The 55,339-nt window shown below is 55.9% G+C and carries 56 protein-coding genes and 3 pseudogenes; 39 read left to right on the forward strand and 20 right to left on the reverse strand.

Translation table 11 applies throughout. From position 1 onward, the window contains the following. Window positions 1–18 precede the first annotated feature (18 nt). Window positions 19–213: a hypothetical protein gene (locus M5C01_RS21465; RefSeq protein WP_152740762.1), complete on the reverse strand. Its 195-nt coding sequence runs from the start codon at window positions 211–213 to the stop codon at window positions 19–21. 222 nt (window positions 214–435) lie between these two features. Here M5C01_RS21465 and M5C01_RS21470 point away from each other — a divergent pair, with 222 nt between their 5' ends. The 9 genes from M5C01_RS21470 (at window position 436) to M5C01_RS21510 (ending at window position 7,363) form a co-directional block, all read left to right on the forward strand. Continuing rightward, the gene (locus M5C01_RS21470) at window positions 436–753 is read left to right on the forward strand and encodes a hypothetical protein (protein WP_152740761.1); all 318 of its coding nucleotides are present in this window, start codon (window positions 436–438) and stop codon (window positions 751–753) included. 235 nt (window positions 754–988) lie between these two features. After that, the gene (locus M5C01_RS21475) at window positions 989–1,618 is read left to right on the forward strand and encodes a PilL N-terminal domain-containing protein (protein ID WP_152740760.1); all 630 of its coding nucleotides are present in this window, start codon (window positions 989–991) and stop codon (window positions 1,616–1,618) included. Continuing rightward, window positions 1,615–2,295 carry a hypothetical protein gene (locus M5C01_RS21480; RefSeq protein WP_152740759.1) on the forward strand — a complete coding sequence of 227 codons (681 nt, stop codon included), beginning with the start codon at window positions 1,615–1,617 and terminating at the stop codon, window positions 2,293–2,295. Before M5C01_RS21475 ends, M5C01_RS21480 begins: the two co-directional genes overlap by 4 nt. 55 nt (window positions 2,296–2,350) lie before the next feature. After that, window positions 2,351–3,043 (forward strand): TIGR03759 family integrating conjugative element protein, encoded by a 693-nt coding sequence (locus M5C01_RS21485; RefSeq protein ID WP_248764390.1) that lies wholly within the window; start codon window positions 2,351–2,353, stop codon window positions 3,041–3,043. Beyond that, window positions 3,040–3,603 (forward strand): lytic transglycosylase domain-containing protein, encoded by a 564-nt coding sequence (locus tag M5C01_RS21490; RefSeq protein WP_178129939.1) that lies wholly within the window; start codon window positions 3,040–3,042, stop codon window positions 3,601–3,603. The genes M5C01_RS21485 and M5C01_RS21490 overlap by 4 nt, the downstream gene beginning before the upstream one ends. Then, window positions 3,600–4,160: an integrating conjugative element protein gene (locus tag M5C01_RS21495; protein WP_218586099.1), complete on the forward strand. Its 561-nt coding sequence runs from the start codon at window positions 3,600–3,602 to the stop codon at window positions 4,158–4,160. The genes M5C01_RS21490 and M5C01_RS21495 overlap by 4 nt, the downstream gene beginning before the upstream one ends. Before the next feature lie 2 nt (window positions 4,161–4,162). Further along, the gene (gene traD / locus M5C01_RS21500; RefSeq protein ID WP_152740756.1) at window positions 4,163–6,343 is read left to right on the forward strand and encodes a type IV conjugative transfer system coupling protein TraD; all 2,181 of its coding nucleotides are present in this window, start codon (window positions 4,163–4,165) and stop codon (window positions 6,341–6,343) included. Further along, a complete protein-coding gene (locus M5C01_RS21505) occupies window positions 6,340–6,600 on the forward strand; it encodes a hypothetical protein (RefSeq protein ID WP_152740755.1) in 261 nt (86 codons plus the stop codon). Before traD ends, M5C01_RS21505 begins: the two co-directional genes overlap by 4 nt. A 13-nt stretch (window positions 6,601–6,613) precedes the next feature. Next, window positions 6,614–7,363: a TIGR03747 family integrating conjugative element membrane protein gene (locus tag M5C01_RS21510; protein ID WP_152740754.1), complete on the forward strand. Its 750-nt coding sequence runs from the start codon at window positions 6,614–6,616 to the stop codon at window positions 7,361–7,363. Window positions 7,364–7,410: 47 nt separating this feature from the next. On the opposite strand, the gene M5C01_RS21515 is transcribed toward M5C01_RS21510, so the two are convergent. Together M5C01_RS21515 and M5C01_RS21520 are read right to left on the reverse strand one after the other, a co-directional pair. Then, on the reverse strand, window positions 7,411–7,629 hold the full coding sequence (locus tag M5C01_RS21515; protein WP_152740753.1) for a hypothetical protein: 219 nt from the start codon (window positions 7,627–7,629) through the stop codon (window positions 7,411–7,413). After that, window positions 7,626–8,831, reverse strand: a complete 1,206-nt coding sequence (locus tag M5C01_RS21520) for a hypothetical protein (RefSeq protein ID WP_152740752.1) — start codon at window positions 8,829–8,831, stop codon at window positions 7,626–7,628. Before M5C01_RS21520 ends, M5C01_RS21515 begins: the two co-directional genes overlap by 4 nt. Window positions 8,832–9,146: 315 nt before the next feature. Between M5C01_RS21520 and M5C01_RS21525 the strand changes: the two genes are divergently transcribed. Genes M5C01_RS21525 through M5C01_RS21565 form a run of 9 tightly spaced genes read left to right on the forward strand, consistent with a single transcriptional unit; the run spans window position 9,147 to window position 16,779 of the window. Then, window positions 9,147–9,473 (forward strand): RAQPRD family integrative conjugative element protein, encoded by a 327-nt coding sequence (locus M5C01_RS21525; protein WP_152740751.1) that lies wholly within the window; start codon window positions 9,147–9,149, stop codon window positions 9,471–9,473. Beyond that, window positions 9,470–9,709, forward strand: coding sequence for a TIGR03758 family integrating conjugative element protein (locus M5C01_RS21530; RefSeq protein ID WP_152740750.1), 240 nt, complete (start codon window positions 9,470–9,472; stop codon window positions 9,707–9,709). The genes M5C01_RS21525 and M5C01_RS21530 overlap by 4 nt, the downstream gene beginning before the upstream one ends. A gap of 39 nt (window positions 9,710–9,748) precedes the next feature. Next, on the forward strand, window positions 9,749–10,111 hold the full coding sequence (locus M5C01_RS21535) for a TIGR03745 family integrating conjugative element membrane protein (protein ID WP_152740749.1): 363 nt from the start codon (window positions 9,749–9,751) through the stop codon (window positions 10,109–10,111). A gap of 12 nt (window positions 10,112–10,123) precedes the next feature. Next, entirely contained in the window at window positions 10,124–10,528 is a 405-nt protein-coding gene (locus tag M5C01_RS21540) for a TIGR03750 family conjugal transfer protein (protein ID WP_152740748.1), read from the forward strand. Then, window positions 10,525–11,196, forward strand: a complete 672-nt coding sequence (locus M5C01_RS21545; protein ID WP_152740747.1) for a PFL_4703 family integrating conjugative element protein — start codon at window positions 10,525–10,527, stop codon at window positions 11,194–11,196. Before M5C01_RS21540 ends, M5C01_RS21545 begins: the two co-directional genes overlap by 4 nt. 2 nt (window positions 11,197–11,198) lie before the next feature. Beyond that, a complete protein-coding gene (locus M5C01_RS21550) occupies window positions 11,199–12,095 on the forward strand; it encodes a TIGR03749 family integrating conjugative element protein (RefSeq protein ID WP_152740746.1) in 897 nt (298 codons plus the stop codon). Next, window positions 12,085–13,557, forward strand: coding sequence for a TIGR03752 family integrating conjugative element protein (locus tag M5C01_RS21555; RefSeq protein ID WP_152740745.1), 1,473 nt, complete (start codon window positions 12,085–12,087; stop codon window positions 13,555–13,557). The genes M5C01_RS21550 and M5C01_RS21555 overlap by 11 nt, the downstream gene beginning before the upstream one ends. Further along, window positions 13,538–13,957 carry a TIGR03751 family conjugal transfer lipoprotein gene (locus tag M5C01_RS21560; protein ID WP_152740744.1) on the forward strand — a complete coding sequence of 140 codons (420 nt, stop codon included), beginning with the start codon at window positions 13,538–13,540 and terminating at the stop codon, window positions 13,955–13,957. Before M5C01_RS21555 ends, M5C01_RS21560 begins: the two co-directional genes overlap by 20 nt. Further along, entirely contained in the window at window positions 13,957–16,779 is a 2,823-nt protein-coding gene (locus M5C01_RS21565; protein ID WP_152740743.1) for a conjugative transfer ATPase, read from the forward strand. The genes M5C01_RS21560 and M5C01_RS21565 overlap by 1 nt, the downstream gene beginning before the upstream one ends. A 570-nt stretch (window positions 16,780–17,349) precedes the next feature. On the opposite strand, the gene M5C01_RS21570 is transcribed toward M5C01_RS21565, so the two are convergent. From M5C01_RS21570 to M5C01_RS21580, 3 genes are all read right to left on the reverse strand, one after another. Further along, window positions 17,350–18,024 (reverse strand): DUF4225 domain-containing protein, encoded by a 675-nt coding sequence (locus tag M5C01_RS21570; protein ID WP_152740886.1) that lies wholly within the window; start codon window positions 18,022–18,024, stop codon window positions 17,350–17,352. Window positions 18,025–18,068: 44 nt separating this feature from the next. Further along, window positions 18,069–18,554, reverse strand: a complete 486-nt coding sequence (locus M5C01_RS21575; protein ID WP_152740742.1) for an Hcp family type VI secretion system effector — start codon at window positions 18,552–18,554, stop codon at window positions 18,069–18,071. 387 nt (window positions 18,555–18,941) lie between these two features. Next, window positions 18,942–20,234 carry a DUF1173 family protein gene (locus M5C01_RS21580; RefSeq protein ID WP_152740741.1) on the reverse strand — a complete coding sequence of 431 codons (1,293 nt, stop codon included), beginning with the start codon at window positions 20,232–20,234 and terminating at the stop codon, window positions 18,942–18,944. A gap of 1,059 nt (window positions 20,235–21,293) precedes the next feature. Between M5C01_RS21580 and M5C01_RS21585 the strand changes: the two genes are divergently transcribed. Together M5C01_RS21585 and M5C01_RS21590 are read left to right on the forward strand one after the other, a co-directional pair. Continuing rightward, window positions 21,294–21,932, forward strand: a complete 639-nt coding sequence (locus M5C01_RS21585) for a hypothetical protein (RefSeq protein WP_152740739.1) — start codon at window positions 21,294–21,296, stop codon at window positions 21,930–21,932. A 224-nt stretch (window positions 21,933–22,156) separates the two neighbouring features. Next, window positions 22,157–22,513, forward strand: a complete 357-nt coding sequence (locus M5C01_RS21590) for an HNH endonuclease signature motif containing protein (protein ID WP_103498605.1) — start codon at window positions 22,157–22,159, stop codon at window positions 22,511–22,513. 274 nt (window positions 22,514–22,787) lie between these two features. Here M5C01_RS21590 and M5C01_RS21595 read toward each other — a convergent pair whose 3' ends face one another. After that, window positions 22,788–23,024 carry a hypothetical protein gene (locus tag M5C01_RS21595; protein ID WP_152740738.1) on the reverse strand — a complete coding sequence of 79 codons (237 nt, stop codon included), beginning with the start codon at window positions 23,022–23,024 and terminating at the stop codon, window positions 22,788–22,790. Window positions 23,025–23,152: 128 nt separating this feature from the next. Here M5C01_RS21595 and M5C01_RS21600 point away from each other — a divergent pair, with 128 nt between their 5' ends. The 3 genes from M5C01_RS21600 (at window position 23,153) to M5C01_RS21610 (ending at window position 25,276) form a co-directional block, all read left to right on the forward strand. Then, complete coding sequence (locus tag M5C01_RS21600) at window positions 23,153–24,313, forward strand: hypothetical protein (RefSeq protein ID WP_152740737.1); 1,161 nt, start codon at window positions 23,153–23,155, stop codon at window positions 24,311–24,313. 502 nt (window positions 24,314–24,815) lie between these two features. Beyond that, window positions 24,816–25,010: a DUF2158 domain-containing protein gene (locus M5C01_RS21605; RefSeq protein ID WP_152740736.1), complete on the forward strand. Its 195-nt coding sequence runs from the start codon at window positions 24,816–24,818 to the stop codon at window positions 25,008–25,010. Next, window positions 25,010–25,276 (forward strand): hypothetical protein, encoded by a 267-nt coding sequence (locus M5C01_RS21610; RefSeq protein ID WP_152740735.1) that lies wholly within the window; start codon window positions 25,010–25,012, stop codon window positions 25,274–25,276. Before M5C01_RS21605 ends, M5C01_RS21610 begins: the two co-directional genes overlap by 1 nt. 91 nt (window positions 25,277–25,367) lie before the next feature. Here M5C01_RS21610 and M5C01_RS21615 read toward each other — a convergent pair whose 3' ends face one another. From M5C01_RS21615 to M5C01_RS21625, 3 genes and pseudogenes are all read right to left on the reverse strand, one after another. Continuing rightward, a complete protein-coding gene (locus M5C01_RS21615) occupies window positions 25,368–25,919 on the reverse strand; it encodes a hypothetical protein (RefSeq protein ID WP_152740734.1) in 552 nt (183 codons plus the stop codon). Between the two features lie 51 nt (window positions 25,920–25,970). Continuing rightward, a pseudogene (locus M5C01_RS21620) lies at window positions 25,971–26,312 on the reverse strand (tyrosine-type recombinase/integrase); the annotation flags it as partial. 47 nt (window positions 26,313–26,359) lie between these two features. Beyond that, the gene (locus M5C01_RS21625; RefSeq protein WP_152740733.1) at window positions 26,360–28,450 is read right to left on the reverse strand and encodes a hypothetical protein; all 2,091 of its coding nucleotides are present in this window, start codon (window positions 28,448–28,450) and stop codon (window positions 26,360–26,362) included. A 344-nt stretch (window positions 28,451–28,794) separates the two neighbouring features. Between M5C01_RS21625 and M5C01_RS21630 the strand changes: the two are divergent. Together M5C01_RS21630 and M5C01_RS21635 are read left to right on the forward strand one after the other, a co-directional pair. Further along, window positions 28,795–29,464: pseudogene (locus tag M5C01_RS21630) on the forward strand (recombinase family protein). A gap of 4 nt (window positions 29,465–29,468) precedes the next feature. Beyond that, entirely contained in the window at window positions 29,469–29,957 is a 489-nt protein-coding gene (locus tag M5C01_RS21635) for a hypothetical protein (protein WP_152740732.1), read from the forward strand. 336 nt (window positions 29,958–30,293) lie between these two features. Here the strand turns inward: M5C01_RS21635 and M5C01_RS21640 are convergent, their stop codons facing one another. Both M5C01_RS21640 and M5C01_RS21645 read right to left on the reverse strand, forming a co-directional pair. Next, window positions 30,294–31,394 carry a hypothetical protein gene (locus M5C01_RS21640; RefSeq protein ID WP_152740731.1) on the reverse strand — a complete coding sequence of 367 codons (1,101 nt, stop codon included), beginning with the start codon at window positions 31,392–31,394 and terminating at the stop codon, window positions 30,294–30,296. Between the two features lie 256 nt (window positions 31,395–31,650). Further along, complete coding sequence (locus M5C01_RS21645; protein WP_152740730.1) at window positions 31,651–32,616, reverse strand: hypothetical protein; 966 nt, start codon at window positions 32,614–32,616, stop codon at window positions 31,651–31,653. Between the two features lie 394 nt (window positions 32,617–33,010). On the opposite strand from M5C01_RS21645, the gene M5C01_RS21650 reads away from it, so the two are divergent. From M5C01_RS21650 to M5C01_RS21670, 5 genes are read left to right on the forward strand one after another with little or no spacing between them, the layout of a single operon-like run. Continuing rightward, window positions 33,011–33,415, forward strand: coding sequence for a TIGR03757 family integrating conjugative element protein (locus M5C01_RS21650; protein WP_152740729.1), 405 nt, complete (start codon window positions 33,011–33,013; stop codon window positions 33,413–33,415). Then, window positions 33,412–34,359 (forward strand): TIGR03756 family integrating conjugative element protein, encoded by a 948-nt coding sequence (locus tag M5C01_RS21655; RefSeq protein WP_152740728.1) that lies wholly within the window; start codon window positions 33,412–33,414, stop codon window positions 34,357–34,359. Before M5C01_RS21650 ends, M5C01_RS21655 begins: the two co-directional genes overlap by 4 nt. A 48-nt stretch (window positions 34,360–34,407) precedes the next feature. Beyond that, on the forward strand, window positions 34,408–35,802 hold the full coding sequence (locus M5C01_RS21660; RefSeq protein WP_152740727.1) for an integrating conjugative element protein: 1,395 nt from the start codon (window positions 34,408–34,410) through the stop codon (window positions 35,800–35,802). Further along, entirely contained in the window at window positions 35,799–36,143 is a 345-nt protein-coding gene (locus M5C01_RS21665; protein WP_152740726.1) for a hypothetical protein, read from the forward strand. The genes M5C01_RS21660 and M5C01_RS21665 overlap by 4 nt, the downstream gene beginning before the upstream one ends. A gap of 1 nt (window position 36,144) precedes the next feature. After that, window positions 36,145–37,683, forward strand: coding sequence for a conjugal transfer protein TraG N-terminal domain-containing protein (locus M5C01_RS21670; RefSeq protein ID WP_152740725.1), 1,539 nt, complete (start codon window positions 36,145–36,147; stop codon window positions 37,681–37,683). Between the two features lie 589 nt (window positions 37,684–38,272). Here M5C01_RS21670 and M5C01_RS21675 read toward each other — a convergent pair. Continuing rightward, window positions 38,273–39,247 carry a DUF3742 family protein gene (locus M5C01_RS21675; protein WP_152740723.1) on the reverse strand — a complete coding sequence of 325 codons (975 nt, stop codon included), beginning with the start codon at window positions 39,245–39,247 and terminating at the stop codon, window positions 38,273–38,275. A 562-nt stretch (window positions 39,248–39,809) separates the two neighbouring features. Between M5C01_RS21675 and M5C01_RS21680 the strand changes: the two genes are divergently transcribed. The 3 genes from M5C01_RS21680 to M5C01_RS21690 all read left to right on the forward strand — a co-directional run bounded on the left by M5C01_RS21680 (window position 39,810) and on the right by M5C01_RS21690 (window position 42,529). Next, a complete protein-coding gene (locus tag M5C01_RS21680; RefSeq protein WP_152740722.1) occupies window positions 39,810–40,157 on the forward strand; it encodes a hypothetical protein in 348 nt (115 codons plus the stop codon). Between the two features lie 305 nt (window positions 40,158–40,462). Then, the gene (locus M5C01_RS21685) at window positions 40,463–41,167 is read left to right on the forward strand and encodes an ankyrin repeat domain-containing protein (RefSeq protein WP_152740721.1); all 705 of its coding nucleotides are present in this window, start codon (window positions 40,463–40,465) and stop codon (window positions 41,165–41,167) included. Between the two features lie 162 nt (window positions 41,168–41,329). Then, on the forward strand, window positions 41,330–42,529 hold the full coding sequence (locus tag M5C01_RS21690) for a lysozyme inhibitor LprI family protein (protein WP_152740720.1): 1,200 nt from the start codon (window positions 41,330–41,332) through the stop codon (window positions 42,527–42,529). Between the two features lie 25 nt (window positions 42,530–42,554). On the opposite strand, the gene M5C01_RS21695 is transcribed toward M5C01_RS21690, so the two are convergent. Continuing rightward, on the reverse strand, window positions 42,555–43,451 hold the full coding sequence (locus M5C01_RS21695; protein WP_152740719.1) for a LysR family transcriptional regulator: 897 nt from the start codon (window positions 43,449–43,451) through the stop codon (window positions 42,555–42,557). A gap of 119 nt (window positions 43,452–43,570) precedes the next feature. Here M5C01_RS21695 and M5C01_RS21700 point away from each other — a divergent pair, with 119 nt between their 5' ends. The 3 genes from M5C01_RS21700 (at window position 43,571) to M5C01_RS21710 (ending at window position 45,589) form a co-directional block, all read left to right on the forward strand. Continuing rightward, window positions 43,571–44,179, forward strand: coding sequence for an NAD(P)H-dependent oxidoreductase (locus tag M5C01_RS21700; protein ID WP_152740718.1), 609 nt, complete (start codon window positions 43,571–43,573; stop codon window positions 44,177–44,179). A gap of 36 nt (window positions 44,180–44,215) precedes the next feature. Further along, window positions 44,216–44,803, forward strand: a complete 588-nt coding sequence (locus M5C01_RS21705; protein WP_152740717.1) for an NADPH-dependent F420 reductase — start codon at window positions 44,216–44,218, stop codon at window positions 44,801–44,803. 450 nt (window positions 44,804–45,253) lie between these two features. Further along, complete coding sequence (locus M5C01_RS21710; RefSeq protein WP_152740716.1) at window positions 45,254–45,589, forward strand: hypothetical protein; 336 nt, start codon at window positions 45,254–45,256, stop codon at window positions 45,587–45,589. Between the two features lie 260 nt (window positions 45,590–45,849). Here M5C01_RS21710 and M5C01_RS21715 read toward each other — a convergent pair whose 3' ends face one another. The 4 genes from M5C01_RS21715 to M5C01_RS21730 all read right to left on the reverse strand — a co-directional run bounded on the left by M5C01_RS21715 (window position 45,850) and on the right by M5C01_RS21730 (window position 47,661). Continuing rightward, window positions 45,850–46,092, reverse strand: coding sequence for a hypothetical protein (locus tag M5C01_RS21715; protein ID WP_152740715.1), 243 nt, complete (start codon window positions 46,090–46,092; stop codon window positions 45,850–45,852). 12 nt (window positions 46,093–46,104) lie between these two features. After that, a complete protein-coding gene (locus M5C01_RS21720; protein WP_152740714.1) occupies window positions 46,105–46,584 on the reverse strand; it encodes a hypothetical protein in 480 nt (159 codons plus the stop codon). Window positions 46,585–46,855: 271 nt separating this feature from the next. Then, a complete protein-coding gene (locus M5C01_RS21725; protein ID WP_178129930.1) occupies window positions 46,856–47,407 on the reverse strand; it encodes a DUF2857 domain-containing protein in 552 nt (183 codons plus the stop codon). 80 nt (window positions 47,408–47,487) lie between these two features. Continuing rightward, complete coding sequence (locus M5C01_RS21730; RefSeq protein ID WP_178129929.1) at window positions 47,488–47,661, reverse strand: hypothetical protein; 174 nt, start codon at window positions 47,659–47,661, stop codon at window positions 47,488–47,490. A 633-nt stretch (window positions 47,662–48,294) separates the two neighbouring features. Here M5C01_RS21730 and M5C01_RS21735 point away from each other — a divergent pair. Next, window positions 48,295–49,062, forward strand: coding sequence for a hypothetical protein (locus tag M5C01_RS21735; protein WP_152740713.1), 768 nt, complete (start codon window positions 48,295–48,297; stop codon window positions 49,060–49,062). Window positions 49,063–49,236: 174 nt separating this feature from the next. Next, a complete protein-coding gene (locus M5C01_RS21740; RefSeq protein WP_248764391.1) occupies window positions 49,237–49,887 on the forward strand; it encodes a hypothetical protein in 651 nt (216 codons plus the stop codon). Between the two features lie 220 nt (window positions 49,888–50,107). Here M5C01_RS21740 and M5C01_RS21745 read toward each other — a convergent pair whose 3' ends face one another. After that, entirely contained in the window at window positions 50,108–53,611 is a 3,504-nt protein-coding gene (locus M5C01_RS21745) for an AAA domain-containing protein (RefSeq protein WP_152740712.1), read from the reverse strand. 192 nt (window positions 53,612–53,803) lie between these two features. Next, a pseudogene (locus M5C01_RS21750) lies at window positions 53,804–54,083 on the reverse strand (IS3 family transposase); the annotation flags it as partial. Between the two features lie 167 nt (window positions 54,084–54,250). On the opposite strand from M5C01_RS21750, the gene M5C01_RS21755 reads away from it, so the two are divergent. Beyond that, the coding region (locus M5C01_RS21755) for a hypothetical protein (protein ID WP_248764392.1) at window positions 54,251–55,339 on the forward strand (1,089 nt) is incomplete at its 3' end.

Here is a 55,339-nt window from a genome sequence, read left to right on the forward strand (position 1 = left end):
AATCAAGCATTTCGCTGTTCAGCCGTCGAGGTTTTCAGCCAGGAGAGCGACCAGCTCCATGGGGCTGCGGCTGTTGATCACGTTGTAGATCAGGTCGCGCTTAGACCGTGGCAACTTCTTCACGCAGCTCTTGGCCGATGCCCTCACCGCTTCATCCGTACCATGAATACGTGCGGCCAAGAGCAGCACTAGAACGACATCAGAGAGATTCATAGCGGGGTCCAAAACAGAGAGCGGGAAGTGTAGCGACTCTTGGACGATCGTAAATCACCATACATCGTGTCCTCCCAGCCTCAACATGCTATTCGGGCATCTTGAGGAATGAAGACGTCAGTATACTGATAGCCCCCATTCCAGTCCGTGTATTGCAATGCAGAGCCGCAAAAGCAGATCACTCAAACCGTCTGTTAGCTGGACCCCAGAGGAACAACGCGCATGACGACAGCCGCCTCCCTCACCGCTCGTGAAGTTTATCAGGTGCTCAAAGAGGTCGCCCTGGGGGTACGTGCCCTGCGTCGACTGAGTACACAATGCTGGAACGAGATCCATACCGGACCTATGCCCGTTGAGGTAGATCACTGGACGCTCACGCTGTTCAATGACGGCGACACCCTCACTTACTGTGAGGCCGCCACGTGCCCTGCCGGAAGAACAGGAACACTCGACGATTGGCAGCGTTACGGTACCAATCCCGTTGATCTACTGAGCGCGTGGGAGCATCGGCAGTTGGAGCTCACGCTCACCCGTCTTTGATGCCCCCATCACTCTGCTTCGTCATCCGAAAAGCTGCTCGCTGAAGCGCCAGTTCTTCCAGGCTGAAAAACTGGTTGCCCTCTCGAAACCGCCCAAACAGCTGACGCCTAATGCTGCGGTGTCCCTTCCAGCAGAAGGTCACCTGAAAAATCACATCGACCCAAATCCTGTTTGTTTGCTGCGCCGATTGCTCTGATTTGCAAATGTGTTCTTACCAATGCGTGAGGACACATGGATGTTTTTCTCCCCTACTCGGCCTTTGGCCACCGCTGTAAAACTCGCCTTGCCACTGACGGTGATCGCGCTGTCGGGCTGCAACTCATTGATGACTTCGTCTCCCCAGAGAGAGGTTGTGCGGCCTTCCGTGTCGAAGGTTTCACGTTCGTCCCAGGTTCAATGGCTGCAGCCTGAACGCTCGCCGGCTCAGCGTGAGGGGCGCTATACCCTCGCCAGCACGTTTCCCCGAACCGAGCAGTTGGATTTGCTGAGCCAAGTGATCGATATCCGATTGCCGGAGACGCTGAACCCGACGGTTCACGAAGCGATGCACTACGTTCTGCGCCATTCCGGCTATCGGTTGTGCCCGGCGATCGCCGCAGAGACTGGCGGCGTGCAGGTGCTGTATGCCCATCCGCTTCCAGCGGCGCACTACCGGCTTGGGCCTATCACCGTACGCAATGCAGTGCTGACGTTGGCTGGCCCAGCCTGGCGTGTGGAGGTGGACGAAAAAGCCCGGAGCGTCTGCTTTGCGGCGCGAGACGATGTGACTGATCAGCTACCGACAACCGTGGTGGTTGGTCCGGTGGCGGGTACAACGGGAGCGTTTTCCTCACCTATGGCGCAGCCGTTGGGAGGTGAGCAATGAAACGTCCTACGGTGTATTCGGCCATTCAAGGTGTCACGCTGATTTTGCTAGCAGGCACAGCGGTCTACCTGGGAAACAAGCTCTCGATGCTTTCCGACGCTGTGGAGTCAATGCCCTCTCACGAAGGTCTGGAAAGCATCCAGTTGCACCTGAAAAGGGTGGATACCGAACTCGATGGTTTGCAGTCATGCGTGACAGAGGCCGACTTTCAAGTCGCGCAAAAAACGCTTCTTCAACGTCTTGAGACGCTGGCCGCGGATCGTTCCGTAGCGACTGTCGTCTCAGGCGTCGCTGCTCTGACCACCCAGGTGGAAAACACCGAGGGCGCGCTGCTGGCGCTCAAAGCGGCCGTAGAAACGCCTCCCTCCCCGACCACTGCGCCGGTACCGTCTTCTGCCGCCGCGCGGAGGCCTTCATCGAGGGTGCCCAAGGTCGTGCACCCTCGCAGAACCAACACCACCGCGTCCACGCGACTGCCGTTCACCGTCGTGGGTCTGGAGTCACGCGGCGGTGAGTTGTTTTTAGCGGTGGCGCTCATAGGGGTGCGGCGACTGGAGGACATCGAACTGCTTCGGCCGGGCCGGGTGTTCTTGGGCTGGCGTTTGGAAGCGCTGGAGCCAGGCAAAGCCCAATGGATTCGGCCTGATGGTGGTTCGCTCTCCATCTCGATCCCGTGAGGGCTGCGCCATGAACATATCCCCTCTTTGTCTGTGGTTGAGCGGTGCCTGTCTGTTGCCGTCCCTGGTGGCTCAAGCCGAAACGCTGACCCCTCTGACCGTTGAAAGCACACCACACATCCAGCATCAGGAGCTCCCGACTCAAGCACTTGAGCAGGCGCTGGCCTCTGAATGGGGCCTCAAGCTCGAAGAGTGGCAACGCTATCGCCGCTTGATGCAAGGACCGCTCGGTGTGTACTCGCCCAACCTCGATCCGCTGACGGCATTGGGTATTGAGGCGCGAGATCCGCAGGAACAGCAGCGCTATGCCGAACAGCAGGTGCAGGCGGAGTTCGTCCGCGTGCAGAAGCTGCTGACTTACCAGAACGCCTACAACGAGGCCTATCAGCGTTTGTACCCCGGGCAACTGCCGGTGAACCTGATCGGCACCGAGAGCACGGCCCAGGCGTCTCCTGTGATTTCGTCGGCTCGGTTGACGGTGTTTGTCACTTCGGACTGCAAAGGCTGCCCAGAGCGCGTCAGACAGCTTCAGCAAGCGGCACAGGGTTTTGATCTGTACCTGGTCGACAGCCGGGGCAAAGACGACCGCCTTCGGGCCTGGGCCAAGCGGGCCGGTATTGAGCCGAAGAAGGTGCTCAACCGCGACATCACCCTCAATCACGACACCGGACACTGGGCACGTCTGGGCGACAACGGGGCCTTTCCTGCCGTCATGCGGCAGGTCAATGGTCAATGGCAGCGGCAATGAGCCGGTGCCGTTTGTGGTCGTGTGCCGGCTTGGTGAGTGGAGGCCTGCTGGCCTTGCAGGTCAGCGCTGCTGCCTTACCGCCGCCCGCTTACCAGTGGGCGACACGGGGCACGCCGGTTCCCCCTCCGGTGTTGTACGCGCTGGCCCTACAGGAAAGCGGTGCCCGTGTACGTGGCCGGCTGGTTCCCTGGCCCTGGACCCTGAACGTGGCGGGCCAGTCGTACCGCTTTGCGGATCGGCGCTCGGCGTGCGGTGCACTGCTCCAAGCCCTCCGGACAGTCAGTGCCAAACAGGTGGATGCGGGCTTGGGCCAGATCAACCTGGGCTGGAACGGCGAGCACTTCACGCATCCCTGCGAAGCTCTGGACCCGTACCGCAACCTGACCGTCGCCACCGCGTTGCTCCTGAAACACAAATCCCCGAACAACAACTGGACCACTGCCGCTGGCCGCTACCACCGCCCCGCTGGCGGTGCACCCGCCAAACGGTACCGCCAAGCCTTTGCTCGGCACCTCACTCGTCTCACCCGCCCCAACCTTCAAGGAATGAAGACCCCATGAACCCGACACAAACACCACACGCGTCTTTTATCTCCCGCGCACCACTGACCGCTCTGATGCTGGGCGCAGTGGCGGGCCTGTTGTGCAAAGCCACCCACGCCGAACTGATCGTCGTTGATGACCGGGGCGGCGCCTCGACCCTGGCGTACTACCGCTCGCTCAACCTGTTGCACGACGAGCAACCGGCAAGGGCCATGACCTTACCGCCAGTGCGCACCACCGCGTACAGCGAGGCGGACATGTTGCCAGTGAAGTCCCCTTCGCTGAGCCCTGGGCCCTTCGAGAGCCGTACGCACAATGCCGCCGGCTTACAGCCCGTGTTCCTGGTAGGCGATGACGAGCTGTCACGGCAGTGGCTGCAGCGTCGTGGCGATGTCTTGCGTGAAATCAAAGCCGTCGGGTGGGTGGTCAATGTTCAGCGGATGACATCCCTCACAGAACTACGCGCTTTGGGCGCCGGACTGGAGATGGTGCCAGCGGCGGCGGATGACCTGGCGCAGCGCTTGGGGATTGAGCACTACCCCGCGCTGGTGACGGCCACCGGTATCGAGCAGTAGTCATGACCCAGTCCCATACCATCGAAGCCCTGCTGCGGCCTGCGGTGGAGCTCTACACCGTAGCGGTGTGTGGCATCGGGGCGTACTTGAGTCTGTTCGCGCCCTGGTCGCTGGCGATGACGCCACTGTTCGGGGTCGGGGCGGCGGTGTTCTTTCTGGGGTTCGGCGGGATGCGCCTTCGTCAGGCGCTGGTGGTGTTGCGCTACCGGCGCAATATCCGTCGGCTGCCGCGCTATGTGATGACCAGTAAGCAAGTGCCCGTGAGCAATCGCCGACTCTTTATCGGCCTCGGTTTCAAGTGGGAGCAGCGGCACACCCAGCGCCTGATGCAGACCTACCGGCCTGAGTTTCGTCGCTACGTGGAGCCCACCGCGGGGTTTCAGGCCGCTCGCCGTTTGGAAGTGCGCCTGGAGGTGGCGCCCTTTCCGTTGAACCTTGTTCCCCGCGTTACCGCCTGGGACAGCCCATTCAATCCGGTACGCCCGCTGCCGCCAGTCGGCGGCTCTCCTCGCCTGCATGGCGTTGAACCCAATGAAGTCGAGGTGTCGCTGCCGTTGGGAGAGCGTGTCGGCCACAGCCTGGTCCTGGGCACGACACGGGTCGGTAAAACCCGGTTGGCAGAGCTATTCATTACCCAGGATATCCGCCGCAAGAAGATGGTCAACGGGTTGCCTGAGTTCGAACCGGTGATTGTGTTCGACCCCAAGGGCGATGCAGATCTACTCAAGCGTATGTACGTCGAAGCCAAGCGCGCCGGGCGTGAGGACGAGTTTTATGTCTTTCACCTGGGTTGGCCGGATTTTTCGGCGCGCTACAACGCCGTAGGTCGTTTTGGGCGCATCTCCGAGGTGGCCAGCCGCATCGCTGGTCAGCTCTCGGGTGAAGGCAACAGCGCAGCCTTCAGGGAGTTCGCCTGGCGCTTTGTCAACATCATTGCCCGAGCGTTGGTGGAACTGGGAATCCGCCCGGACTACCTGAAGATCCTACAGCACGTCATCAATATCGACGCGCTATTCATTGAGTACAGCGGTTACTACTTTGCCAAACACGATCCCAGGGCTTGGGAAGTGATTGTCACGATTGAAGGCACCCTCACTGAAAAGAACACGCCCTACAACATGCGAGGCAGGCAGAAGCGCGTAACGGCCATTGACCAGTACCTGTCGCAAACCCGAGTAGCGGACCCGGTGATGGACGGACTACGCTCGGCGATCCGCTATGACAAGACCTATTTCGACAAGATCGTTGCATCGCTCCTCCCGCTGCTGGAGAAGCTCACAACTGGGCGTATGGCCGAGCTGATCTCGCCCAACTACACGGACCTCAACGATCCTCGGCCGATTTTTGACTGGATGCAGATCATCCGTAAGCGGGCGATTGTGTACGTTGGGCTCGATGCTTTGTCAGATCCAGAGGTGGCCGCCGCCGTGGGCAACTCGATGTTTTCGGACCTGGTGTCCGTGGCAGGCCACATCTACAAGTTCGGCATTGATGACGGTCTGCCAGGTGCTGTCCACGATCAGAAAATTCCCATCAACCTTCACGCCGATGAGTTCAACGAACTGATGGGTGATGAGTTCATCCCGATGATCAACAAGGGCGGCGGTGCCGGTATCCAAGTCACTGCTTACACCCAGACCCTTAGCGATATCGAAGCCAAGATCGGCAACCGAGCCAAAGCCGGTCAGGTAGTGGGCAACTTCAACAACCTCTTCATGCTGCGGGTGCGCGAGACCGCCACCGCCGAGTTACTGACCCGGCAATTGCCGAAGGTGGACGTCTACGCCACCACGCTGGTCAGCGGCGCCACGGACAGTTCGGACCCGACCGGCAGTACCGACTTCACCAGCAACACCCAGGACCGGGTCAGCTCCACCAGCGTTCCGCTGATAGAACCGGCCCATATCGTCAGTCTGCCCAAGGGACAAGCCTTTGCCCTGATCGAAGGCGCCAACCTTTGGAAAATCCGTATGCCCCTACCCGCCCCCGATCCTGATGAATGCATGCCCAAGGACCTGCAAACCCTGGCCCAGCATATGCGCAAACGCTACATCGATGGCGGTGGCGAGTGGTGGATAAGCAGTGGAACACGGGTGCTGGATGAATCACTACCGGCGGATCTGCTGGAGCAAGCGCACCAGGCCAAGACCGCTTCGGCAACTGCAGAGGAAGCTCAACCATGAAAGGAAAAATCCGCATAAAGCTACGTTTCGTTCACCTTCGGGCACTCACGTCGGCGACTCAGACGGTCTCCCACGTCTTGCATCAGCTACTGATCGCTGCTCGATGGGGGGCCCATGAAGGGAATGATCTGTTTGACCGCTTTAGCAAAAACGGTCTCTCTCCACGCTGGATCAACGTGCTCCAGATTCGGGTAGTGGACCCGGTTGCTGGTCCACTGTTGGTCTGCTTCGAGCCCGTGATCGTCACGGAGTCCTGAGCAGGAGAGAACCATGGCCACCAGCACCGACACCGCAAAAAGCCAACAACCACAACGCGATAAGGGCCTGATCAGCAGAGTCCTGGGGCTGCCCTTCACCCTCCTCGGCATTTTGTTGGTGTCGTTGTTTTTTAGTGTGGTAACCGAGTGGATCGGGCTGTATTTCTTCTGGCCGGAGGAAGGCTGGCATCACTCGCGCGACATGCTGAACAGCGAGCTGGAGTGGTTGTCGGCAGCCTTTGTCCAGAGCCTGCTGATTGAGCAGCCCGGGCAAACCGCTCGTTGGATCATCGGCCTGGCGTATGAATGGGGTTTCGAGAAAACCGGTCTGATCCACTGGATCACCCAATCCGCCGAGCAGGCCCGATTGAACAGTAACCGAGGGACAGGATTTCAGTACTATCTGGGGCTGGTCTATGTGCACCTTGAAGACTACGGGCTGGCGGCGGTGTTTGCAGCGCTGACCTTTCTGGCGCGGATCCTGATTTTGATACTGACGCTGCCTTTGTTCTTGATGGCAGTCTTTACGGGGCTGATCGATGGCCTGGTGCGTCGGGACTTGCGGCGCTTTGGCGCGGGGAGAGAGTCTGGGTTCATCTACCATCGGGCGAAACGGATGATCGTGCCGCTGTGGATCGCGCCCTGGATCATTTACCCCGCGCTGCCGATGACCGTGAGCCCTCTGCTAGTGCTCCTGCCCAGTGCGGCGGCCTTGGGCGTGGTCGTGAGCATTTCGGCAGGGAGCTTCAAGAAATATCTGTAAAAAACATCAGCACATCGTGACCCAAGCCGCTCAGGACGTGGAAAACATCAAGACTCATCACCATTTCGCGAATGCGCTTTGACGGACTCTGCGAAGGAATAGGTATGAACGCGAGACGCAACGATATCAACCTCTTCACCATGCAGGACTTTCCTGGACAGTTCTGACATCTTGTGACTTAACGCCTCAACCCCCTCAAACGAAGTATCTTCATCCGTTTCAGAAAGGCCTTCCATAGAGTAGACAAACACTTCACTGATATTCATACCAAACCTCGCTTCTTATCTTCGGAAGCCTTCGATCTTGACGCCAAGAGTAGCATTTTTGCTAATTGATAGCAAACAGGCTCAAGCAGCGTGACAAACTGCTCACTTCTACTCTCATTCAGCAGAATCTCAGTGTTATTTCTATAGATGTTCAAGATCGCGAATATCTTACCATCCAACTTGATCGGTATTGCAAGAATGGATTGTGCCTCATACCGCTCGCGATAATAGTCATATATTTTCTCCCGATACTGCCTATTGATTAAGCCATTAGAATCGCCAATGGAATCGAGCCAAGCCTTCATCGTTCGACTGGTGTCCCCCATGTACTGAGCCTCGCCCGTGGCCATCGCCTCGGGTGCGCCCGGCAAATTCGGATGATTATCAGGATTTACAGCTTCACCTGGGGCGCAAAACGAATAAGGAAAACAGATAGGCTTTATGTCTAAATCAGGTTCGTCATCTTCATTGACGGAGGATGTTGAATATTGATTATCTGCCAAAATCAACACCCCATCACAGCGATCGATAATGGAGTCTGAATTTTGATTATGCAGAAAGAAATTGGATTTCATCACAACGTCCATGCTCATATCTGTCTTTCCAAGCGCATGTTTACGAAGCGACGAGGCCGGGATAGACATCATGATGTTTGATTTATACACCATTGACTTATTTTCCTTAGACACCCCATCCCAAGACCTCGCCAGGCTCAACACCGTGTTCATCAGAATGCGAACGCGCTTGCTGACCTCCACAAAGGACACACTTTGAGCGGTCAACTGAGCCTTGGTCATACTTCTCAACTGCCCCGCATCTTTGATAGAGTTTGCATACAGTGCCAAAAATGACTTGGGCGGCAGATTGGTTAATCGCCGCTCCATTTCCAAACTTTGCTTTTCCAGCTGCCGCTCTTTGGCCCTCGCGTATTGAGCGAGCCCTAGCTCTCTGAACATGACGAAGAAAACCGCTACCACCGACACGCCTAAAGACAACGTCAATTCGTGGAGTGTTGTCTCTTCACCGGAAAACAAAAGATAGTCTATTTGCGCCACAATTTTTGAGCTATAAATAGAAATCAAGGCTGCCCCCATCACACTTAATAGTGCAATGATGAGCGCACCAGCACCGCCCCCTAGAAAGCGGCAAAACCGCTCAAAAAATGAGCGCGCAAGCCCCTTAAACTTCAGAAAATACTTCATCCACGCTCCTCGCACACTGATTTTTGTAGTTTTTCTTCGGCCCACCGCCACCGAAAGCAAGTATCACCACCCCTCTTGTGATCGCCAAGCCCATGGAACAAATTGATACACATACTCCATCTATTCGACACGCTAAGTACCTGTCGAAGTTCAAGCACATGCACTATCCGATGGATCTGCGCGTTTCTATCTGACCGTAGCGCAGAGCTGTTTTCAGGCCTCGAAAAACCAATTCAGACCAAATCCTGTTTTCCGGCTGTCATGTGCCTCATTTTTTGGCAGGCTCGTTGAACCTTCTTCGAGCGGATCGAGCCCATGCCCTACCCCCAACCACTTCGATATATCGCCTTCGTGGCAAGCCTTGCCGTGCCCGTGGCGATGGCTGAGCCAACGGATCACGAACGCGCCCAACTGAGTCTGGTGCTGCGCCAACTGGAAGCCGTCACGCGGCAGGTGAAGACCCATACCGCCGTGCCTGCCGATGAGCACGCGCGCTTCACCTTCGACTACGCCCGCCTCTCTGCTGACCTGGAGCAGGTTCGTGGCGGCATTGAGGGCTACCTCACGCCGTCACGTGCTCAACCGCGTACGCCGCCGGAACTGACCGGCCACTACACCCGGTCCGTCGGGAGATCCCCATGAGCATGAGTGCATCACAGCTCAACGCCTTTCAGGCCATGGGCGGTTTTACCCCGCAACAAAGCACCACCTTGCTGATCGGCCTGGCTCTGGCCGGCGCCCTGATCTTCGCCGCCTGGGCCCTCGTCACCGGTTACCGGGGTTGGGCCACCGGCCAACTCTCCCAAGGGAAGCTCGTCGGACTGGCCGTGAAGGTGATGTTGATTTACCTGCTGCTCACTTTTCTGTTGCTGCACTGACCTGTTTTCTCGCTTTTACCCCTGCCATGGAGGCACCTCATGAAAAACCGTATGGGTTTAAACCGCGTCACTCACCTCTTCTCGCGCTGCAGCGTGGCTTGTTTGGCCGCCTGGTCGTACCGGGCGCTCGCGGCACTCCCGGAAATGGAAGCCCCGAGCCGTGGCGATTCGGACAACACGATCCAGACGCTGCAGAACCATGCCTTCGACATCGTCACCCTGATCGCCTTGCTCATCTCTGCCGCCTCGTTCTGTGGGGTGGCCTACCACGCCTACACCACCTACTCCGAGGTGCAAAACGGCAAGAAGACCTGGGGCCAGTTCGGGCTCACCTGCGGTGTGGGCGCCATTTTGCTAGTGATCAGCATCTGGCTGCTGACCAAGGGCACGGGCATCTTGTGAGGAGATCTGGCGATGACACACGACACGGATCACCTACTGCCCGACGGCACCCTTCGGTTTCTGCCGTCACGGCTCAATCGTCAACCGGTCATCGTGCTGGGACTCACGGCCGATGAGATGTGGATCTCCGTCGCCGTCAGCGCGGTGATCGGCGCTGGCCTGGGGGTTGGCATTGCAGTGATGTTTCAGAGCGTGGCACTGGCGCCCACGACGCTGATGCTGTGCACCGCTCTAGGCCTGCTGGTGGGCGGCAAACTGCTGCGCCGTCACAAACGTGGCAAGCCGGAGACATGGCTGTACCGCTACCTGCAATACGCCCTCGCGATGCAATGGCCGGTACTCACCGCCTGGGTCGGCGGCGCGGACCTGGTCAGGCGCTCGGGGCGCTGGAGCACCCGCCGGAGTCGGCGCATATGAGCCGCTTCAAGAATGAGGTGGCCCGGCTGGAGTCCCACCTCACCTCGCTGCGCATCGGCTGTGGGTTGCTCTTCGGGGTGGCCCTGGTCATGGGATTGGGGTGGTGGGACGCACCCCGAAATATGACCATACACCTCCCACCGGACCTGCGCTCCGGCAGCACCCGCAAGTGGTGGGAGGTGGGACCAGAGTCGGTGTACACCTTTGGCTTCTACATCTTCCAGCAGCTCAACCGATGGCCGGTCGATGGCGAGAAGAACTATCCGCGGGCCATTCAGAGGCTCTCGGCCTACCTGACCCCGCAGTGCAGATCCCAGCTCGAAAGCGACGCCCAGAAACGCCAGACCGCTGGCGAGCTACGCGGCCGGACCCGGGGCGTGTTCGAGATGCCTGACCGGGGCTACAGCGATGATCCAGAACAGCGAGTCAAGGTCCTGGGGCGGGACAACTGGGTGGTGAACCTGGACTTGGTGACCGAGGAGTTTTACGGCTCAGAACGGGTCAAGCAGGCCTTCGTGCGCTACCCGCTCCAGGTGGTGCGCTGGGACGTTGACCCGGAGAAAAACCCCTTTGGCCTGGCCCTGGACTGTTACGACAGCGCGCCACAACGCATCACCCCACCACCCGCCTCTACAAACAATCCTGCCACTGCTATGCAAGGAAGCTAGCCATGCGTCGATTGAACCTCTTTCTCCCTCTCTGGCTGGGCTGCTCTGCGGTCCAAGCCGTCGAACTTATGCCATGGGAGCGATTACCCCTCGCGGTGCCGCTGCACGTCGACCAGGAGCGCATCGTCTTCATCGACCAGAACGTCAGGGTCGGTGCCCCACGCTCCCTGGGTGACACGTTGCGTATCCAGAGCACCGGCGGTGCGCTGTACCTGCGGGCCAGCGCGCCGATCGAGCCCACCCGTCTGCACCTGCAAGACGTGCGCACCGGTGAAATCATTCTGATCGACATCACCGCCACCGATGGCCAAGGACAGCCTGCGCTCGAACCCGTCAAAATCGTGAAAGGCACTGGTACGTCCATGGGCTACCGCGAAACGCCCGAGACCGACACATCAGACAGCGACGCTGACCCGTCCCTCACCACCTCGGAGAGCCCTCCTGTTTCACGGCAAACGCCAATCCCGGTGGTCCTGATCCGCTACGCAGCGCAAAACCTCTATGCCCCCCTGCGTACGGTCGAGCCCCTACCCGGCGTATTGCAGGTCAAGTCACTGCGTGACCTGGACCTGACGGGCCTGATGCCCACGCAACCTGTCACCGGCCAATGGCTGGGTGCCTGGCAGTTGGAGGACCACACCGTCAGCGCCGTCAAACTGCAGAACAGAGCTGCCATGCCCATCGCCCTGGACCCACGTGAACTGCGGGGCGACTTTATCAGCGCGGCCTTTCAGCACCCGCACCTGGGGCCGACCGGGTTCGCGAGCGACACCACAGTGGTCTATCTCGTCACCCGGGGCCGAAGCTTGGCGCAGGCTCTGCCACCGGTTCTCAGTCCGGTGGACGCCAGTACGGCCCTCACCGTCTCTACCGTGCCCGGAGGTGACCATGACCAGTAATGGACTGCTCAAGTGGTTGCTCCTGCCCCTGATCCTGCTGGTAGTGTTCGGGGTGATCAAAGCCTGCTCCCCCAAGGATGTTCCCGCAGCCAAACAGGTCAGTACCGGGCAGCCTCTGACCCCGGAGGACATGAAACAGCTCGGCATTGACGGCGACACGCCCCATGACACCGTGGCCACCCTGGTGGCCCAGACCAAGGCCATGCGCGCGGAGCTCAAGGCCTTGCTCACGGAAAACAAAGACCAGCAGAAAGAGAACGCCCGCCTGCGTCAGCGCGATAGCGACATCGATCAGCGCATTCAGAAAGCCCTGAACACGGAGCTTGAGAAAGCACAGCCCACAGGTCAGCAGCGCCTGAGCCCACAGGACACCCAGAACCTGCTGGAAGACCTCAAGCAACAGCTCTCAACCTCGTTTTTGAGCAAGGGTGGCGCCGACCTGCCCATCGGTCTGGGCCTGGAGCCCGGTGACGAAACGTCCTTCCCTGGGGCCCACACTGACCTCGTCTGGACCGAGCCTCAAGACGCTACCGCTGTCGATGCCAAGGGCCAGCCGCTGCCAGCGGGTTCTGGCAAACCAGCGAAGGGCTTCAGTTTCCCGACGGCCTTTAGTGATGAGATCAACAAGGGCCAGCGGGCCCTCAAAGCCAATACCGGTGCCGTCGGCCGCAACATCAAAACCACCGACGACAAAACCCCGGCCAAGCCCGTCTACACCCTGCCGGAAAACAGCACCCTCACCGGCTCCATTGCCATGACTGCGCTGATTGGTCGGGTACCGGTGGACGGGGTGGTGAACGATCCCTACCCCTTCAAGGTACTGATCGGCCCGGACAACCTCACGGCCAATGGCATAGATCTACCGGATGTAGCGGGTGCAGTGATCAGCGGTACCGCCGCCGGGGATTGGACACTCTCCTGCGTGCGCGGGCAGATCGTCAGCCTGACCTTCGTGTTCAACGACGGGCGCATCCGCACGCTCCCCGCACCGCAAAAACTGACCAGCCGCCAAAGCAGCGGCCAGGCCGGCCAGTCGCAACTGAACAAGATCCAGGGCGGCATCGGCTGGCTCAGCGATCCCTATGGCGTGCCGTGCATTGCTGGTGAGCGACGCTCCAACGCCCAGCAGTACCTGGGCACCAAAAGCCTGCTCACCGCGGCCGGCGCCGGGATGGCCAAGCTGCTCGAAGCCGATAAGGCCGATGTCAGCACCTTGCTCACGCCTGGCGGTGCCGCCGTCGGGGCCGGTCCATCGGCGCTGAACAGCATTCTGTCCGGGGGCGTGAAAGACATCGGCGACTGGGTGAACAAGCTCTACGGCCAGGCCTTCGCCGCCGTCTATGTGCAGCCCGGCGCATCCGTGGCCGTGCACCTGGACCGGCAGCTGGAAATTGACTACGAAACCCTCGGCCGCCAGGTGCGGCATGTGACAGGAGGTCACCATGCATCAACCCTCGATTAATCCCCTGGCCAGCCTGTGGCTGGTCATGTTCCTGGTCGGAGGCTGTACCACTGACAAGGACGACCTGCTCCCCCACGGCTCGCAGACCATGACCGATATCTGGGATCGCCATGCGGGGTCTGCCCCTCAAGGAGCCCTGAGTCAGCCGTTTCAAGAGGCCCGCCTGGCCTTGCGTCGCCCCCTCGACGATACCGGTTCTGATCAGCCCGCCTACACCCGCACGGCCCGCAACGAGATCCACAGTCAGTTCAAGCGCCTGCCCAATCCGGACATCGTGATGTACGTCTTTCCGCATCTGGCGGGGTCTGACCCGGTGCCAGTGCCGGGCTACAGCACGGTATTCCCCCTCTACCAGCGGGTGCAGTACGCCCTGCCCGGCGAACGCACGGAGGCCTACTGATGGAAACGGACAAGACCGATCCCTGGGAATTGCACGTTGAACAGCTGAGGGCCCACGGCATTTCGGAACCCGGTACCTGGCGCAGAACACGAAAGCGCCCCGCCACCAAGGCCGATGAACAGGCTCTCTACGACGTAACGCCCAGCTTTGTCGATCTGTTGCCCTGGGTGGAATATTTACCCGACACCCAGTGCCTGCTGCTGGAGGACGGCGAATCGGTGGCGGCGTTTTTTGAGCTGACGCCGATCGGCACCGAAGGTCGGGAAGCGAGTTGGCTGTGCACCGTGCGCGACGCCCTGGAAAACGCCCTGCAAGACAGCTTCGACGAGCGAGAGGAACAGCCCTGGGTGGTGCAGCTCTACGCCCAGGATGAAACCGACTGGGACAGCTACCTGCAAACCCTCAGGAACTACGTGCAGCCACGTGCCCAGGGAACGGCCTTTACCGAGTGCTACCTGACGATGTTTGGCCAGCACTTGAAAGCCCTGTCCAAACCTGGCGGATTGTTTGAAGACACCGTGGTCACCCAACTGCCCTGGCGCGGCCAGCGTCGTAAAGTGCGGCTGGTGGTTTACCGGCGCAGCAAGGGCGCTGATGGGCGTCGCGGCCAAACCCACGAACAGGCCCTCAACAGCGTCTGCGACCGCCTGCTGGGAGGCCTGGGCAATGCCGGTGTCAAAACCCGGCGTATGACCGGCGCGCAAATCCATGCCTGGCTGCTGCGCTGGTTCAACCCGCACCCACGTCTGCTGGGCGAGACCCGAGCAGACCGGGAGCGGTTCTATCAGTTGACGTCCTACCCCGATGGCCCAGCAGGTGATGAGCTGGAACTGGCCAGCGGTACCGACTTCGCCCAGCGCCTGTTCTTCGAGCAACCACGCTCAGACCTGGACCAGGGGCTTTGGTATTTCGACGAGCAGCCCCACCGCGTGGTGGTCCTTGATCGCCTGCGCACGCCGCCGGTCATCGGCCACCTGACCGGGGAAACGCCCAAAGGCGGCGATGCCATCAACGCCCTCTTCGATCAGATGCCGGAAGAGACTGTGCTCTGTATCACCCTGGTGATCTGCCCGCAGGACCAACTGGAAGCCCATCTCAATCACCTCGCGCAAAAGTCGGTTGGGGACACCTTGGCTTCTGAGCAAACCCGCGCGGACGTGCATCAAGCACGTAAGCACCTGGGCAGCGCCCACAAGCTATACCGGGGCGCGGTGGCGTTTTACCTGCGAGGCCAGGATGTCGAGGAGCTCGACCGCCGTACCTTGCAGCTTCACAACGTGATGCTCAACGCCGGACTGCAGCCTGTGCGCGATGAGCACGAAGTGGCGCCACTCAACAGCTACCTGCGTTGGTTGCCCGGGGTGTTCAACCCGGGGATGCGCCAGAGTGAGTGGTACACCCAGCTCATGTTCGCGCAGCATGTGGCCAATCTGGCGCCGATCTGGGGTCGCAGTGAAGGTACAGGGCATCCTGGATTCACGTTCTTCAACCGGGGTGGCGGCCCGCTCACCTTCGACCCCCTCAACCGCCTGGACCGGCAGATGAATGCACACCTGTTTCTGTTCGGGCCGACGGGCGCCGGTAAGTCGGCCACCCTCAACAACCTGCTCAATCAGGTCATGGCCCTGTACCGGCCACGCTTGTTCATTGCCGAGGCCGGCAACAGCTTCGGGTTGTTTGCGGACTTCGCCAAGCGCCTGGGGTTGACGGTCAATCGGGTCAAGCTGGCGCCTGGTTCTGGAGTAAGCCTGGCGCCCTTCGCCGATGCCTACCGACTGGTGGCGACACCCGACCGTGTCATGACCCTGGATACCGAAGATCTGGATGAAGCTGAATCCACGGAAGACGATGAGCGCGATGTCCTGGGCGAACTGGAGATCACCGCCCGCCTGATGATCACCGGTGGCGAAGACAAGGAAGAGCAGCGCCTGACCCGGGCGGACAGGAGCCAGATTCGTCAGTGCATCATCAATGCCGCTCACACCTGCGTGAGCCAAAAGAGAACGGTACTGACCCAGGACGTGCGCGACGCCCTGCGGGCCATGGGCAATGATCCTCATTTGCCGGAGCCGCGGCGTCTACGCCTACTGGAAATGGCCGATGCCCTGGATATGTTCTGCCAGGGCTCAGAGGGCGAGTTGTTCAACCGTGACGGCACGCCTTGGCCGGAAGCCGATATAACCCTGGTGGACCTGGCCACCTACGCCCGTGAGGGCTACAACGCCCAGCTCTCCATCGCCTACATCTCGCTGATGAACACCGTGAACAACATTGCCGAGCGAGATCAGATGCTGGGCCGGCCCATCATCAACGTCACGGACGAAGGCCACATCATCACCAAGAATCCGCTGCTCTCTCCCTACGTGGTCAAGATCACCAAGATGTGGCGCAAGCTCGGAGCCTGGTTCTGGCTCGCCACCCAGAACATCGATGACCTGCCCAAGGCCGCCGAGCCCATGCTGAACATGATCGAGTGGTGGATCTGCCTGAACATGCCGCCGGATGAAGTGAACAAGATTGCGCGGTTTCGGGTGCTCACGGAGGCGCAGAAAGCTCTAATGCTGTCCGCCAGGAAGGAGTCCGGAAAATTCACCGAAGGGGTGATCTTGTCAAAATCGATGGAGGTGCTGTTTCGGGCAGTGCCGCCGAGTCTCTACCTGGCCACGGCCATGACGGAGCCGGAGGAAAAAGCGGAGCGGTTCGCACTGATGAAAGCGTGGGGCATCACAGAGCTGGATGCCGCGATGGCCGTGGCGCAACGGATTGATCAGAAACGCGGAATTTCAGGCTCAATCGTGGATAGTGACCCTGCCCTGGGATAAACGCCTCTACTGCAAGGCGCTCATATCAGTATTCACCTTAGCGCCTTGCTATTTTACTGGCAGCCCCTGTGGTTCATGGGTAAACATCAACACCGATAGAAGCTTTATCTGAGTGCACTCAGTCTCAACCAACCTTGAAGGGTTGTGAGACCAGAAAGTACGGGAGCGAAGGGAGCAACTGGCCGCCACTACCGCCACCCCATTTGAGTGGATAAGTAAATCCAACAACAGCCACCAGGCAGAATTGATGAGCGATGTATTTATTTCTTCGAAAACCAGCGTTTCGGTTCATATTGAGTAGGAATACAACACACATGGAGAAAAATACTAATAAATGCGATCCACCCAACCACATCATTACCTTTAAAAAGCACTTCTAACGCGGGAAACATAATATCGTACCCATACTTCACAGTACTCATATGAAATGAGCCGAAGAAAACAGCCAGCACAAGGCATAACAAAAACCACCCCCACCTAAATTTTTCACCAGAAAAATACCTTGATAAAAAATACAAAAAAGAGAGCACCATAAAAGAAAACAAAAAATACAAAACCGAAACCATCAAACTACTTATCATTAGACCTGTACTCCAAATACATAGACCTTCCGGTCAAAGCATCACTAACCCCCTCAAAAACGAGTGAATTCTTACCAATTGCTTTATATGCCCTGATGTAATCAGTGTTCACATACCTGAATAGACGCCATGAGTCCGGTTTCAACACCATTCGTCCGACACCATAGGCAGACATTGTTAAATCCATGGCGCCATACGCCATATTGCCCTCTAGCTCTCCACCACCCAACGTTTTGGCGATCGCTTGGTAACCCTTCCGGACAGGGCCCTGCGTATCGGAACGCCCCCGCAAGAGGTTGCGCCCATTCTCATACATGTTATTTGTACCGTGGGCCATCATGGGAACACCCGCGAACAGACACAACGTTCCAGCAGAGGCATAGCATATCCCTGCCCCGGTTGCGAACTGGAAGGCTCCGGCAATGGCGCCGACGCCTTTTTGAGCAACCGCCAATGACTGGCTTAGGAGGCTTTTTTGTTCGTCTTTCAGCTCCTTCAGACCCTGCTCAGGGCTTTTTTTGCCCAGCTCAACATCAATAACAATACTTCTAGCGTAATACGACACCTCGCGATTGAATTGTAAACGCAACGCACCGTCTTTAATGTGCCTTGCACCTAATGTGCTGGCTTGACTTCCCAGTTTTCTGGCCGCTTGGCTAACCATCCAATAATCGCAACTGCTAGGTTTGCAACTATCATTCACCGGCTTCACTCGTAAGTCCCCCACGTACTGTATCCGCTGGTTCCGGCGACGTGGTGGGTCCAGGTAATTTCCCGGTAACGAAGAGCCACATGTTCTTGCGGCTCAGCGTCATGTTGCAAAACAGCATGAGGCATTTCAAGCGTAAGGTCAGCCACAACCCCGCCTTTGATCGAGACAGAATAAAATTTTTCCTGTGCGCCAAAGGAAGACACTCGATAGAAGCTAATGGTACAGTTTATTTCCTCTCTATTTGAAAGCGCCTGAGCGAGAAGCGGTGAGGATTTGTCCACGTTCTTAGTAATGACAATCGGATTGTGTGTTGCCCCATTAATATTCCCCACATTGGCCATATTGTGACTGTAAGACAGCACCATGATTTCGTCCGCATGTGCAGCCTGACATTTGTTACCAATAGAGTCCTGGGTTGAACAACCTGCCGAAATCAGTCCCTGAGCCTTGCCGGTGATCGTCATGTAACCGTGATTAGCCATCGCGCCACTCCTTTAATTTGGCCGCCCATCTTATTACAAGATTTATAATCAGCCCGTAGGAAACTTCTGAAAATCCAATACGAAACTATCGAGGCGCACACCGCTCTCTGTGTGCCCCACTAGTGGCTCGCACGGGCAGCTCATTAATCTCAACATCCCGAAAACAGGCGACCATTCAATTTAAATAGATAAATGAACTAAACAAACCGCCGGCTAGGCGCACCGGCCATAGGAAACGTTCAAGCTGTTAAAGGCATGAAGCATCAGCGATGCCGGGGGCCAGGATGGTTGCCGCGCAACGGATTCATCGCTTGGGGGTCGACCTTTTGAAAGCAGAGTATTTTGCCCCCCCTGCGACAACTTGCTTACCATTCACTGCGCCGTGTGCTATCGGAATCCGTTCGAATCGTCAGCGGTGCCTACTGGCAGACAGGGCAATTCAAGCATCCTCAGCCCATCCGGATCCTCTGCGGCGTTCCAGCTCCACCAACCTTCCGTTCCGTAGACACGGTCGTACCACTGGGTTTTCCGGGCCTTCTGTGCCAGGTACTCGGGGGAGCTCATCCCGAAGACTTCCACGGGGAAATCCTGCTTCATGTCCAGAAGCCAGAAATCCGGGAAAAACTCGCACTCATCTGCGTCATAGCGAAGCGGTTTTTCAAAGCACCGGCCAGCGTCGAACAACTTGGACTCCAAAGTAGATTCGTAATCGGAGTCCAACGGTATCCAGCGTTCACTGACGTGCATCAGGGCCAGGTCCAGCACCTGGGCGCGGGCACCGGTGTTGCCTTTGCCTGGCTCTACATTGAGTTGAGCGATCACCATGACCCGATCACCGCGCTTCCAGGCCGCAATCTCCTGCTTGAATCGCCTCCCGGTGTCCGCCCAGACCTCGGTAGGCATGCTCAGGTATGGCATGCCAAAGGGGCCCGCCAACGGCAGCTTGAGGACCGCCCCGTCGTGCTTGTTCTTGTCGAAGCGCGCCAATGGCGAAACCGCTATCGCTCGTCGGTTGCGCTGGATCGCGTCCAACACCACACCTTCGTTGGTGACTTCAGCTTTGGAGCGAGGGGTGGCACTGACCAGTAAGACGTCGCTCAACGTCATGCGCCCGACCTTGATCCGGCTCGCTGTTTGACGGAGGGCGCTATGGATCAACCCACTGTTGCGCTTGCCCTCCATTGCCGGGTACCAGACGTTCAGCCGCGCCTCTTGCCACAGCAGGTGGAGCAGCCCCAGCAGGGTCATCGCTGGTTTACGGGTTCCCGCGGTCGGCGCATAAATGACAATGCCTTTATCGGCACGCTCCCCCTTTGCCGCTTGCTCAAGCAGGCCACGCGCCAGGCGTACACGCAGAGTGCCGTCGTCGCCCTCCTCGACCACTCCCTGCGCATAGCCCTGCATGCCCGAGCGCTCAGGTGCTGGCGCGTAAAAGCGGCACTCGTTGGCGTGCTCCGGGCCTGTGCCGGCGAACCGGGCCAGATGGAAGTCATCGGTCGTTTCCCGGCGTTTGATCGCCAGCTTGCGCTCACCCTTGCCTGGGCAACGGCACGTGGCGTGAGTGCGGCCGTAGGCCTTCTCCAGCACGGACTTCCAGCCCTTGGCGAACTGATCTTCCGTTTGAAAGGGTTTCGAGAAGGGCTGGCCGTCGATCACGACCGTGAAGCGCTCATTGAGCATGGGAACACTCTCCTTGTGCAGGCCCTTCGCGTTGGGCCTTTGTCCTACCTGTCAGCATTCGCAATCAGGGGCATGGGCAACCCCGTAATGGCGGTCTCACGCGATCTGCCCCCTACCCTGCATCGACACCGCCCAGACGCGCTGGGCCTCCCATCATGTTCGAGTGCACCTGGGCGTCAAAGGCCAAAGTTGTCACTGAATGAAAGGGGCTAACCGGATACCTTTCGGCCCGCCGCTAACGTCGGAATCCACGCCTCCCGGCGCCCAAGATCACTGACACTCAAAACACTAGGCATAGACCCACGCAACGCAAGGAAACGTCTGACTATCTCATTCAGTGGGTTTGGATCGACTATCTGGGCTGGTTCGCTGTCGTTGGCAGCACCTTCCCCGGTAGCCAGGACCTTTAAGGCTACGATGGGTTTTCAAGCCCATGGGTCATCTGTAGTTCGCTCAGCATTCGGAAGCGCGAACAATCGTCGAGTCTCTCGACGACCGAATGCATCAACCCCATCGTGACGGAAATCCACCGTCAGGTGGGTCTCCTGATCGACTTTCCGTACAGGAGACAACATGACACTTGCGATAACGATCTACGACGCGTTGACGACCGCCAACGTTACCCCTGACAAAGCCAAAGCGGTGGTACACGCTTGGGAGGCCGAAGTGGAAAAGCTGGCTACAAAGGCTGACCTCAAACAGGTCGAGACTCATTTGACACAGTCCATCACAAACCTAGGCGTTGAGCTGAGGGCAGAACTCAAGGAGCAACGGGCTGACCACCGATCATCCATTCGGCTCCTACAATGGGGGAATGGTTTAACGCTTCTCTGCGTGGCAGTACCCTTTATCCGCAACACACTCGGGGTGTAGACCAGGTCTTCTTGGTTTGAGCCACGGTACCCATCTTCAGCCACCCGGCCTTGATCGGTGGCCCATTCGTAACAAGGCGTCGGCACTCGCCACGTCCTGATTCACCACCTATTCAGCCCATGCGGGGAACACTCCCCCGTACGGGCGCAGTGTCTCTCCGTGTTGGGCTTTTTTTGGAGAGATCCCATGCAACTGAATGCCCTTACCCCGCTGCAACAGCAACTGATCAAACTGCCGATCGTGCTCAGTGCTCGTACCTGGCAGGAAGCCGTTTACACCGAGCATCCCTTTGAGTGGGAGGACTTTGAGCAACGCCTGACTGAGGTCATTAGAGCCAGCTATCGGGCCATTCTGCAACGGCCCGAGGTATCGGTCCTTTGCAGTTACACCTACGACTTTGGCTTCTTTCGCTTGCCACCTAAGCATCTGCAGGATCAGTTTCACTGGCTGGACCTGCGCATGATCGTCGAACGAGAGCATGACACTCCAACGCTGCTACGGATCATGCTCAGGAGCGAAACTAGTCAATCGACTCGGCACACTCAAAGCATGCTCTTTGAACCCGGTCGACTGTTGAAGACCCAAAGTGTCAGTCAGCTCGAGCAACAAGGGCTGCTGGACATAGCTCCGTACCTGGGCCGGCACCTTGCCGGTGACTGGGGCGAGCTGGACGAAGACGACAAACTGAGCAACGAACAGGCGTTGCACAATGGCACCTGGCTGTTCTCGGCCTACGACATTGACGCTGGAGACAACAAAAGGCTCTACATCATCACCGAGGCAGACAGAAGCGCCACTACCGTGCTGCTGCCCTACGAGTACTGACTCATTTCCCCTGCCCCAGCTTGACTGAGGCCCATCAACCGTCTGCTCACCTTCACGGGTGAGCAGACGGTTTCCCCTTGCTGCACGTTGTGAGTCCGAGGTGCTGGTTCAATGGCGGTGCGGCCCTCGCATCCCACGCTATTTACCCGGATGCCTTGATCCGTGAAGACGGCACAAGACCTCTGACAGCACCGCGGACTTCCTCTGAAACCAGGAGGTCTTCCATGCCCAGCTCCGTAGCAAGAGCACGCGCCTATGCGTTCTACCGCCAGGAAGGTCGCTGCTATTACTGCGACTACCCCATGTATGTCACCTCGCCCCGAAAATACGCGCAGCTCTATGGCTGCTCGCGCCAGCAGGCCCTGCAGATGCAATGCACGGCCGAACACCTGGTGGCCAAGTGTGAGGGTGGCTCAAACCGCCCCTCAAACATCGCCGCAGCCTGCAAGGTGTGTAACGTACGTCGGCATCAGGGCAAGGTCGCCCTGCCGCCGCAAGCCTATCGGGAGCTCGTACAAAGCAAGGTGATGGAAGGCCGCTGGCACCCGTTTCGTCTGGCGGGGTCAGTGGTTCAGCCATAGGCAGGACACAGCAACCACCCTATGGTCGTGAGTACGACCATAGGGTGGATGTCATTGAGTCTCCCGCGCTCGACATAATGCCTCCGCTGAATTCGCAACAGCTTTATTTCCCGCCCCAATAGCGAGTCGACTCAATGTTGAGCCGACGCCAGAGAAAACTTTACGTCGTGTCCGGAGTTAGTGAACCACTACACGTGTGATAGCCAGGCCGCTGTTGCTGCAGCGGCCTGGCACCTTTCAAAGGTGGGATTGCCCCACGTTTGAACACCCACAATCAGGGGTGTTGCTTACCTTTCTCGCTGATCCAGCCTGTTGCCCAGCTCAATGGATCTCTCGAAGCCATTGGATTGAGTGGCTTTCCATCTCGCGCAGCTAGCTTCCCCTCCTCCTCCGTTTCTGTATGAATCCATACCGAGGTGTGCCTGAACCCTGCATCGCGCTGACGCTTCTTGTAGAGCCTCTGGCGATCTGCTGCTGATAGGGGCTCCTTCGAGATTTTCTTATCTGCCATATCCACCTCCGTTACCACTCACACCAAAACCATATTGCACATTCGTGAGTGGTAACGCAAGAAGAAATGAATTATTTTAAGGTTTAGCAGCCCCGCTGCGAACGGTTAACTGTCAACAGAGCAATCCTTTGACCCAGGCCTTGGGAGCCTCCTCTAGTCGTTTATTGGCGGCGAAACACCTGAATCCCAGGAGACGTCCTAGCGAGAAAGTGGCAGAATGCCACCCAATTAAATATGGAAACAAATTTATGCCTATGGATCGGAAGCGGGATTTGCAGGAACGGATAGATCGCCTGGATCGCCTGCATCGACAGCGTATAGTTACCTCTATAATTCCAATGGTTCTCGGAGGGGCATTTTTAATATATTCAATACTCTTCAGACATGAAACTTCAAATAGTACCATACAAGATACTATGAACAAGCTCACCTACTTCTACCTCCCTATATTTGCCATCGTCGCTGGCGCGACCAACATGATATATTGGTATTTGCAAACTGGCTTCCAGAGCAGATACCTTGAACTAGAAACACTCAAATACAAACCTGAACCACTATATAAAAACTCTACCGAATCGTTAGCTAAAAATCTTGCAATAGCAGAATTAAAAGAGCAGCTAGATCAACTGAAAGAGGCGATTTCATCCACGCCATCTGTCAGTGAAGAAATCACCTCAACAATCAAGAAAAAAATTGAAGATGCAGCAGGCCTAGAACTTCTTGAAAATTTTAAATCCCAGTTTGAGCGCGCGGCCGGGATTGACCATATTGAGGTAAAGCTTAACGAGGCGCACTCAACTTCCGCGAAGCGACTTAGAGATGAGATTCAAGCCTTAGGGCGACGAGGAAACGTGAATTTAGCGTTAGGAGTCTTCACTACAGTAGTAGGCCTCATACTACTTACCGTATTCATATTCAAAAACGAACAAACAACGACTGAGGCCATTCCATATGCAGTAAATTTTTTTCCTCGTTTGACACTTGTGATCTTTATTGAAATTTTCGCTTACTTTTTTTTACGCCTATATAAAGCCGGCTTGAGTGAAATCAAATATTTTCAAAATGAGCTAACGAACATCGAGTCAAAACAACTAGCATTAATCACAGCACTGCGATGCGACAGTGTGAACATAATTTCAAAAGTGGTCGAGACTCTAGCTGGGACGGAACGGAATCACATACTGGAGAAGGGACAAACCACTACCGAAATTGCGAAAATCCAACTGGAAAAAAATCAATTCATAGAAATATCAAAAGCATTAGCCTCTGCTATCCCAAAGGGTAAGTAGCTGAGGTAATTCGGAACGTGCCCATTCGCAATGGTCAATTGAAAGCCCTACACTCCCTCGCAGTGAAACTATCTCAATGTGAGCCGTTTGATCCCAGTGATCCGGCTCATTTCACTGATCGGAGTTATAAAAGTCAAATCCAAAATCTAATCCCACTAGATTTAAAAGCAGAATACCGAATGATCCACAAGCCAGGACCATCATCAGTGTACTGAATTATGAGTGCATCATGTAGCTGGCAGCGATGTGAGCAAATTCCGCGCATCTAACCAATGCACTCAGTTTTAAGTGCATCTCCTCCCAAGGGAAAAACCCCGCAATACCCCGCTCCCACAGTGGAATATCGCGATGTGTGACGTTTTGGTTCTCAGTATTCGGCACAGGCTTACCCAATGAAGCGCGTACGCTGCGGCAGCTCCATCACTCGCTCTTGAAAACCATTTACCACCCCGCTACTGTGAGGCTGGGGAAACCTCTCCTACATCCAAAAAAAGGCAAAGGAATGAGCACAGATATCGAGTTTATGATTGGTGATATTGTCAAATTAAAGTCGGGAGGACCTAACATGACGGTGAAGGCTTATCGCGCCTCCGCCGACATATACACCTGCCAATGGTTTGCAGGTAAGAAATTGGAGCAAGGCGAATTCAGACCGCATGGCTTAACAATAGTAGTGCTAGAACCTGAGGAAAATTAATGGACGCGAACTCAGTAGCGGAATGGATGCTCGCCCAGATTCAGCGTGAAACGTGCGTGTACCAAGACAATGTAGTGGAACGCCTGGTCAAAGCTAAGCGCGAAGATTTGCTTACCGAGAACGCAGACGGTAATCAAGTGATTGGCAAGGCTGTGCTGGCCGCTTTCCGCAAGCTGACTCCGGACACGGTGGTCTGGGTGAAACCGGATCGGTATTGGCGTTTCCGCGTTGCAGAGGACGAGCCGGGGCGGGACGCAAGAGGCTAAAGCGCTCAGATTTGAAGGGGGTCTCCGCGACGGAGATCCCTCGTCCCGGCGCAGGGCGCGGAGTCGTTGATCCTGGCGAAGTCGCAACGCCTCACCGTCTGAACAAGCGCTGACGCCAGGTAAGCAAGTGGGCTTTCCAAATAACTCCATTGTTGAAAGACACGCACCAGTGCGTTAATTCAAGGATGTCCTTCTCATACGGAATCCGTAGCAAAAAATCGTGATATGAGCCGGGGGCAACCTCAATAGCTCCTCCCTCACCTACCCGAACGAGGCCAGTGTGCCAAACAGCGGTTTTATAGGCATGATATGTCGATCCGTTACGGTCCGACAGCCAAACGTCCTCTACGAATGCTGGCACAGCGCCGATGTTCCTTACCCGCACCTCGAAACACTCAAGAAGTTGCCCAGCACCGAAGCCATCCCTGTTGTTATGCCTCGCTGCGCTCTGTTTATCTTCCAGGCCGGGAATCACTTTCCCTTCAGCCTTAACTCGGCCTTTTCCCTTTCGATAGTCCACAAAGCTTTTGATCATCGCCGGTAACGACTTCAGACCGGCGAGCGCGTATCCAGCTGCGCCACCTACGGCCAACTCCTGCCAAGCGTTAGCAAAGTACTCAGCTATCGAGTGAAGGTTCATCAAGGCGGCCCTATCCTTGGAAAATCTGAGCGTAACCGACCTGCGAACAATGCTCTAGTATCTGACAGTGATTTCAAGCTTCGTATGACCAGGCAGGAGTTGGAAAGCTCTCAGGTTCTTCGTCCTGCGATAGATCGACGATGCCTTGGTTCTCCGTGACATGTGAGTACTGTACATGGTTGAGTCAAGCCCAATGGTTGTCATCTACGCTTTAACTATTCGAACATATTGCCTAGGGGAAAGATGGTCTGAGTCGTGCAAACGGCTTGGAAACAAGCAGTTCTCGCCGCGGAGGCGTGCCTAATGCATCCAAGCCTCCAGAACAATTCGGGTTTGCTCAGTGATTTCGAATTGCGCTGGATGCTGGATTTTTTGCTGCATCACGATGGCCTGTGACGGCTCGATCACGGTCTCGCTCATTTACCGCCTTTCAATTACCTTTGCTAAGGCATGGTCAGGGGTGAGCCCGTTTTTCTCATATCAATCAATTTCCCGACACTGAGACAGCTGAGGATGGCAAGCGTCTGCTCTTCACTTTCTGGCTCAAGAACATCATATGTATGCCAATGCATTGGGATCTCGCCTTCTGCAATGAGATGAACATTCTGGATTTCCTTAAGCGACGCTGCGTGCACCTCAACAATCGTCGGAGACATAGCATAGTTCATAAATGTTTGCTCTGCTTCTTCTAGACTTTCGTACAGAACAACAGCATATCGGTAGTCCGAGGGACTTGCAGCAAGGAATTTCGCTCTACCATCCTCGATGAAGTGTTTGAGCAGATGTTCATCCAACACAGGCGTATTGTCACAAGGGAAGCCAGCATGGAACTGGTCATTGATGACCACAAGTGGATGCACTACCACATCATTCAGACAGTCACTCAAGTCAGGGTAGTGCTCTGCACAGAATCTCGACAAGTGACTCCGAACATACTGTGTCTTTCTTTTGGCTTGGCCTGCCTTTTTGTGGATTCCACTCTCCTTTTCATGCAGGACATTGTGATAGTCCAGTGGGGTAATCGGGATTCTACGGCTACGTAGCTCTACCACGACGATGGTTTTACCGAAGCTGAACGTAAGATCGATTTCCTCTCCCGCCCCACCATATTTCAGATCGATCGCGCCGGTCCACTTCAAGTGCTCACAGATAGGGCCGCTTCCAGCTTTGCACTCCTGCATCACCCTCACCATATGCTTCTCAAAATGGCGCCCACGGAGATTCGCTTTAGGATCTACCAGCGGGAGCCACATGTCCACATTCCTGCGGAGGCTGGCAGAGAGCAGCGCACCGGTAGATAACGCTACCTCTCCCTCAATGGCGAGCAGGGGCTTCAGCCAAAGATCATCTTGAAGGCTTGCGGCCTCGTAAGTGAGGAAGCTCAGTATCGAAGCTATCAAAGACTCATCAAATGCAGTGACCTCAGCTAGTACTCTGGTCAACTCTGCTCGATTGAGCCAAACGCAATATTCAAGAAGCTCCATCAGACCGCTGGGTGAGGAATCACCCTTTTGATCAGACATTTGATGGGCGATTAATGTTAGATGAAACCATACAAGCAGGATATTTCGCACTGAGTAGCTTTGCCCTTGGGCATCTTCAGGGCACTTCACCTCCATAATATCAAACAGATACTCCTCAACCCCTAAAAATTGCTCAATCCATCTCCCCCTTACATAACGCCCAAACATTTCATCAAACTGATCATACCTGTGAATCGTTAACACCCCTCCCTCACCGAATTTAATAAATTTTTTCGGCGCAGCAGAACCCAGTACAAAATTTGAATTATAAACTAAGTGCTTAGCTTGAAGTGACGCAGTACCGTTTTGATGATCCCTGCGATAATCGCAGATGGCTTTCATCTTGCCCAAATCATTCTGCTTAGATACAAAAATAATTTTTTTATCAGGAACAAACGCGAAATATGCATCCCCAAAAAGAACTTCCTGCCAAATAACAGAACCATTATGGTACAACTGAGAGCAGTTCAGCTCACTCAACATAAAAGTCAATTTATCAAGCCCTGGCGGATTCCCTTCGAAAGCCTTGTACATCTCCGCCAATTTATCTTTATTTTTTAAAGCATCATAAATTGCCGGGCAGATGCTATCGAGCCTCATCATTACGACTTGATTAGCATGCACTCTCGTTCCGTCTTGAGTGAGATCCGTCTTGTAGCCAATCATTTTCTCAAGGGATGGACCATCATCAGGATTAAGTTCACGCATTTGCTGCGCCGAGACCTGCATATATCCAAGGTTTGCGGCTGCAAGATGAACATGAAGGATATCCTTCAAAACTAGACTCTCATCCTTCCTCAGCTTATGATGTTCACGAGTAAAGGATATCCGTTTAAAATGAACACCCAACCAGCTAGCTGCTTCTGCTATCGAACGATCAATTGGATTGTTGTCCGTCAGACTTTCGAAGACATTCTGCCAGTGCTGGACATCCCAACCAGTTTCGGATGTCGGATGGGAAAGCTGGCGCTTTCGCGCCATATTCAACATCGTACTTTGATGCAATCTCATGCTTACTCCATGTCAAATAAAACGCCAATACTGGCGTAGACTCTAAAGGTATCGGCCTAAATACGAGCCCCTTAAGTCGGGGCGCCCCCACGTCAACCAACAACCGTCGCGCCCCCCCCCTGGGCATAATGAGAGCTCAGGTTGTTGTCTACAGATCGGACTTCAAGCCAGTTGGGGGAAAACCACCAGGCCTTACCTCCCAGACTGCCGAATATCCGGCTCCGTATCACTTTGCATACCTGCGACTTACTACACCCCCCCTTCTCGATCGGCCCGAAACCAACTATTTCAGTCCCGCTCCGTGTAGCACCTTAGGTGCGCCCTAACGGATACATAACGCCTCCATGTTCATCCGCGCTTATCTCCGAGCATCCACCAACGAGCAGGACGCCAGCCGCGCCCGAGCGTCGCTGGAGACGTCCGTCGGCGAGCACAACAAGGTTATCGCCTGCGAGTACCTGGAGAACGCCAGCGACGCAGCCTCTGATCGCCCAGAGTTGCTACGCCAGCTCAAGGACGCGCGCAAGGGTGACGTGCTGCTGGTTGAATCGATCGAACGACTATCCCGTCTGTCGACTGAAGACTGGACCAAGCTCAAGGGTGCTATTGACGCCAAGGCGTCTTAGCATCGTTGCACTTGACTTGCCCACCAGCGACTATGGGCTGTGCGATACCAAGGGCTATGAGTTCACCGACCGGATGCTGGGAGCGATCAACTTGATGCTGGTGGGAATGATGGAGGCAATCGCACGGAATGATTACGAGCAACGCCGCGAGCGACAGGCCCAGGGCATAGAGAAGGCAAAAGCTGCCGGCAAGTACCAGGGACGCCCGATGGACGTCGACTTGCACAAGCGCGTGACCGAACTGCTCGTCGTGGGCCTAGGAATCCGACATACCGCGTCCTTTTCGCCGGAATTGCTTTCTCGTCGATGGTCTCGCGCCTTAAGATCACAGTCTATTGACATCACGACAGCTATTGCTGATGGTATTTCGCCACTATTAAAAGGATAGCCCGATGCAAGATATAAGAGTTCACGTAATTAAGTTCGAAGAAGGACCAGAGAAGTTTAATGGATCAGTATCTGACTGGAATTTGATGCTTCCTGAAAAAGTTTCGGACGAAGACGCACTGCGTATAGGATATGTCTTGGAGTTCGATTCGGGGGGTGATGGTGAGCTTTTCAAGGTTAGGCACTGGAACCGAAAAATAGTAGGCGGCCCCCTCACAAAAAAAAGTGAATGGACTCTTGAACTTGGTGCTTCGCGGCGGCTGAGTGCAGCAGCAGTTGAGTCAATAATGGATGCCTATACCCCTGGAACTGATCTCGATGATTTGTTCGTAGAAAAGCTAGAGTATTGCTTAGTGCATGGCCATAAAGCTCCCGAGCGGATAGACAACACTGGCCTTTTAAGGCACGCCATGTCTTTTGAGGAGGCCAAGATGGCAGTAGCGAATTTCTATTCCGTGGGTTCGGATCAGGTTCACATTCGAATTATTGGCTAGGCAATAGAGCAGAAGACCCGCTTCGGCGGGTTTTATTTCTTAAAAAAGAATAGTGGCACAGCACTCCCCACCAAACATCACCTGCACCAAGGCCGGACTAACCCTGTTTCAGCACTGACCACTCTACTATCGCGCTGCATATCCGATACTAAGCGAAAAACCAAGACCCGATTAAATAAAAATAGCAGAAGACAGATTACTCCCCGAATCCACTCGCAGAAACTCCAATTCAAAAACAAACAATCTTACGACTGCCCTAGCCACCCCCAAAGTGAATCATCTCCACAGAAAAAATCGAAGCATACTTAACAACCTCTCTGCTAGCCATTGAAACAATTACAGCTCTTTTGTCAAATAGGCAGCCATATTTTCGAACCCACTCACCACCGCGCAGTCGGTAAACTGATCGAGCCCGATATGTGAATCCTTGAGGAGAGCAGCAAGCTTTTTGTCAGTAAATAGTGCTTCAGCAACAGGTAAAGCGGTACCTGCAACCATGAAGTCCATGAAGTCCCCACTTTTGAATCGTCGTTGAGAGTCGTATCGCATCAGCCCGTGAAGTGCGGAAGTAATCCTAAGAAATGAAAATGCTCGTGAAGTCGGTTGTTTGACCCAATGCACAAGTGCCCGCCCAGCCAACTCTGTAATTTCCTGAGCGGATAGCCCTCCTCCTACACTAATATTCCAAGCCTCTATCGCACCCTTCAATTCGACAAAAATTCCTACCTTGAGATTTACGATCAGCTCTTGATAATCCTGTTTCCCTTGATTCGCTTCTGATATCCCATACGAGTTATTCCATCTAGGCCCTTGTGCTGAATAGCCAAGCTCAAGCTGCAAGGAAAACGGTAACTCTGCAAAGGTGTCGAAGAGTGCTTTGCTCAAGGTAAGCTCATCAATTATAGGCGCTGCGCGCCCACTGAAAGACACCGCAGGTAACCCTAATAGCTCAACTGGGCTACAGAGAAATTGAGAAGCATCATTCTCCTCCGTAAAATCGCCACTTATCAATCTCAAAATTTCTTCTTCAGTACGCTCAGAAAACGGGGCAATACAGCAGCCTTGTGACAAATCATCCACAAAGCTCAACAGTGAGTTTTGTGTTCCCTGATCCGTCATTGAGTCCAGCTCTAAGAAGCTTGTGACCCCCATTGGAAAGATAAAATTATTGCTCGACCTGGCATGAACCATAGCTTCCGCGAACTCAATCATCGCAGGTGTCAGCCCAGGCTTTCCTTGCTGATGGTCAGCTAGGCATTTCCAGGCGTTTGTGTCCAAATAGATCAAACGTCGGTGACCTATCCGAGCAACCCTGTCGCGGCGCACTGCTCGAATGTGATCTGGTAACGACACCTGTTGCGTTAACCGATGACGCTCAATATGCAGGTCTATACGCTTTGAGGCTGACTCAATAATTCTAGCAAGCTTTTCAGGCATTTATTACGCTCGTTTTTAGGGAGTGAGACTGCAGGATTTGCATCTGCGGATGCCTTCGCACGTGATACTCATTAGCGAGTAGAGTCGCCGACATCACCATGCTAGCGCAAGTTGAAAACCGCGGCAAATAACCTACATACCGATAGTCAGATAGATTTTATGACCAACGTATCTAAAGGCAAGGACCCACCCCGCAGAAGGCCGAGTTTGCCATCTCATTGGCCCGTAAAAAAGCGGACTGAAGGAGTTGGAAAATCTATTCCCCCCTCAGCTTGTCATACTTATATTGGCAATAACTGCACACATCGCCGTGAAAGCATTCATCTACAGTTAGTGGCGCACCACACAATGTACATTCTGTATTTTCAGGTCCTTCAGAACAGACCACACAAACCGCTTCATGATAGATATATGTTTCTTTGCCACATGCTGGACACTCAGATGTTACGGGGTCACCTCCATCCTTGATGGACCAATAATTCTCAGCTGCCATGGCCAGCTCAACAGCCGGTGCGACAATTTCACTATATGAAGACTCACAATCGCAGGCACTACATCGGAACGTCAGGGCATCCGCTGATGCCCCAATGTCAAAGACCCGAATCAAATGAGAATCACACTCCGGGCATACCATCTCTGGTACCGATTGCGCGACCACATTGTAGGGCCAAGCTACAGACTTGAGATTTTGTTGGCAGGCTGCCAGTTCGGCATCGTAAACGGTTGCCTCTGCGAGCATAAAGTTCCAGCAACCCAAACCGAAAAGATCCTGAGGTAACACTTCCAAATGTGGCTCGCAGAACTCAACGATCAGGTGCAGCGCGTTGGAGACAGCCTCCCGCATCTTATCTTCTGGTAGCCGAGTGAAATAGTGCTCAATATCGTTCCTGATCCTTTGAAGCGCGCGGAGCCGCTTCCAATCGACACCCTTGATACCCAGCGCTGTCAGCCGCTCCTGAATATCAACCACCTCTACCGTCTTCGTCCCCTTGCCAACCCAAGCAATTTCGCCTGTGGTTTTATTGACGCTCGGGATGACCTTGATCTTGAGTAACACCTCATCAGAATCGACTGGACTCATCTCCTGAAGCTTGTGCTTAAACAGAAGAAGAATGCCTGCGTAGATATTTCGAATCACCGACAGCACTCGGCGCGGATCATTGCTCTTGAAATCCTCCATTCCAATCTGGATGGACGCGACAGAGTTGTTAAGGATTGACATGTCGAACAGACTCCTCCCTGAGAAAGTCCCGCAAATCTACCCCCTCCGCCGGCATTTAGCCAGTATCTTGTCCCTTGGCTCAGAACCTAGACCAATTGGCAGTAGTACAGCACTCACGGTGACACCCCGGATGGTCGCTAGGTTGCGCAGGGGGAACTCGCCGGGTCAGAAGCGGCACTGAGCCAGTGCGACTTCAAACGCTCAGCGGATTTGTGATTGATCCTAAGGAAGTTGGGCAGGGCCTCTTAGAAAACATACCAACAAGCTCACAAGGTATTCACGGAAAACACCTCATCCCGTCCCCAAAAAAGCCATCGCCCGAGATCCTGTTTTCTTGATGTGATTGTGCATCGTTTTCGGGAAGATTCGGTTTTCAGTTATCTGGGTCTCTCTCATGAAGCTATCACCCTCTCTCCGGTCGCTCGGCCTGTTTACCCTACTGACCGTTGCTCCCTCTTGTTTCGCCAGTACCTGGGTCATCACAGACTCAGCCCATCCCGTTGAGGTGACGGCGGACGTCCGCCTGGTCCACCTGGATCGACTTGATCAGTTGGAGGCGGAGCTTTCCAGTTTGCTGCCTGACGATCCTGGCCAGGCACAGGCTGTTTTTCGGGAAAGCCTCACCGCCGAGGCTGCTGCCGAGATCAGTCAAGCTCACCAGGACGTGGTGGATGCCTGGAGCCTGGGCGTCACTAAGATGCCGGCCGTTGTCGTGGACCAGCGCTACGTCGTCTACGGCGACCCAAACCTTGAACAAGCGCTCGCGAAGATCGAGCAGTTCAGGAGGGGTCGGCCATGAACATGGGTTTGCCGCGTAAGCGTGTGAGGTCATGGGTACCGGTCCTGCTGGCCCTTCCCTATTCGACCTTCAGCCTTGCCCTAGACACCGCCACCATCGTCCCGTCTGTGTCATCCCCGGACTGCATGAACTACCAGGTCGTTGGGGTGTGCTATTGGCTCCGGTGCACCACCTTTGGCTGTGACGTGAACACGTCGTCCAAGGTTCGGCATTACGTGCCCGATGCCGTGGTCTCCAGCTATTCCTCCACAGGCGAGAATCCCTGGACGGAGGTCAAACTGCTGAGCCCGAGCAACCCGATGGCCCAGGGCGGTGGCAGCGGTACCACCAACAACTCAAACGAGAACAACCTTGCGGTGTTCAAGAACGTCGATGTAATCGGCCACCCGGGCATCGCGGCATTCAATGCCTTTGCCAGTGGGTCGGGTTATACGTGCGCAGGAGCCGGCACACCCTATGTGCCCAACCTGCTCAGCACCCTGGATCCTCTCGGCTGGCGCCACGGTATTCCGGAAAGCCTCTACCCGCCTTCGCTGATCCCGGGCCTGCGCGAGATCGGCAGTCGGCTGGCGCTGAACCTGTGGGGCAGCGTCTATCCGCGCAGTGGCTTTCTGCACCAGCCTGACGACTACAAGGCCTCTGCCGTGACAGCTCAACGTGCGGGAGACATCGTCACCCGCCTGGGCCAGTTGCATGTCTACCAGCCGCTGCTGGCACTCCCCAGCCCAGGTTACTGGCCCGCGGGGGAACTGCGCGAGTCCGATCCCAGCACGGGCAAATGGCAGTCGCTGACACCGGTGCTCAGTCCCTCCTGCTCGGTCTTTCCTCACCCGGGCCCTCTCCCTCAGGCCCGGGGCGGCGGTTATGCCTGGTCGCTTTGGCGCCCCTACACCTGCTGCAAACGAGAGGGGCAGACCTTCCTCGGTAGCACCGGTCCTCAATAACGTCTTTCCCCGTTTTTTGATCGTTTCTCACGAAATGGAGCTTCGCCTATGACTCGGATGTCAGCGTTTTATCCTTCTTCAGCCGCCCCCTGGCTGATCCTACTCACGGCCCTATCGAGCCCCCTCACCTTCGCAGCGTCCCCCAGTTTCAGCAGCACCGGCAGCGTCATCGGTGACGATGTGCTGTACCGCATTGGCGGTGGTAATGCGGTCTCCATGGGACGTGCCGGCAACATGCGCAGTATCGGCGTAGGTGTCGGCTGGAACAGCAACCTCATGTGCGGAAACATGGACCTGTCCACCACCCTGCACAACCAACTCAACGGACTCACCGATGGCTTTCAAAGCATCATGGGCAGTTTGATTCAGAACGCCACAGGTGCCGTGGCATCCTTGCCAGCGCTAATCATCCAGCGGGCAGACCCGGCCCTGTACAACCTGCTCACCAACGGCATCCTGCAAGCACGTCTGGACTTCGATCGTTCCAAGAGCACTTGCCGCGCCCTGGCCGAGCGCATGATCAATGTGGCCGGCAGCCAGAGCGGCTGGGGCTCACTTGCCGAAGGCCAGGCCCTCAAGGAAGCCATGGGCCAGAAAAGCGATGCCGTCGCGGTGACGGCCCAGGCCGAGTCGGACAAGGGCAATACCGGCATTCCCTGGGTGGGTGGTGACAAAGCCGGTGGCCAGGGCCAGCCACCGATCCGGGTGGTCAACACCGTCACCAAGGCCGGCTACAACCTCCTCAACGGTCGCGGCGCTACAGAGACGGGAACCATTGCACCGGTCGACTGCAACAACGGGATGCTCTGCGGTGTCTGGCGCTCACCCGATGAGGCCGCCACGTTCGCCAACCGTGTCCTGGGTGAAGTGGAACAGCAGACCTGCGAAAACTGCACCAAGAGCACCACCACGGCGGGTGTGGGCCTGACGCCGATGATTCAGGAGGAGTACGAAAGCAAACTCCAGTCGCTGCAAGCGCTGATTGCCGGTACCCAACCGCCCAGCCTGGAGAACCTCGCCGCCGCCGGCAGCAGCTCGATGCCCATCACCCGGGGCGTCATCACCGCGCTGCGCGATGAACCTGACCAGGAGCTGTTGGCCCAGCGCCTGGCGTCGGAGATCGCGGTCACCAGCGTGCTGGAGAAAGCCCTGCTGCTGCAACGTGCACTGCTGGCCGGCAAAAAGGAACCCAACGTCGCCGCCAACGAGATCGCCACGGCGGCGGTGAACCAGGAGCGAGAGTCCCTGCAACAGGAAATTACCAACCTGCGGACCGAGCTGGAACTGCGCCGCGCCCTGACCAGCAACTCCCCCGCTGCCATCATCGCCCGCCACACCGAGCGCAAGGACAACTCCCGAACCATCTACGAGGGCGACCCGGACACCAACCGCCTTGAGAGCGTGGAGAAGGACGTCAACAGCCGTCGGAGGACGCAGCCATGAGCACGCACTCTTCTTCCCGCCTCAAAAGCCTGGGCATCTGGGGTCCCATCGCTGTCGCCTTGTTGGTCATCGTCATCGCCGCAGCCTTCAACCTGGGCGGCGTGTACGTGATGCAGGGGTTACCGGCCTGGCAGACCTGGAGAGCCCACACCTACTGGTATTTCTTTGCATGGCGCATGGCGCTCTACAGCGTCGCCCTGCTGGGGTGGCTCAAGTACCGCGCACGTCTGCTCGAGCGTGGGCCGGGCCCAAGCCCACAATGGCGCAAAGCTGAAATCGCCGTCGTGCTGGCCTTTGTCCTGATGGAGCTATCCCGCGCCTACACGCAGCTAGGAGGCTGATATGACCCTCTACACCAACGACTATCTGGAGTACTACCTTACCCTGGTGGGCTGGCTCGTCGGCAACGGCATTTGGGACGTGCTGATGGACTCAGGGCTCTTCGCCCTGCCGTTCTTTGCGATCCTGCTTCAGGAATGGCTCAAGGCCCGTGATGAAGGCGCCGATGAAGGCAACAAGGGCCTGCTGGCCGCCACCCGTATCGAGAACCGCCTCTGGCTGGCCACCGCCGTGATCATGTTTGCGGGCGTGCCCTTCATGGAGCTCAACCTCACGACCCTGCAGTTCGATGACAGCCGTTCACAGCAATGCCAGTACCAGGTGCCGATGCCCGAGGACACCGGCTGGGGGCGCTCCTTCACCTCCCTGAACAACCAGAGCGCCCGCGTGCCGGTGTGGTGGTGGTTCGTGCACTCAATGTCCAAGGCGGTGACCGGCGCCGCAGTGGCGGCCATTCCGTGCGGGACGGATCTGCGGCAGATGCGCATGCAGGTCAACACCACCCGGCTGCACGACCCAGTGCTCGCCCAAGAAGTCGCTGACTTCACCAACGACTGCTACGGCTACTCCCGGGCCAAGCTGTTTATGAGCCGCCCCACGCTGAGTGACGAACAAACCAATGACATCAACTGGATCGGCTCCCGATACTTCAACCAGCAGTCCGGGTACTACGACACCTACCACTCCAAGACCCCACGAGCTGAGTGGCCCTACGATCCGGTGCGAGACATGGGATTGGCCGAGGTCAGTCATGGCGGCGGTTACCCGACCTGTAATCAGTGGTGGGCCGACAGTGACCAGGGGCTGCGAGCACGGCTACTGTCTCAGGTAGACGTCACGCTGCTGGATCGCTTTGTGCGGTGGGCCAGCTCCATGCCCCAGGATGAAGTGAACGATGCGGTCATTCGGCAACTGGTGTCGCCGAGTAGCCAGCACATGACCCAAGGGCAGCTCTACTCTGACTATGGCGGCCAGGTGCAAAGCTCCATTTACAACGACTTGAGTCGAGCGGTGGGCACCATTGGCTTATCGATGGGAACGGCTGCGTACTTCCCGGCGATGGACGTTGTGCGCCAGGCGCTGCCCATGGTGATGGCGGCGCTGAAGATGGCGCTGGTGATCTGCATACCACTGGTGCTGATTTTCAGCACCTACGACCTGAAGGCCGCCGTCACGGTTTCAATCGTGCAGTTCGCGATGATCTTCGTGGACTTTTGGTTTCAGCTTGCGCGCTGGATCGATTCCACCATCCTCGACGCCCTGTACGGCCAAAACTCGCCCTACTCGAATCTGGAGCCGTTGATGGGCTTGCACAACATGCAGGCCGACATGCTGCTGAATTATGTGATGGCGGCCCTGTTCATTATATTGCCAACGTTCTGGATGACTGCCTTGGCTTGGGCAGGCATACACGCTGGACCAATTATCCAAGGGTTGGTAGGTGGAACCAGTGGAGCCCAACAACAGGGGGGCAAGGGTGGGGACATAATGATAGGGAGCATTCAAAAAAATACGATGCCAAAGAAAAAGACAAAGAAATGACTCCTACAAGTCACGATCAAACCTCGGGTCATGAATATATTTAGGTGCATGGGGATCAGGACAGAGCTCTTCCACATCATAATCTACTATCTCTCCGCCACAGTCTGACTCTTCTCTCCGAAGTCCCTGGAGCGCCAAAAGTCCAACGATTAACAGGGACATCCAAAAAGCCAAATACAAGAAACAACCTACAAAAACCAACCTCACCGACCATTTCAGGATGCCCGCCAGAACGGCGGGCACACCTTTGTCCTTTAACCACCCCATGACTGTATCCTCAGACCTCAGGTAGCGGCCAGAGAGCCGCCCCAGCGAGAAGCCCAAGCGGTATGAGGGTCCTTGATTCTTGCTGTCGTCTGCCATGCTGCTGACCTCTGCTTTTGAGATTCCATTCTTCGCACAGTTCAAAGGTGCGATTGTTCGGACCAGCTTTGCAGATGATCCGCAGAAGCGCCTGTAGGGCTTTTCGGCAAACACAGACAGATTGGCCTTTTAATGGAGAAGCTGTTGAAGTGGCATCACCCTCGCGGACCATGATTCAGCAGGTTTCTTACCGTTGCGTGGTCGAATCGATCGATGGCGGATCAGGTCAAAGCTCTTCCACATCAGAGTCCACTCTCTCTGCGCCGCAGTCGGGATCCTTTCTCAGAATGCCCATCAGCACCAAGAGCCCAAGAATCAAAGGCACTATCCAAAACGCCAAATACAAGAAACAGCCGAGAAAGATCAGCCTCACTGACATTTTCAAGACGTCGGCCAGAACCGTGGGTACGCCCTTGTCCTGTAGCCAGTCCATGCAGTCATCCTCAGCCCTCTGGTAGCGGCCAGAGAACCGCCCCAGACAGAAGCCCAGCCGATAGGACGATCCACGACGGGCGGCAGAAGGCCCGTCCCCTTCGCTGTTGTGTTGTGCTTTGCATCGTGCCCACCAGTCCTTCAACGTCTGCATCTGTGCCTGCGAGGCCGCAATGAGCTTAGGGTCAGAGGTGGTTTTGATTACCTTCACGACAGCCAACTCGGCGTCGAACCGGTGCACCGTGTATTTGTAGTTGGAGCCGCCCTCTTCTTCCGTGTACCTGGACTGGGTGACATGTAACACAGCGTTCGCCCCCCACAGCCTGGCGGTCTCGATCAGCAGTTGGCGGGCGTCGCTGAGGTCACTGGATTCGCTCCAGCCTTTACCCGTGATCAACACCCTCTTCATACCTTTCGGTGGGCCGGCTTTGGACCAGACGAAATCGTAGGGTTCAACATAAATGTCTGTCGGGCCAGGTCCAGGAACCACACGTTTTGCCTTCGAGCCCTTGGCAGAAGGTGTCGGCATGAACGTGACGTTCTGCCCGGTCACCAGAGGCGCTCGACCTTCGACGTCATCAAGGTGGAAAAAGTACTGCTCGCCGTCCTCCCCTTTGATGAAACCGTAGGCCTTGATGGGAGCAAAACTGATGACGACACCTGCGATGCTACCGGCTGCTCTACTGTCCATGTCTGCCACGTAAATCTCTCCATAGTCATACGTCACTGGTAGCCCGTCTGCTGCTTCATCCGCCACGAAGATCAGCACAGCGTTTCAAAGAACCCGCAGCCGTTACTGGCCTGCAGGCCCTCAGCTTCGCAGATGGATACGAGACATATGCGTAGGGGAATTCGCAAAAAAAGTGGGTGTTTTTCAGCAGGAATCGCCGCCGCTCGAGAGCTCACGGTGACCTTCAGGTGTGAAGTTGGCGCGGGGTGGACGGTGGGGAGCTTTTTCAGGGTTCGACGGGCCGTTGAGCGAACGCTTTTCCGCAGTGATATGCCATGGCCAGCAAGACAACTCGCTTTCCATCGAGTGAAATTTCCTAGAAAATCCTGACCGCTTGTTTGCGCCTGATCTCGCGGCTAGTCTTCGATCCGTCACTGCCAATTCAGTGACCGGGTTTAGTCGCCCGCCAGTTTGATCAGGCGCACAGCGCCACCTTCTACGAGGCGCTTTTTTTCAGCCTCCGTTTTATGGTGGCCGTGCGCAGGGCACTTCGGTGCGCCGGGTTTCCTGATCACCGGTCGACTAACCTGCGCACGGCTGCCACCTCTTCGTTTAGTCGCGAATGTGACGGCTCCCTCAACAGATCGGGAGTAACCACTCTATGTTCAAGCCCACCCCCAATCCGCCTGTTTTCTCCAACGTTGAATCCATCGATCCTCGCATCGCCGACCGGGCCTTGTCTCACTACAACCTCGGTCCAGACGCGCGCCCGAAACCGGCCTCTGTCACCGTACTGCATGATCACCTGAATGAACCCAGGAATCAGGAAGACGCCCTCGCCGACGTCTACTCGATTCTGCAATCCGCTGCAGCCACCGCTTATGAAAACGCCGACAACCAAACCGGTGCGAACCGCAAGGTGGCGATGGGCGTGATGCATTTGATTGAGTTGGCACAACTGAGAATGGACTCGGTGCTGAATGAGCAAACGGTCAGCGCCAGCAACTGACCGAACTCTGCGAATGAGCGGAAAGCCTCGCTTCCCGCTCATTCGAGCCTGGAGCTCAGGGACATAAAAACCAATGCAATGTTCGACTCAGTTAAACCACTACAAACATACCTTGCGGATTAGTACTCTCAGACGCTGGCTACACGCGGTGCTCGTGGACCATGGTAGCTCCGCGCTGATCGAAAGCCCAAAGCTACTAGCGACCGTCCACCATGGATACGTAACTTATAAGTGGCTAGTATGGCGCTTTGACACAAGGGACACGCGCTATAGCCAGTAATACTGGTAGCGCTTTGGAGATAAGGATGAGTTATCAGCAAAAGCAGCTTCTCAGCCAAGCCACCCGAGACGGAAAAATTGAAGAGATTCTTCCGATTTTGGGGCCAGATTACGACTTTGCAGACGACGCCGCTGGTATCGTCAACATGGCAGCCCACTACGGGAACGAGGCTTTAGTTCTACAAGCTCTAGATCTCGGCGCAAGCGCTGCAAAAGGCGACGGTGATAGTTTCCCGATCATTAGTGCATGCGGATCTGGCCGGCTCTCTCTGGTCAAGCTGCTTTTGGAGCGCGGCGCCCAGATTAATGTGATGAACAAGCATGGGGAAACAGCAATAAAAGCCGCGGCCCGTAATGGCCAGATCAAGGAAATGAAATTTCTTATCCAGGCCGGCGCATCCCTTGATGGCGCAATGAACGCTGCCGTGGACCACCTCCGGATTCCGGCTGTGAAATTTTTGATTGAAGTAGGGGCTCCATTAGATCAGCTAGGACATTCTGGGCTTACACCCCTGATGAATGCTTGTTCCGCAGGGAAAAAGAAGGGAAGTGAAATAGCCCTGCTATTACTCCGCGCAGGCGCAGATCCGACTTACGTTCGTGAAGGTGATGGAATGTCGGCCACAAAATTTGCGCTATGGGGCCAGTGTACCAATGAGGTATTTACAGAGCTGCTACTCAAAGGCGCACCTGGGGTAGAAGACGGATTTCCGATTATCCGGCTCGTATAGGCCATAGGAGGTATGCGTCCGGGTATCCCGTCTTGCGTAGGCGTGTTTGCCATTCGCTTACTGGGTCGGCGTCGCGCCATCATGAACACCAGGGTCGATAGACGTGGAATCAGCGGTCTTGGCACAATGTTCACTTGGAAAGGAACCCACCCAAGGAACACCATGGCCCGCCCCGTACCCCCTCTGCGTTCAATATTGATGATTGTCGGACTGCTGCTGAATGTGGGCACGCCTGCCGTGGCGGCGTCCTTCGATTGCCAGAAAGCCTCGACACCGGTGGAACGAGCTATCTGTGCCAGTCCCGAATTGAGCGAGCTGGACAGCACCCTTGGTGCACACTACAACCGGGCAATCACCAAGCTGGCGCCTGATCAGCGCGACGCCTTGCGCACTGGCCAGCGTACCTGGTTGAAAGCGCGCAACGCCTGCGCCGCTGAACCAGACAAACTGGCTGCCTGCCTGCAACCGCTGCTGAGCCAGCGGGTGGTCGAGGTGGGTACGCTGACCCAGCCTGACACAGCGGCTCTGGACGCGACCATCGCCAGCATTCCCTACCACCCGACCGAGGCGGCGCAAGGGCTGAGGCGTTATCCGAGCAGTGAGTTAGCCGCGGCCTGGCGGGTTTATCTGCATCGTTTTGAGCCGGTCAGTGGGGTGACGCAAGAGGAAGCCGACGCGAGTCGCCAGCAGGTACTCAAGGCCCTGGCTGACGATGACTTTGCGCGCTCGGTGTTTAGCGACATTGAGAATGATCAGTCAGTGAGTCGCGACCGGGTCGAGTTGACGCTGCTGCGCATGATGATCGAACGGGCACAATACGCATTCTTCGCCGACCAGCGCGCCTATGTGCACTGCTTTGTTTTCTCGCGCCAGGGTGAGGCTGCCTATGACGCCTTCGGCTCGCTCTACGGTTCTACCCGTGACACCTTTGCCCCGATCTGCGCGCCCCAGGGCAACCTGTTTGAACAAGGTCCCTGGAAGCAACTGAGCAGCAGCTTTGACGCGGCGCTGTCTACGGCGAGCGGGAATGCCGGCACCATCCGCTTTGCCAGCTATGCCGACTGGCACTTGATGGCGCTGCGGGCTACGGTGTCTCCCCGGGACTTTCTCAAGGCGCCGGCTGCAAAGGCGGATGATCCCGAACAGAACGTGCGTGACTGGACCGACGACAAGTCCTGGCCGAAAAAGCAGCGTCAGCAGGCCTTGGCTGCGGTTGAACCCGCTCGGCAGGCGACCAGCATCTGGTTGCAGCACGAGCGGGGTCTATCGGCGGGCGAGGCACAACAGGCCGCTCGGGAAATCGTTCGGCAGTGGATGAGCCAGCGCCTGGATTTCATCAGCGAAAACAGCGGGGCCGGGTAAGCCCCCGTTACTTTTCCAACTACTCTTAAGCGCAAGCTTTTTTGATACGGTCGATCAGCCATCGGCCCGCAGGTCCAGGAAGAGCCGTTGCAGAATGCACGGCGGATATTCCCAACTTCACGCCCTCCCTAGGTATTCCTTCGACATCAAGAACAATCAGTCTGCCAGCAGCGATGTCTTGCTCAACCATATGAAGCGGCATGCTGCCCCATCCAACCCCATCCTTGAGAAACGCGTATTTGGTTGATAGATCTGCCAGACGCCACGTCAACGGTGACAACACACCGAAGTCCTGCCCGATCATTAAATCAGAACGATCAGTCAGAACGAGCTGAATGTGTTTCGCCAGTTCATGCCTTGGAGTTTTTCCAACCCAAGAGGCCAGCGGGTGGTCATGAGCCGCAACCATGACGAGCGAGACCTCGCCGATACGCTCGCTGGATAGCGATGCGAAAGAGACTGGCAGACTCCCCAAAATGCCTAAGCTGCAACGTCCGTCCAATATTGGCTGGTAAGCCGCACCCAAGGCCTCTACGAAGATTTTCAAGGGTGTAAGCGGGAACCGGATGGCAAACTCTTTCGCGACGGCTGTTATCGACGATGTCGGGAAGAACACGTCCATTACCACGGACAACTCCGGTTCTATCCCCGAGGACATGAGCTTTGCACGGGCCTTCAACGTATCTACGCCTGACACGATGCTCCGCGCATCCGCCAACAAGAGCACTCCTTCTGGAGTGAGCTTGGGAAATCGACCTGAGCGGTCGAACAGCACAACACCAATTTGGTTTTCCAGGCCGCCGACCCATCCACTCACTGCTGACTGCACCCGATTGAGCTTCCTGGCCGCGGCGGAAAAGCTTCCCTCATCGACTGCGGCGATAAATGTTCTGAGCTGATCCAGTGACACCCCGTCGAGCATAACGCCTCCAACCATCCCAAAAACAGATACTTCACATCTCAATATACCGTCTTTTCAGATCCAACTCAGCGGCAGATCATTCTCAACGCTTCCCCCCTACACCTCGAAGGTCAGTCACCATGCAACTCCTCCATCTTGATTCCAGCCTGCTGGGCACTCATTCAGTTAGCCGCAACCTGTCCTCTGACATCGTTGCTCGTTTGGTAAAGCTGCAACCTGAGCTCCGCGTGATTTATCGTGATCTCGCAGACGACCCTGCATTGCACCTTTCGGGAGCCCACCTAGCGGCATGGCAGGGTATCGACAACAAGGACAAGGTGTTGATTGACGATCTGTTCAAAGGCACCGCCTACATGGATGAGTTACTGGGAGCCGATATCGTTGTGATTGGCGCGCCCATGTACAACCTGTCGATACCTACACCTCTGAAAGCCTGGATTGACCGGATTGCGGTGGCCGGCAAAACGTTCCGCTACACCGCCACCGGCCCCGAAGGCTTGCTAAAGAACAAGCGAGCGTTCATTGCCTCCGCTCGTGGCGGTGTCTATTCAGCGGGAAACCCTGCTGCCGCGTTGGAGCATCACGAGAGCTACTTGATTGGACTCTTGAGCTTTTTGGGCATCACCGACACAACCGTCGTTCGCGCAGAAGGTGTCGCGTTCAGCCCCGAGGCGAAAGAAGAAGCCGTTACTCAAGCACGAAGAGCCATTGCTGCCATTACGGCCTGACATCTCGACTCGCAGCCATCTTTTGAGGAACTCACCATGACTTATTCCATCATTGGTTCCGGAAAACTCGGAACAGCCCTTGCACGCCAATTTGCCCGAAATGGTATCGAGTTCGGACTGGCCAACACCCGTGGCCCGGACACTCTCACAGCGCTTGCCCAGGAACTGGGCAAGCCAATGATTGCGCAGTCCCTCCAGGAAGCGCTCAAGGCCGACATTGTCATCCTCGCCATCCCGTTCAAAGCGCACCGAGAGATCGGGCTCACAATTTCCGATTGGAAGAACAGAGTCGTGATCGATGCAATGAACACCTACGGGGTTTCGCCGGAGGAGCTCGGCGATAGAGAGTCGACTGACATAGTGGCATCGGCGTTTATCGGCGCACGAGTGGTCAAAACCTTCAATCAGTTACCAGCAGCGCTGCTAGCTAAACACCCTGAAGAAAATGGCGGGCGCAGAGTGATGTTTCTATGGGGACGTGACCACGATGCCAATACCGATGTCGTCGATTTGGTCGGACAGCTTGGGTTCGCAGCGATCAATCTAGGGATGATCGAACAAGGCAGCAAGCTGCTAAGCCTGGGCGGCCCGCTCATCCTTCAGAACATCATTAAACACCCGTGACTGAACCGGTTCGAATGACGGCCACCACCCGTTGTCCGTGGTATCGCTAACTTCGAACCGTCTACTTCGATTGCCAGCGTGCTCCAGGTCGAACGAGCGGCCGTATGGCGCGCATTAGCCGTGATTTGTTAGCGCTAGCAAGACGACTCGCTTTCCCTCGAGTGAGATTTCCTAGAAAATCCCAGCTGCTTGCGCCCGTTATTTTCGGTGGCTAGTCTGCGTTTCGTCACCGCCCATTCGGTGACCGGTTTTGACAGACCGATACTCACAGGCGCAAGCAGCGCCCCAATCACCATTGCAGGCGCGAGCCTGTCGTGCGTGTTATGGCGGCTGTGCGCAGGGCATCTTCGGGTGCGCCGGGTACCTGTGTCCGGTCTGTCAACCTACGTACAGCTGCCACCCTTCCCTGTTTGACAGCAGGCGGTGGTAGCCCATCACAGGAGCTCCATCATGTTCAAAGCCACACCCAACCCGCCGGCGACACCCAGCCCATTAGACCTCACCCCTGATGCCGTCGATCGAGCATTGGCGCACTACATTTTTCCGCAGCCCTCCACATCCAAACCCTCTCGACCCGGCAACGTCGCGAGTCCAAACCTTTGGGAGCAAGCCCTCGTCGATGCCTGTTCCATTCTCGAATCGGCCGCGGCCATGGCCTACGATCATGCAGACAACCTCACTGGTTCAAACCGCAAGGTCGCCATGGGCATGGTTCATCTGATTGAGTTGGCGCAACGCCGAGTGGACTCAGCGTTGGAGGAAAAACTTCAAGGGTTTCAGGCCTGACTGAAGTGGACCTGCGGCAGCGTTTGCTGAAGGTGGTCTGGTAAGGGGAGCGCGCTTTTCTTACCAAAACGGTAACCGCCTCAAGGGGCGGTTACCGAATCAACAAGCCCTCACACCAGCCCGTCGGCGATCCAACGCTGGACGAGGCTCCAGACCATGGTCAGGTTCATTTTCCATCTGGCCCAGCCGTACAAATCAGATCTGAATCGAGGGCAAACCCCAGAGGTGCCACTGCACACTCAATTCCCCCGATCATCCCTTCAATCCATCTGCTCGAACCGCCGCCGCTTCATGAACAATCCCATCCCCATCGCCACGGCAAAAGCCGACAGCAACCCTAGATCAAACCCCAACAAGCGGGTCTGACCGGCAACAACGCAGCCAACCGCACCCGCCACCACCAACACCACTCCTAGCCACTTGCGCAGCAGATACGGTTTGAGGAATTGATCGAGCAGAAAGGACACCACCAAGGCAATGACCAATTGAGTAATGTCGGACATGTACTTCTCCAGTCAGGTCTTGATGATTAATGTCGAGAGGGTGCGTTGCGGGCCGATACCGCCATTGACCTGTGCCTCGATGCTGACCAGTACGTCACCCGCATGGTAGGTGGGTAGGATTTCATTGACATACCTGCGTACACCGGCCCCTACAGGTATCGCCACGTAAGAAGGGGCCACAGCCTTGGCGGCGGCGGCGAAGGCAGTGGTGGCAAGGTTGGCGATCGTGGTGCGTTGGGCGTTGAGAGCATCGCCCTGTTGCCGGGTCAACGGCTTGGAGATGCCGATCATCATCACGCACGGCAGGTTTTTGGCCAGCATCTTGTCGTACACCTCGACGACCTTGCTGTTGACCTCATAGTGGGCTTTTTTTGCCTCGCCAAAATACAGCTCGCGCAGGCGTCCACGTTCACTGTCGGTGAGGGTGATCTGCGAGACGTTGAAGACGATCCCGTGATTGCCCATGTATTGAAAAGTCCCTTCGAACTTCATCGCGCGCTTCCTTTCGGCACAAAGGTGGCGATTCTCTACAAGGAGCGCGTTGGATTCAAATCATTTCACCTTGCTGGCAAGGCGGCGGGTGCCTTCATCGATCAGCTCGCACAGGTGTAAGCGTCCGCCGCACGCGCCTCCCATCGCCTTCGCGCGCGTCGTGGCGACGGTGAGACTGGGCGGCTCTTGCTGCAAGTCTGGTGAGGGGGAGTAACGGTCCTCTCACCAGACCTGCAGCAATTTCCGTAACGGTTATCGAATCCTCAGGCCCTCACACCAGCCCGTCGGCGATCCAACGCTGGACCAGGTTCCAGACCATGGTCAGGCTCAAGGTGGGTTCGCACTCGGTCATCGACATGGTCACCTTCAGGATGGATCGTGGGTCCCGCACGTTCGTGCCCTGCTCTTTCGTCAGTCGGACCCAGTGCTTCCACAGGAGGTGCTCTTCTTCAGAGCGAACCTGGGGCCAGCTCCCCTTTCGATGGGGAATCCCCAGCATGTCGCGCCAGACGGCGACTTCTTTGGCGGGCAAACCAAACAACTCAGTGATCATGGGCGTGCTTGCACCCAACCTGATCGCACGACGGATCGTGTCCTCTTCATCCGTAATGCTGGCATGGGCCAACAGGCGGTGGACAATGGTGCTGTCCACGACGACCTTGAACCAGGGAACCGGTGAGTTCACCAAAGTCCCCATGCTGCAAGGATCAATCAGGGTTTGCAGATCTTTCTCTTCGAAGCCCATAGCCAAGCAGCTGCGCAGCTGACCATTTTTGATGTTGTCCAAAACTTGAAAGGCGATTGCCAGATTCAAAGGGTGCACGTGTACCTCCACCATTCCATGGTTTTTTAACGGCCTCATTGACGAGCCGTTCGTCCTCAAGCCCGATAGTCCATTGGGCTCTATGTATTTTCACGATAGGCATTGCGCTGGACACTCAGTATCTCGACACCTGCCCAGCCCTCCATACGGCAGGCCAGCTCATACAGAAAGCCATGGCTTTTCAATTGCTCCGCGCTGAGTTTGAGCTGGACCGTGTAGGTTGTATCGCCAGTGGTATCAGGACTCAAGTCCATTTGTTTTTCTCCCTGTTATGGCTATTGCTTTCAGGTGCAATAGGCAGTGATGACTGAGCGGTCGAAGTCCACTTTCCTCTGTGAACCTGCGAAATCGATCCGGTAACTCATCGAACGATTCCGCTCTACAGCCGCTCAATTTTATGGTGCCCCTAATTATGTAGTGCTTCCCTGAAGGATCAGCTGTCAGAAAAGGCGCCTCATCCAAAATGAAAAGCATGCGTCAATTGTGAGGCGACTGTTTTCTTTAGGAATGCGTTAAAGATCACGCAGTTTTCCAATAGATAACAGCGCCCTCTGCTCCCCGCGTAACGGTGCCCGGTGAGCGTATATCTGTGCACAATTAAATTGTCCATTTCCCACAGCACCACCGGAAGCGGCTGACTATCTCACCCAGTGAGTTTGAATCGATGATTGGGTCTGGTTAGCTGTCGTTGGCAGCACCTTCCCAAGTGGTCGTGATCTTCGAGGCCACGGTGTGCAGATAGCACATTGATCATCCCTAGTTCGCCCAGCATTCGGAAGCGCGAACAGTCGTCGACACCCTCGCCGATCGAATGCCCCACCCCACCGTGACGGAGACTACCGTCAGGTGGTGTCTCCTTGTCACGTATCCATTGAGTAGGAGACACCATGAGTATATCTATGGCTGTATTTGACGCGCTGTCAGCCATCAGCGTACCACCGGAAAAAGCCAAAGCCGTCGTAAAGGCTTGGGAGGCCGAAGTGCGAAACGTAGCAACGAAATCCGATCTGGAACAAACGGAAAAACTGCTGACTGAAAAAACCGTCGATCTGGGTCGAGAGCTGCGTGGCTCGATCAAAGAGCTTGGCGACACTGTAAAAACCCATGGCGAGCAGATAAACGCGCTCAGCCAAGCGATAGTTACCCAGGGGATCGAGCTTCGCGCTGAAATGAAGGAGCAAAGCAGCGAGCTTCGTGCTGAGATCAAAGACCAAGGTAACGAACTTCGCGCGTCAATAGAAAAGCAGGGCAATGACTTCCGGCTTGCCATGGAAAAGCAAAGTAGTGAGCTACGTGCTGAAATCAAGGAGCAAGGCAGCGAGTTTCGGCTTGCCATAGAAAAACAGGGTCATGAATTCCGGATGTCAATGGAAAAGCAAGGCCAACAGCTTCGCACAGAGTTCAAAAACCAAGTAAGCGAACTAAGCACCTTAATTACTAAGCAAGGCACCGAAATGAAGGACCAAGGTGTCGAACTCCAAGCAGCAATCAAAGGACAAGAGACAGCCCTCCTACTACAAGGTGTCAAACTAGAGGCGTCCATCACAGAGGTCGGATCAAGAATCAAGTACGTGCGCTGGCAGTTTGGCATCATCGTCACTGCTGTAGTTGGTTTCTGGGCAAAAATGGCCTACGACTTCTTCATTGAAAAATAGCTTTATGATCCAAGGTTTTACTATTCAACCGGTAAGCTACGGCCTGTGGTTTAAACGCTTCAAGACGTGGGCACTGTCCGCGTTGCTCTGATACACCACAATTTATTCCCATGCGGGGAACACTCCCCGTCCGGGCGCAGTGTCTCTCCGTTTTGGGCTTTTCTGGAGAGACCTATGAAACTCGATGCACTCACACCGCAACAAGAAGCACTGCTCGACCTGCCTCTCGTTTTTACTCCGAGGGCCTGGAATGAGAGTGTTTACATAGCAAAACCACTGAACATCGCCGAGCATGGCTATCGCCTGACCGCGTTACATCAGGCAGCTCGCAATGCAGTCATCCAAGAGGCGTGGGATGATGAGCCGTTGTTCTTTGACTTCAGTCACGAATGCTTTCCCTCTACGGGTGAGCGATCGGTGCAGACTCAACTGGATCTGCGTCTGGTCGTAGACCGTACGGAAGCAGGACAACATGTGCTGAAGCTCATGCTCAGGTATGAAGCTGAGGCGCTTGAAAAGCGGATTCCTGGAGAGCTCTTTGCTCACGGTGAAGTCGTCATGACCCTTGGTGTAGAGGCGCTCGTTCAACAAGGTCTGTTGGACATAGCGCCCTATCTGGACCGTCATCTTTGTGGTGATTGGGGAGAATTACCTGGGGCGGACAGGCAGAAAAACGAGCAGGCGGTGCTGACCGGCGCCAGCTTGTTCTCGCAATACGATGTTGACGTTGGAGCGGCGAAAAAGCTCTGGATCATCACCTCGGCGGACAGGAGATTCACTTCCCTGTTCCTGCCCATTGACCCCACCCTGCCCCAGTTTGACTGAGGCTCACTGACCGTCTACACGCCTTTTCAGGCGAGTAGGCGGTTTTTTGCACTCTGGGTTTTCTGGTGAGGTCCGCTCCGAGCTTTCTATCTCAATCGCAGGCCGGAGATATGTGTAGGAGCAGATTGTCGTCCAATTCCCGGCTATCAAACCTGCACTAGAACGTTTTCACACAGCAGGGACCAAAAGCGGACCTCAACTGATGTTGCCTTCCGGCTGCTTATAGCCCGCTAGACGTCACCCGTTGCATCAAGCTCGTGCGGTTGATTGCAAGTTCGCCGCGCACGTCCGGGCCACGATAGACCATGGAAGTTTCATGGTGCACGTAGTCGCCATAGCGCTGCGCACTCAACCAATTGAACGAACCGACACACAGCAATTCCTCATCGGCCATAACGATCTTGCTGTGCACCTTGTTGACCACACGTACCTGAATGTCCCGCGTTTTCAGCGCTGCAATGGCATCCTTGAACTCGGTGAGTTTCTCAGGATTGCCCTCAGGCCTGGCACTCTTGATATCAGTGTTGAAACGCAGGTCGGTATACACCACCACCTGGACACCGCGCTGTACCGTATTCCCCATGATGTCCAACGCACCGCTTTCCTGCATCCATCGCAATCTCACCCAGGGCGTTACGATCTGAACCTGCTGTCGAGCCGTTTCCAGCGTCTGCATCAAAAACCGATCATGCTCTTCAACTTCATGCAAGTGGCTCAATCCGGTGCGCGCCGTTTGTAAATCTTCCCGGGGTTGATAATTGAACGTCAGCTCGTTCGCCGAATCCGCCAACAGAAACCGGGCCAAACGCCCCCGTGGCTTGCTTATCGGTACCTGGCTGAACAGGTCCATGTCGCCAAACACCAGAAAACTGTCCTTAGCCCGAGAAACGGCCACGTTCAGCATGCTGTCCTTGCGGTCGATAAATTCGCCATCGCCATGTTTGGAATAGACCGCTGAGAAGATCACCACTGGCCGCTCAGCGCCCTGGAAGGAATGAACCGTGCCGACAGTCATCTCGCCGTCGCCTTTACCGGTCCTGATGCCCAGTGCTTTGCAGGCCTGAATGATTGCCTGCGTCTGTGCGCCGAACGGGGTGATCACGCCGAGGATCTCCCATAGATCCTTCTCGTAGCGCTTTTTCAGCTCGGCTTCATTTGCTTGAATCCACGCTGCGATCGTCTGCGCTTCCAAGAGGTTATGGCGGCTCCCACCATTGCTCTGCTGGCACATGCCATCAATATGCAGATAGCCCAACCCCGGTAAGCCACCTTCCGGCTTTGGCCCTCGTCGCGGTTGCAGCTTGCCCTTGTAGCAAAGGGCATTGCAGTAATCGATTATCGAGTCGTAGCAGCGACGGTGCTCATACAGATACATACCTCGGGCGAGGTCGTGATCGTAGTGATATCGACTGGTCGCCTGGGCGATGGCCATGACACTGCCGTTGGCTGCGCTACGACCGCTATCACAGAAGACGGCATAGTCGTCATCAACCTTGTCGCGCGATAACAGGCCGGCGCTTATCAGATTGCCGATATCAACTGCAGTCGGAATCGACCAGATGGGTTCGATCTGCTGAGTGTCGCCGATCACCAGTGCTTGCTTGGCAAGTGCAAACGACGCAGCAGCAACTTCAGGAAGAACTTGTCCCGCTTCGTCGACGATCAGAAGATCGATGAAGCTCAGTGCGTAGTCATCGACGAAGCCATTGCCGTCATGCCGCTTGCAGTGTAGCTCCCTGGGCAACCTGAAGAAGGTAGCTACCACACAGGGCGTGAGCTTCATCCACCGTCGCCAGTTTTTCTCCAACGTCTTGCGACCGGTTTTATTACGGTTCTTGAGAATTTCCGGCAGGCTTTCTGCGACCTCCATCAACCAACGGCCTTCCCAATAATGGGTCGTCAGCAGGAAGATTTCGAAACGCAGCGAAGTGTCCGCCCAACTGTCGCAGTCGTTGAGAGTCGCCTGAGCAGCAGACCTATTGGCAGGGATCGACATAACGGCAATCACAGCCTGCCAATTCAACACCTGACGTTGCTCACCTTGCAGTAATTGCCGGGCCCGCTGAATTTGGGCCTCGAGCACTTTTTGGGCCATGCTGGCTTGAGCTGCGGCGGCCGCCAGTTGGGTTTCGATTTCACTAACACTGGCGGCGTTTTGCAGTTCGATGTTGGTCTCATCGAGCTGTAATTTCGCCAAGCGCAGACGTTTGCCAGCGATCGGCCCGAACCAGCCAAACAACGTATAGATCAGCGGTTCATGGGCCAGGTAGTGTTTGAAACTCTTCAGACGTGCTTGCGTGTTCGCAAGCTGCTCGGCCTGGTTGACGTACTGTGCATCAAGCCGCGCAATGCCTGCCTGTGGATCATCGCCGAGCAGCGCCTGAATGGCTTCGCGGGCACTGACCAGCTTGGCCCAAGCCTGCTCGATATCGATGAGCTGCTGCTGGCGCCTGCGGATTGCAGACTGGAGCTGGTTGACTGTGCCTTGGACGCTCGGGCTCGGATCATCGGGAAAGGCGATGGCCGCTCGGGCCAGATAGGCCTGCTGCGCCTTCTCCAGATAGGCCCGCGACTCAAGCTCGGTGAAAAAGCTTTTGGTCTGGTAGGTGCGGGCCATCTCCGCTTCATCCGAAGACTTGGGAAAGTAAGCACCGAAGCTTTTGATATCGGGCAACCAGCGTCCCGCAAAGGGGCCACTGCCTTCCGAGAAGTCCTTGCCGAACGCCTTGATAATATTGGTCACGGCCTGGTTGTTGGTGGAACTGGCCACGATCACCGGCGGCTCGCCACCATCCACTGCGGCCTTGGCCCAAAGCGAAGCGACGACCGACAGCAGCAAGGTGGTTTTACCCGTTCCAGGCGGCCCGTTGACGGCCAGCACATCTCCCGCATTAGCAACGAGCAGATGAGCCAAGCCATCACGTTGGGCGGGCGCCAAAGCATATTCGTCCCCGGCATGGCCAAGTCGCACAGCAAACTGGCTGTTGGCAGGCAAGCAAACTTCGTCAGGAACAGGATCGCGCTGAGCAAAGCGGTCGAACAGAGGTGCGTCAGGCTTGCTGTCGCGCAAATGGTCGTAGAGGCTGACGATATTGCGGCTGAAACCGTCAGCTTTGTCTTCCTTGAACAAATAGCAGACGTTAACCAGGTCAAAACCATCCTCTGCCCCCTCCCAGCCGCCGCTGACCTTGCGGAACATTTTCGTGCAGAACTGCAGATAGGTATTCCACTTGTCGCGGTACTCGCCTGCGCCAAGCTCCTCCCCCTTGGAAGGTGGATCGAACTGGGGCATGTCTTCAACGGACAAAAAAGCATCCAAATCGACTTGGGCACCGATAGCAAAATTGTCCCGGTCGAGCGGTTCCAGAATGTCGCGGGGCATAATGGTTTGCGAGGTCGGATAAAGACGACCATCGCGGGCGACTAACACCCGACATAAAACCGGCGTGATGAACGCTGGCAGACCGTTGCGAGCTTTGCGGTGCTCCAAGCGTGACTTGTAAACGAAGGGCCGCAGAGTGATTTTCACACAGGGCAGTTCGGCGGGTTCGTTGGCAAATAACAGACTTACCTGCTCTGCCGGCACGCAGCCTGCGAATAAGGTCTCGATGGGTAAAGCGGTGAGCTTTTCGACCTGGCTCGTAGACAAGGCGCCATTACCATTTTCAGCATCTGCCAGGGAGTTGCGCCAGTAGTTCGCGAGTTTGAAGGAATAGTCGTTCATCGTCCTGATTCAATGCGGACCGCGACTCATTGTGACGGTCAATGGATGAGTGATTGGGGCGAGAGTAGCGTGTTGGGTACGCGATGGGAATTTGAGCTTTAACCCAATCCGAGGATGCCAGACCACTGCATGAGCTCCACACCCGCTTGGACGCTTGCCTAGTAGTCAGAAATCAAACGGACAAGTTGATTGTTCGTGATGCCTCAGATTGTAGGTGATGTCGGTGATCCAGACCTTATTGGGTTCGACCACATCAAACTGGCGCTTTAACAAGTTGGGTGAGGCGACCGCTGGTTTACCTCCGCCCTTCCCTGGACGCCGGCGATACCCAGCCTGAAAATGCAGACCTTCAAGACGCATCAATCTAGCGACTCGGTGGCGGCCACAGCCCTCATCAACTTCACGCAGGCCGTCATGGATTTTGTGATAGCCATATACCACCATCCTCCAGCCATAAATGCTTGATCAACCCGGGGCAATTCACTGGCTTCCAGCAATCCAGGCATTGGTGACATCCGATGCCCACATCCTTTGCAGGCGAATTCGCCTGCCGCCCACCAAGAGCACATTTGTACTCTTTACTATTCACTGGTAACTTCAAAGGCAACAATAGCGAAACGGCCGCAACAGGTGCTCGGCGTGAATAAGACTCATTATTTCGGCAAAAGCAAAACCGGCGGCGCCAATGCTTCCTATGGGTTCGACTATCAGGATCATTGCGTCATGCTCTTTCTTCTGCAGCATTGTGGAAATCCAACCTTTGAGGCAGTCGGGATCGAGACGGACGACGATTTCTGCCTGCTTTTCAAGGAACACAAGATCACTTGCCAGGTGAAGAATGAAACGCTGACTGTGCCTCTAGCCAAAGGCCAGATTGGAGATGACAGGCTACTCATTGGATCAACCGTCAACAAAGAGCTCTGGACCTTCTGGAGATATCTGCAACATTTCCGAAACCAGCAATCCTCGCCTGAAAGCTCGGCCAGCAAGATTACTGTGTCCAGGGAGTTCGCTTACGTGCTGAAAAAGCACGGTTTTGATCAGGGCCGGATCGATTCGATCCCCCACTCTTGGTCAATCAACATCGTTCAAGAGGATGGCCTGGAACAACGTGTCGCCGCTGAGTTGATTGTACAAGGAGTAGCGCACCAGCTTTGCATTGATACTGACAACTGCCTGAACGAGCTCTACCGCATGGTAGCCGCGGCCCGCAAAGACCGCAGGTATATCTCCGGTCACGAGGTGCTCGACTTGTTGAAAAAACACGGCCGCGCCTTCAATTCCGTCACAGGCCATACTAGCCAGCTCGACTTCTTGCGCCGTATGAACATCGACCAACACCAGCTTTTGCAATCAGTGGACGGAAAACTGAGCAGCGCTCAACGGGCCTTGAAAGACGAGCGATACGATGAGGCTCTGGACATTTACCTGGCGCTTGCCAATACATTCGAATCAGAGCAGTTGTTGGTCAACTGCGCCGCGCTATTCCAACTGATGGGAAATCACGACGAAGCGCTGCTGTACTGCGACAAGGCGCTAAAGCTTGCCCCACGTTGTGGCGATGCGCTTGCCATCAAGGGCACGTTGCAGGCCGACCTGGGTGACCTTGACCTTGCGCTGGAACTGCTGTGTGCTGCGAATGCGCATAAGCCGGGTGATCCATTCATCCTCTACAACGTCGGTGTCGCTCACATGCAGCTGAAGAACCTTGAACCGGCGGCTGATTTT

The organism is Pseudomonas sp. MWU12-2319 (genome assembly GCF_023242525.1).
GTDB classification, from domain to species: domain Bacteria; phylum Pseudomonadota; class Gammaproteobacteria; order Pseudomonadales; family Pseudomonadaceae; genus Aquipseudomonas; species Aquipseudomonas gingeri_D.

What these genes read in the sequence shown, in the direction of transcription:
- M5C01_RS21580 (WP_152740741.1), bottom strand. Translation starts at nt 20,234, where the DNA reads ATGCTCAATGAGCGCTTCACGGTCGTGATCGACGGCCAGCCCTTCTCG.
- M5C01_RS21665 (WP_152740726.1), top strand. Translation starts at nt 35,799, where the DNA reads ATGAGCACGCACTCTTCTTCCCGCCTCAAAAGCCTGGGCATCTGGGGT.
- M5C01_RS21635 (WP_152740732.1), top strand. Translation starts at nt 29,469, where the DNA reads ATGCAAGATATAAGAGTTCACGTAATTAAGTTCGAAGAAGGACCAGAG.
- M5C01_RS21715 (WP_152740715.1), bottom strand. Translation starts at nt 46,092, where the DNA reads ATGTCCGACATTACTCAATTGGTCATTGCCTTGGTGGTGTCCTTTCTG.
- M5C01_RS21560 (WP_152740744.1), top strand. Translation starts at nt 13,538, where the DNA reads ATGCATCAACCCTCGATTAATCCCCTGGCCAGCCTGTGGCTGGTCATG.
- M5C01_RS21545 (WP_152740747.1), top strand. Translation starts at nt 10,525, where the DNA reads ATGAGCCGCTTCAAGAATGAGGTGGCCCGGCTGGAGTCCCACCTCACC.
- M5C01_RS21595 (WP_152740738.1), bottom strand. Translation starts at nt 23,024, where the DNA reads ATGGCAGATAAGAAAATCTCGAAGGAGCCCCTATCAGCAGCAGATCGC.
- M5C01_RS21525 (WP_152740751.1), top strand. Translation starts at nt 9,147, where the DNA reads ATGCCCTACCCCCAACCACTTCGATATATCGCCTTCGTGGCAAGCCTT.
- M5C01_RS21470 (WP_152740761.1), top strand. Translation starts at nt 436, where the DNA reads ATGACGACAGCCGCCTCCCTCACCGCTCGTGAAGTTTATCAGGTGCTC.
- M5C01_RS21465 (WP_152740762.1), bottom strand. Translation starts at nt 213, where the DNA reads ATGAATCTCTCTGATGTCGTTCTAGTGCTGCTCTTGGCCGCACGTATT.
- M5C01_RS21515 (WP_152740753.1), bottom strand. Translation starts at nt 7,629, where the DNA reads ATGAATATCAGTGAAGTGTTTGTCTACTCTATGGAAGGCCTTTCTGAA.
- M5C01_RS21490 (WP_178129939.1), top strand. Translation starts at nt 3,040, where the DNA reads ATGAGCCGGTGCCGTTTGTGGTCGTGTGCCGGCTTGGTGAGTGGAGGC.
- M5C01_RS21745 (WP_152740712.1), bottom strand. Translation starts at nt 53,611, where the DNA reads ATGAACGACTATTCCTTCAAACTCGCGAACTACTGGCGCAACTCCCTG.
- M5C01_RS21570 (WP_152740886.1), bottom strand. Translation starts at nt 18,024, where the DNA reads ATGGTTAGCCAAGCGGCCAGAAAACTGGGAAGTCAAGCCAGCACATTA.
- M5C01_RS21710 (WP_152740716.1), top strand. Translation starts at nt 45,254, where the DNA reads ATGTTCAAAGCCACACCCAACCCGCCGGCGACACCCAGCCCATTAGAC.
- M5C01_RS21540 (WP_152740748.1), top strand. Translation starts at nt 10,124, where the DNA reads ATGACACACGACACGGATCACCTACTGCCCGACGGCACCCTTCGGTTT.
- M5C01_RS21480 (WP_152740759.1), top strand. Translation starts at nt 1,615, where the DNA reads ATGAAACGTCCTACGGTGTATTCGGCCATTCAAGGTGTCACGCTGATT.
- M5C01_RS21555 (WP_152740745.1), top strand. Translation starts at nt 12,085, where the DNA reads ATGACCAGTAATGGACTGCTCAAGTGGTTGCTCCTGCCCCTGATCCTG.
- M5C01_RS21625 (WP_152740733.1), bottom strand. Translation starts at nt 28,450, where the DNA reads ATGAGATTGCATCAAAGTACGATGTTGAATATGGCGCGAAAGCGCCAG.
- M5C01_RS21505 (WP_152740755.1), top strand. Translation starts at nt 6,340, where the DNA reads ATGAAAGGAAAAATCCGCATAAAGCTACGTTTCGTTCACCTTCGGGCA.
- M5C01_RS21730 (WP_178129929.1), bottom strand. Translation starts at nt 47,661, where the DNA reads ATGGACTTGAGTCCTGATACCACTGGCGATACAACCTACACGGTCCAG.
- M5C01_RS21495 (WP_218586099.1), top strand. Translation starts at nt 3,600, where the DNA reads ATGAACCCGACACAAACACCACACGCGTCTTTTATCTCCCGCGCACCA.
- M5C01_RS21550 (WP_152740746.1), top strand. Translation starts at nt 11,199, where the DNA reads ATGCGTCGATTGAACCTCTTTCTCCCTCTCTGGCTGGGCTGCTCTGCG.
- M5C01_RS21590 (WP_103498605.1), top strand. Translation starts at nt 22,157, where the DNA reads ATGCCCAGCTCCGTAGCAAGAGCACGCGCCTATGCGTTCTACCGCCAG.
- M5C01_RS21575 (WP_152740742.1), bottom strand. Translation starts at nt 18,554, where the DNA reads ATGGCTAATCACGGTTACATGACGATCACCGGCAAGGCTCAGGGACTG.
- M5C01_RS21720 (WP_152740714.1), bottom strand. Translation starts at nt 46,584, where the DNA reads ATGAAGTTCGAAGGGACTTTTCAATACATGGGCAATCACGGGATCGTC.
- M5C01_RS21735 (WP_152740713.1), top strand. Translation starts at nt 48,295, where the DNA reads ATGAGTATATCTATGGCTGTATTTGACGCGCTGTCAGCCATCAGCGTA.
- M5C01_RS21680 (WP_152740722.1), top strand. Translation starts at nt 39,810, where the DNA reads ATGTTCAAGCCCACCCCCAATCCGCCTGTTTTCTCCAACGTTGAATCC.
- M5C01_RS21660 (WP_152740727.1), top strand. Translation starts at nt 34,408, where the DNA reads ATGACTCGGATGTCAGCGTTTTATCCTTCTTCAGCCGCCCCCTGGCTG.
- M5C01_RS21585 (WP_152740739.1), top strand. Translation starts at nt 21,294, where the DNA reads ATGCAACTGAATGCCCTTACCCCGCTGCAACAGCAACTGATCAAACTG.
- M5C01_RS21700 (WP_152740718.1), top strand. Translation starts at nt 43,571, where the DNA reads ATGCAACTCCTCCATCTTGATTCCAGCCTGCTGGGCACTCATTCAGTT.
- M5C01_RS21510 (WP_152740754.1), top strand. Translation starts at nt 6,614, where the DNA reads ATGGCCACCAGCACCGACACCGCAAAAAGCCAACAACCACAACGCGAT.
- M5C01_RS21645 (WP_152740730.1), bottom strand. Translation starts at nt 32,616, where the DNA reads ATGTCAATCCTTAACAACTCTGTCGCGTCCATCCAGATTGGAATGGAG.
- M5C01_RS21475 (WP_152740760.1), top strand. Translation starts at nt 989, where the DNA reads ATGTTTTTCTCCCCTACTCGGCCTTTGGCCACCGCTGTAAAACTCGCC.
- M5C01_RS21685 (WP_152740721.1), top strand. Translation starts at nt 40,463, where the DNA reads ATGAGTTATCAGCAAAAGCAGCTTCTCAGCCAAGCCACCCGAGACGGA.
- M5C01_RS21655 (WP_152740728.1), top strand. Translation starts at nt 33,412, where the DNA reads ATGAACATGGGTTTGCCGCGTAAGCGTGTGAGGTCATGGGTACCGGTC.
- M5C01_RS21670 (WP_152740725.1), top strand. Translation starts at nt 36,145, where the DNA reads ATGACCCTCTACACCAACGACTATCTGGAGTACTACCTTACCCTGGTG.
- M5C01_RS21520 (WP_152740752.1), bottom strand. Translation starts at nt 8,831, where the DNA reads ATGAAGTATTTTCTGAAGTTTAAGGGGCTTGCGCGCTCATTTTTTGAG.
- M5C01_RS21690 (WP_152740720.1), top strand. Translation starts at nt 41,330, where the DNA reads ATGGCCCGCCCCGTACCCCCTCTGCGTTCAATATTGATGATTGTCGGA.
- traD (WP_152740756.1), top strand. Translation starts at nt 4,163, where the DNA reads ATGACCCAGTCCCATACCATCGAAGCCCTGCTGCGGCCTGCGGTGGAG.
- M5C01_RS21650 (WP_152740729.1), top strand. Translation starts at nt 33,011, where the DNA reads ATGAAGCTATCACCCTCTCTCCGGTCGCTCGGCCTGTTTACCCTACTG.
- M5C01_RS21610 (WP_152740735.1), top strand. Translation starts at nt 25,010, where the DNA reads ATGGACGCGAACTCAGTAGCGGAATGGATGCTCGCCCAGATTCAGCGT.
- M5C01_RS21565 (WP_152740743.1), top strand. Translation starts at nt 13,957, where the DNA reads ATGGAAACGGACAAGACCGATCCCTGGGAATTGCACGTTGAACAGCTG.
- M5C01_RS21530 (WP_152740750.1), top strand. Translation starts at nt 9,470, where the DNA reads ATGAGCATGAGTGCATCACAGCTCAACGCCTTTCAGGCCATGGGCGGT.
- M5C01_RS21605 (WP_152740736.1), top strand. Translation starts at nt 24,816, where the DNA reads ATGAGCACAGATATCGAGTTTATGATTGGTGATATTGTCAAATTAAAG.
- M5C01_RS21640 (WP_152740731.1), bottom strand. Translation starts at nt 31,394, where the DNA reads ATGCCTGAAAAGCTTGCTAGAATTATTGAGTCAGCCTCAAAGCGTATA.
- M5C01_RS21705 (WP_152740717.1), top strand. Translation starts at nt 44,216, where the DNA reads ATGACTTATTCCATCATTGGTTCCGGAAAACTCGGAACAGCCCTTGCA.
- M5C01_RS21695 (WP_152740719.1), bottom strand. Translation starts at nt 43,451, where the DNA reads ATGCTCGACGGGGTGTCACTGGATCAGCTCAGAACATTTATCGCCGCA.
- M5C01_RS21740 (WP_248764391.1), top strand. Translation starts at nt 49,237, where the DNA reads ATGAAACTCGATGCACTCACACCGCAACAAGAAGCACTGCTCGACCTG.
- M5C01_RS21535 (WP_152740749.1), top strand. Translation starts at nt 9,749, where the DNA reads ATGAAAAACCGTATGGGTTTAAACCGCGTCACTCACCTCTTCTCGCGC.